Source organism: Streptomyces sp. NPDC028308 (assembly GCF_055565855.1).
Genome location: NZ_JBVHTO010000018.1, coordinates 115,344 through 172,698, shown reverse-complemented (window position 1 = coordinate 172,698; position 57,355 = coordinate 115,344). Strand labels below are relative to the sequence as shown.

Sequence of the window (57,355 nt, the reverse complement as noted above, 5' to 3'; positions counted from 1 at the left end):
GACCTCGTAGTCGTTCGAGTACGCGGAGCCCGCCACGGCCGCGGCGGCGGTCGTGCCGCCCAGCGCGAGGAGCCACAGCAGAACGGCGACGAGGCGGTGCCGTACACACCAGCGCGCAAGGGCTGCCAACGGACGTGCTCCCTGGATGATTCGTGGTCTTTGATCGGGAACAGCCGACAATGTAACGGAACAGCCCGCAAAGAACGTATGAGCAATGCCCAGACACTCTTACAGTCGGAAAAGATCCTTTGTCCCTTTCGTGGGCTTACTCACAGGAGCACGAGGCAGCTCACACGCCACTTCGGGGAATTTCGTCAACCCTTACGGCGCAGCGGGACGCACCTCGGGGGGACGTGCCGGCGGACGGCGCGTCCCCCCGAGGTGGACACAGGCGGAACCGGGAACTCAGCCCTCGCTGACGCCCAGCTTCTCCAGGATGAGCTCCTTGACGCGGGCCGCGTCGGCCTGGCCCCGGGTGGCCTTCATGACCGCGCCGACGAGCGCGCCCGCGGCCTGGACCTTGCCGCCGCGGATCTTGTCGGCGATGCCCGGGTTGCCGGCGATGGCCTCCTCGACGGCGGTCGTCAGCGCGCCCTCGTCCGAGACGACCTTCAGACCGCGCTTCTCGACGACCTCGTCCGGGGTGCCCTCGCCGGCGAGGACGCCCTCGATGACCTGACGGGCGAGCTTGTCGTTGAGGTCACCGGCGGCGACCAGCTGCGCCACCCGGGCGACCTGCGCCGGGGTGATCGGGAGGTCCTCCAGGGACTTCCCCGACTCGTTGGCGCTGCGGGCCAGCTCGCCCATCCACCACTTGCGGGCGGAGGCGGCGTCGGCACCGGCCTCGATCGTCGCGACGATCGGGTCGATGGCCCCGGCGTTGAGGATCGACTGCATGTCGTGGGCGCTGACGCCCCACTCCTCGCGCAGCCGGTTGCGGCGGGCCAGCGGCTGCTCGGGCAGGACCGCGCGCAGCTCCTCGACCCACTCGCGGGACGGCGCCACGGGGACGAGGTCGGGCTCCGGGAAGTACCGGTAGTCCTCGGCCTCCTCCTTCACGCGGCCCGAGGTGGTGGACCCCGTGTCCTCGTGGAAGTGGCGGGTCTCCTGGATGATCGTGCCGCCGGAGGAGAGGACGGCGGCGTGGCGCTGGATCTCGTAGCGGGCCGCCCGCTCCACGGAGCGCAGCGAGTTGACGTTTTTCGTCTCGCTCCGCGTGCCGAACTTCTCCCGGCCGTGCGGGCGCAGCGACAGGTTCACGTCGCAGCGCATCTGGCCCATCTCCATGCGGGCCTCGGAGACGCCGAGCGCCCTGATGAGCTCGCGCAGCTCGGCGACGTACGCCTTGGCGACCTCGGGGGCGCGCTCGCCCGCACCCTCGATCGGCTTGGTGACGATCTCGATGAGCGGGATGCCGGCGCGGTTGTAGTCGAGCAGCGAGTGGGAGGCGCCGTGGATGCGGCCGGTGGCACCGCCCACGTGCAAGGACTTGCCGGTGTCCTCCTCCATGTGGGCGCGCTCGATCTCCACGCGGAAGACCTCGCCGTCCTCCAGCTGGACGTCCAGGTAGCCGTTGAAGGCGATCGGCTCGTCGTACTGGGAGGTCTGGAAGTTCTTCGGCATGTCCGGATAGAAGTAGTTCTTCCGGGCGAAGCGGCACCACTCGGCGATCTCGCAGTGCAGCGCGAGACCGATCTTGATCGCGGACTCGACGCCGGTCGCGTTGACGACGGGCAGCGCGCCGGGCATGCCGAGGCAGGTCGGACAGGTCTGCGAGTTGGGCTCGGCGCCCAGCGTGGTGGAACACCCGCAGAACATCTTCGTCTTGGTGCCGAGTTCGACATGGACTTCGAGGCCCATGACGGGGTCGTACGACGCCAGCGCGTCCTCGTACGACACCAGGTCGGTCGTGGTGGTCACGGTGAAAACTTCCCTCTCAGCCCAGCAGGACGTCGTCGTCGCCCAGGCGCTTGAGCTCCCGGTAGAGGATGGCGAGGCCGGTGACGATGGCGGCGGCGGACACGGCGGAGTCGATCAGGCGCAGCGTGTCGTTGTCGGTGCGGGCCAGCTTGGCCTGCTTGGCGACGCTGAGCGCGCCGAAAGCGGTGGTGGCCATGGACAGGTACAGGCCGGACTTGGACTTCTTGAAGCCTTTGGCCTTCGACAGGGTCTTGCTCACAGCGACGGAGCCTCCTCGATCAGCGGGTGACCCCACCTTTCCACGAAGGCGGCCTCGACGGCGGCGCCGACCTTGTAGAGCCTGTCGTCCTTCATCGCCGGGGCGATGATCTGCAGACCGACCGGGAGGTTGTCCTCCGGGGCCAGACCGCAGGGCAGGGACATGGCCGCGTTGCCCGCGAGGTTGGTCGGGATGGTGCACAGGTCGGCGAGGTACATCGCCATCGGGTCGTCGGCGCGCTCGCCGATCGGGAAGGCGGTGGTGGGCGTGGTCGGCGAGACGATCACGTCGACCTGCTCGAATGCCTTCTCGAAGTCGCGCGTGATGAGCGTGCGGACCTTCTGGGCGCTGCCGTAGTAGGCGTCGTAGTAGCCGCTGGACAGGGCGTACGTGCCGAGCATGATCCGGCGCTTGACCTCGTCGCCGAAGCCCGCCTCACGGGTGACGGCGGTGACGTCCTCGGCCGAACGGGTGCCGTCGTCGCCGACGCGCAGGCCGTAGCGCAGGCCGTCGAAGCGCGCGAGGTTCGAGGAGCACTCGGAGGGCGCGATCAGGTAGTACGCCGACAGGGCCAGGTCGAAGGACGGGCAGTCCAGCTCGACGATCTCGGCGCCGAGCTCCTTCAGGAGGGCGACCGACTCGTTGAAGCGCTGGACGACACCGGCCTGGTAGCCCTCGCCCGCGAACTGCTTGACGACGCCGACGCGCATGCCCGCCACGCTGCCGTTGCGGGCGGCCTCGACGACCGGCGGGACCGGAGCGTCGATGGAGGTGGAGTCGAGCGGGTCGTGACCGGCGATGACCTCGTGCAGGAGGGCCGCGTCCAGGACCGTACGGGCGCAGGGGCCGCCCTGGTCGAGGGAGCTGGAGAAGGCGACCATGCCGTGGCGCGAGACGCCGCCGTAGGTCGGCTTGACGCCGACGGTGCCGGTGACGGCGGCGGGCTGGCGGATCGAGCCGCCGGTGTCCGTGCCGATGGCGAGCGGCGCCTGGAAGGAGGCGAGCGCGGCGGAGGAGCCGCCGCCGGAGCCGCCGGGGATCCTGGTGAGGTCCCAGGGGTTGCCGGTCGGGCCGTAGGCGCTGTTCTCCGTCGAGGACCCCATGGCGAACTCGTCCATGTTGGTCTTGCCGAGGATGACGACGTCGGCGTCCTTCAGCCGCTTGGTCACCGTGGCGTCGTACGGCGGGATCCAGCCCTCGAGCATCTTGGAGCCGACGGTGGTCGGCACGCCCTCGGTGGTGAAGATGTCCTTGAGCGCCAGGGGGACGCCGGCCAGGGGGCCGAGCTTCTCGCCCCGCGCGCGCTTGGCGTCGACGGCGCGGGCCTGGGCCAGCGCGCCCTCGCGGTCCACGTGCAGGAAGGCGTGCACCTTCTCGTCGACCGCGCCGATGCGGGCGAGGTGGGCCTCGGTGACCTCGACGGCGGTGAGCTCGCCGGCGGCGATCCGGTCCGCGATCTCCGCGGCCGTCAGCTTGATGATGTTGACGTTGGTGTCCGTCATGGTGATTAGTCCTCCCCCAGGATCTGCGGCACCTTGAAACGCTGCTGCTCCTGGGCCGGGGCGCCGGAGAGCGCCTGCGCGGGGGTGAGCGACGGACGGACCTCGTCCGCGCGCATGACGTTCGTCAGCGGCAGCGGGTGAGAGGTCGGCGGTACGTCTTGGTCGGCGACCTCGCTGACGCGGGCGACCGCGCCGATGATGTCGTCGAGCTGGCCGGCGAAGTGGTCGAGCTCTTCGCCCTTCAGCTCCAGACGCGCCAGCCGTGCGAGGTGGGCGACCTCCTCGCGCGTGATGCCAGGCATGCAGCGATCCTCTGGGGTGAGTGAGTGTGGTTTGGCCCCAATCCTATGGGGCGACCACAGGTGCCCGCGCACGGGTTTCCCCGGGCAGCCGCAACCCCCACGAACGGCCGGACGCAGACGGCCGGGCCGGGGCACGGCAGAGGCCGGCCGCCGGAAGGCGGCCACGGCCGGTCCGTGGGACCGCAACCACCACGAACGGCCGGACGCCGACGGCGGGGCGGAGACACGGCAGAGGCCGGCCGCCGGAAGGCGGTCACGGCCGGTCCGTGGAACCGGAAGCCCCGCGCACGGCCGGACGCCGACGGCGAGGCGGAGACACGGCAGAGGCCGGCCACCGGAAGGCGGCCACGGCCGGTCCGTGGAACCGGAAGCCCCGCGCACGGGCGGACGCCGACGGCGAGGCGGAGACACGGCAGAGGCCGGCCACCGGAAGGCGGCCACGGCCGGTCCGTGGAACCGGAACCCTCGCGCACGGCCGGACGCCGACGGCGAGGCGGAGACACGGCAGAGGCCGGCCACCGGAAGGCGGTCACGGCCGGTCCGTGGGACCGGAAGCCCCGCGCACGGGCGGACGCCGACGGCGAGGCGGAGACACGGGAGAGGCCGGCCTTCCAGGAAGGAGCAACGGGTGGTGCGTGGGTGGGCGACATCCGGCCGGAGGCCGGTCCAGGCACCCGGGAAGGAGAGACCTACTCCGCCGCGGGCAACGCGGCGCGAGGCCGCTGCCACCCCCGAGCCCCCCGCGCGAGCAACCATGCCGTGGCCTCCTCCGGAGGCATCGCCGCCGCCACCAGCCACCCCTGCACGGCGTCACACCCGAGATCCCGCAACCGCTCCCACGTCTCGTCGTCCTCGACCCCCTCGGCGACGACGAGCAGACCGAGCGAATGCGCGAGATCGACCGTGCACCGCACGATCTCCGCGTCCTCGTTGTCCACCGCCAGCCGCGCCACGAAGGACCGGTCGATCTTCAGCTCGCTGACGGGCAGCCGCCGCAGATGGACGAGGGAGGAGTAACCGGTGCCGAAGTCGTCGAGCGACATCTTCACGCCGTGCCCGGTGAGCGCGGCCAGGGTGTCCGCGGCACGCTGCGGATCCTCCAGCAGCACATGCTCCGTGATCTCCAGCTGGAGCGCCCCGGCGGGCACCCCGTGCCGGGCGAGACGGGCGGCGACCGAACCGGCGAACCCGGGAGTGTGCACGTCCCGCGGGGACACGTTCACCGCGACCGGCACGTACAGCCCCTGTGCCCGCCAGCGCGCGACCTGCGCGAGCGCAGTCTCCAGCACGTACTCCGTGAGGTGCGGCATCAGCCCGGATGACTCGGCGATGGCGATGAACTCGTCCGGCGGCACCTTCCCGCGCTCCGGGTGCACCCAGCGCACCAGAGCCTCAAGCCCGGCCACCTGCCCGTCGAAGCGGACCTTGGGCTGGTAGTGCAGTTCCACGTCACCGGCGTCGAGCGCCCGGCGCAGGTCGCCGAGCAGGCCCAGCCGGTCAGGGGTGTTCGAGTCCCGCTTGGACTCGTACACCTCCACCCCCGTACGGTCCCGCTTCGCCTGGTACATCGCCACGTCCGCGCGGCGCAGCAGCCCCTCCGCGTCGAGCGCGTGGTCGGGGAAGACGGCGAGCCCGGCGCTGGCCTCCAGGACGAGCGTGAGCCCGTCGAGGTCGAGCGGTGACCCGAGGGCGGCGACGAGACCGCGGGCCAGCCGGGTGGCGGAGGTCGTGGAGTCCGCCACCGGCAGTAAGACGGCGAACTCGTCACCGCCCAGCCGCGCGGCCTCCGCTCCGCGCGGCAGGGCCAGTCGCAGCCGGTCGGCTATCTGCAACAGCAGCCTGTCCCCCGCGAGATGCCCGAGTGTGTCGTTGACCGAGCGGAAGCGGTCGAGGTCGATCAGCATCAGGGCGGCGCGGGCCCCGATCCGCTCGGCGTCGTCCAGTGCCGTCCAGGTCCGCTCCAGGAGCCACTGCCGGTTGGGGAGCCCGGTCAGCGGATCGCGCAGTTGCTCCTCCGCCCGGGCCCGGGCTATCCACAGCGTGGAGTCCAGCGCGATCAGCGGGATGGAGAACAGCGGCAGCAGCAGCGGGCGCGCCTGCGCCACCACGCAGATGAGGGGCGCGATGCCGAGCAGCGCCACGGCGACGAGGCCCTGGCGGGCCAGGGCGGTGCGCGCGACGGTGGGCAGTCCGCCGGTGCGCGGGGCGTGCAGGTACCAGAGCAGGGCGCGGCTCACCGCGAGGTAGCCGGCGGCGACGAGGACCACCTGGGGTGCCGCGTAGAGGGTCCAGGTCTGCGGGTCCCAGGGCGTCTCGACGGAGGGGACCCGGCCGAAGGCGGCCAGGACCAGCGCGCCGGTCCCGATGCCGAGGATGTCGACCGCGCCGTGCAGGACGCCCTGGCGCCAGCGGTTGCGGCGGGCGACGCCGACCAGCACGACGACGGTGAGGCTGACCATGCCGGCGGGCACCCAGCCGTACAGCAGCAGGACCGCGAGGGTGAGGGCGGCGCCCGAACCCGTGCCGCCCCACCAGCGGGAGCGGCCGAGGGCGACCAGGTGGCCGACGATGACGCCGGTGAGCACGGCGAGCGACCAGCCGGCGGTGCCGGACGGGAAGAGCGCGTGGTGTCCGCTGAATGCGCGGTAGAAACCGGCACCGAGGACGAAGGCGGCCGATCCCACGACGGCGGCGGGCAGCGCCGGCCAGGACAGGTGCCGTTCGCTCTCGTGGCCGGGCGGGTCCGCGGCGCGTGCGGCGGTGTGCCCGTAGGAATGCGGGGAGTCCCCGACGGTGAGCTGTGCGGCGCCGCGGGCGCCCGCGCTCGCGCCCGCCGACGGCCGCCCCGTCCGGAGTCCGGCCAGCCAGGCGCCGGACATCCGGCGCAGGCGCAGCCGGGAGCCCGGAGCGGCGCTCTCGGTCGGTTCCATTCCCGTCCCTCTCACAGCCGGCGGTGCCCACGCCACGCGGTCCGGTGCCCGGCGAACCATCCGCGGCTCCGCGTCTGAAAACCCTTCCCAGCGCCCGTGGAGAGCAAGGGGATGCGCCGGCCGCGGCCGGGCACGGCAGACGCACTTCTCAACAGTAGGCCGCGGAAGGCTTCCACGGGCAGCGGTCGTCGACGGTTGCCCGAATGCGACCCGGCCACCCGTATGCATCTGATATGCGCCGAACGGGTGGCCTTCAACCGCTACTCCTCGGTCGGAAGTGCGAGTTCGGCGGCGGCTTCCGGCCCTTGCTCCAGCAGGACCGCGAACCCCTCCTCGTTCAGAACCGGAACCTTCAGCTGCATCGCCTTGTCGAACTTCGACCCGGGGTTGTCACCCACCACGACGAACGACGTCTTCTTGGAGACGGATCCGGTCACTTTCGCTCCGCGGCTCTGCAGGGCGTCCTTCGCGCCGTCCCGCGTGTGGTGTTCGAGGGTGCCGGTGACGACGACCACGAGGCCCTGGAGGGGGCGCGGGCCCTGGTCCTCGCCGGAGTCCTCCTCCATGCGCACGCCCGCGGCCCGCCACTTGCGGAGGATCTCCTGGTGCCAGTCGACGGCGAACCACTGCTTCAGCGAGGCCGCGATGATCCCGCCCACGCCGTCGGTGTTCGCCAACTCCTCCTCGGTGGCCTGCTCGATGCGGTCGATCGAGCGGAACTCGCGGGCCAGGGCCTCGGCCGCGACCGGTCCGACATGGCGGATCGACAGTCCGGTCAGCACGCGGGCGAGCGGGCGCTGCTTGGCCGCCGCGATGTTCTCCAGCATGGCGAGGGCGTTCTTCTTCGGCTCGCCCTGCTGGTTGGCGAAGACCGTGACGATCTTCTCCTCGCCGGTCTTCGGGTCGCGCTTGGGCAGACCGCTGTCCTGGTCGAGGACGTACGCCTTGATGGGCAGCAGCTGCTCGATGGTGAGGTCGAAGAGGTCGCCCTCGTCCACGAGGGGCGGCTCGGCGGGCTCCAGCGGCTTGGTGAGGGCCGCGGCGGCGACGTAGCCGAAGTTCTCGATGTCGAGGCTCTTGCGTCCGCCGAGGTAGAACAGGCGCTCGCGCAACTGGGCCGGGCAGGTGCGGCCGTTCGGGCAGCGGAGGTCGATGTCGCCCTCCTTCGCGGGCGCCAGCGGTGTGCCGCACTCGGGGCACTCGGCCGGCATCACGAACTCCCGCTCGCTGCCGTCCCGCAGGTCGACGACCGGGCCGAGGATCTCCGGGATCACGTCACCGGCCTTGCGCAGCACCACCGTGTCCCCGATGAGGACGCCCTTGGCCTTCACCACGTCCTGGTTGTGCAGGGTCGCGAACTCGACCTCGGAGCCGGCCACGGTCACCGGCTCGACCTGCGCGTAGGGCGTGACGCGTCCCGTACGGCCCACACCGACGCGGATGTTGACCAGCTTGGTGTTGACCTCCTCCGGCGCGTACTTCCAGGCGATGGCCCAGCGGGGCGCGCGGGAGGTGGAGCCGAGGCGTCCCTGGAGCGGGATCTCGTCGAGCTTGACGACCACACCGTCGATCTCGTGCTCCACGGAGTGGCGGTTCTCGCCGAAGTGGGCGATGAACTCCCGTACGCCGTCGAGGTCGTCGACCACCTTGTTGTGCTGGGCGGTGGGCAGGCCCCATTCGCGCAGCAGCTCGTACGCCTGCGAGAGGCGCTCGATGTCGAAGCCCTGCCGGGCGCCGATGCCGTGGACGACCATGTGCAGCGGGCGGGTTGCGGTGACCCGGGGGTCCTTCTGGCGCAGTGAACCCGCGGCCGCGTTGCGCGGGTTGGCGAAGGGCTTGTCGCCGCCCTCGACCAGACGGGCGTTCAGCTCCTGGAACTTCTCCATCGGGAAGTAGACCTCGCCGCGGATCTCCACGAGGTCCGGGACGCGGTCGCCCTTCAGCCGGTCGGGGATCTCCGCGATGGTGCGGACGTTCGGCGTGATGTCCTCGCCGGTGCGTCCGTCGCCGCGGGTCGCGGCGCGCGTGAGGCGGCCGTGCTCGTACGTGAGGTTGACCGCGAGGCCGTCGACCTTGAGCTCGCACAGGAAGTGGTAGCCGGGGGTGCCGACGTCCTTGGCGACGCGGTCGGCCCAGGCGGTGAGCTCCGCGTCGTCGAAGGCGTTGTCCAGGGAGAGCATGCGCTCGCGGTGCTGCACGGCCGTGAACTCGGTCTCGTAGGCGCCCGCGACCTTCTGGGTCGGCGAGTCCGGCGTCCGCAGCTGCGGGTACTCCTCCTCCAGTGCCTCCAGCGCGCGGAGCAGCTTGTCGAACTCCGCGTCGCTGACGACGGGAGCGTCCTTCACGTAGTACCGGAAGCGGTGCTCCTCGATCTGCTCGGCGAGCTGCGCGTGCTTCTCCCGTGCCTCGGTGGGCAGGGGCTGCGCGGTCGAGGCGGTCTGTGCGTCCTGGTCGCCGGCCACCGTGTCGTCCTCCCGTTACTCAGGGTTGTCCGCGAGGGATCTCGCCGCCCGGGCGCAGTGGGCGAGCGCCGTGCGCGCGTAGTCGGGGGAGGCCCCCGCGAGCCCGCACGACGGAGTGAGCGTGACCGTCTCCGTGAGAAGCCCCGGATTCAGTCCCAGCCTGCGCCACAGCGTCCTGACACCCATGACGCTACCGGCAGGGTCTGACAATGGGGCGTCCGTGCCCGGCACGACACCGGCGAACAGCCGGGTGCCCCCCTCCACCGCTTCCCCGATCGCGTCGTCGTCACGCTCGGTGAGGAGCGAGAAGTCGAAGGAGATCGCGGCGGCGCCCGCCCGGCGCAGCAGCGCGAACGGCACGTCGGGCGCGCAGGAGTGCACGACGACCGGTCCCCCGTCCTGGACGCCGAAGACGTCCCGCAGCGTGGACTCGATCACCTGCCGGTCGACGGCGCGGTGGGTGCGGTAGCCGCTGGCGCTCCTGACCTGGCCGCGCAGCACGGACATGAGGGAGGGCTCGTCGAGCTGGAGGACGACGTCGGCGCCCGGCACCCGGCGGCGCACCTCGGCGAGGTGCGTCCGCAGCCCCTCCGCGAGCGATCCGGCGAGGTCCCGGCAGGCGCCCGGGTCGGAGAGCGCCACCTCGCCGTTGCGCAGCTCCAGTGCGGCGGCCAGCGTCCAGGGGCCGACCGCCTGCACCTTGAGCGGGCCCTCGTAGCCCTGGGTGAACTCCTCGAAGGCGTCCAGGTCCTCGCCGAGCCAGGACCGGGCCCGCCGGGTGTCCCGTCCGGGCCGGTCGCCGATCCGCCAGCCGCTGGGCTCCACGCGCGCGTACAGCTCGACGAGCATCCCGGCGGTCCGGCCGATCATGTCGGCGCCAGGGCCGCGCGCGGGGAGTTCGGGCAGGAACGGGAAGTCCTCGAACGACCCGACGACGGTCTTGGCGGCCTCCCGGGCGTCGCCGCCCGGCATGGATCCGACGCCGGTCGCCGGCCCGAACCTGAACACGCTGTTTTCGCTCACCCCGGCAGCCTACGGAATCCTTCCGCCGAGGTCAGCGGCCCGGTCGTACCGTCAGGTCGTTGATCTCGGCGTCCCTCGGCAGGTCCAGGGCCACCAGCACGGTCGTGGCGACCGACTCGGGGTCGATCCAGCGGGACGCCTCGTAGGGCTTGCCCTCCTGCTGGTGCACCTTGGCCTGCATGGGGCTGGCGGTGCGGCCGGGGTACACGGAGGTGACGCGGACGCCGTTGCCGTGCTCCTCGTGGCGCAGGGAGTCCGCCAGCGCCTTCAGGCCGTGCTTGGAGGCGGCGTACGCGGACCAGTCGGCGTGGGCGCTGAGTCCGGCGCCGGAGTTGACGAACACCACGTGCCCCTGGGCCAGGCGCAGCTGGGGCAGGAAGTGGCGGGTGAGTTCGGCGGGGGCGATCAGGTTGACGTTGAGCTGGTGCCGCCAGGTCTTGGGGGTCAGCTCGCCGACGGGGCCGAGGTCGACCACGCCCGCGATGTGCAGGAGCGAGTCGATCCGGTCGGGCAGGGACTGGTGGGAGAACGCCCAGGAGAGCTTGTCGGGGTCCGCGAGGTCGCCGACCAGGGTGCGCGAACCGGGGTACTGCCCGGCGAGTTCCTTCGCGCGGCCCGCGTCGCGCGCGTGCAGGACGAGTTCGTCCCCGCGCGCGTGCAGGCGGCGCGCGACGGCCGCGCCGATGCCGGAACCCGCCCCGGTGATCACATGTGTAGCCATGCCCGCCATGCTCGCATCACCGCGTGCCGTGGCTCTCCTCGAGGTAGGCCAGCGCGCCCACCGGCTCCTCGGCGAAGAAGACCAGCTCGGTGAGGGGCCGCGGCAGGAAGCCCTCGTCCTCCATGCGCCGGAACTGCTCCTTGAGTCCGTCGTAGAAGCCCGCGGTGTTGAGCAGGACCACCGGCATCTCGGTCATGCCGTGCTTCTTCATCTCCAGGATCTCGGTGGCCTCGTCGAGGGTGCCGGTGCCGCCGACCATGATCACCACGGCGTCGGCCTTCCCCAGGAGGAGCGCCTTGCGCTCGGCGAGGTCCCGGGCGACGACCATCTCGTCGGCGCCCTCGCGGGCCTTGGCCGCGAGGAAGTCGACGGAGACGCCCAGCAGCCGTCCGCCGGCCTGCTGCACGCCGTCGGCGACCACCTTCATCAGTCCGACGTCGGAACCGCCCCACACCAGGGTGTGGCCGCCCTTGCCGAGCAGTTCCGCGAACTCGCGGGCGGGCCGGGTGTAGCGGTCGTCGAGGTCGGCGGCGGAGAGGAAGACGCAGATGTTCATGCGTCCACCGTACGAGGGGAAGAAGCGCGGGCCCGACGGTGCTGTCCAGATATGGCTGAAGGACACACGATCACGATCGAGCAAGGCACCGAACGCGTACGCGTGGTGCACGACGGCAGGGTCCTGGCGGAGACCGAGCGGCCTCTGCTGCTGCGCGAGACCGGCTGTCCCGTGCGCTACTACCTGCCGCCGGAGGACGTCCGTCTCGACCTGCTGACGCCCTCGCAGACCCACACGTACTGCCCGTTCAAGGGCACGGCCTCCTACTGGTCGCTGCCGGACGCGCCCGACCTGGTGTGGGCGTATCCCGACCCCAAGCCGGACGTCGCGCGGATCAAGGACCACCTCTGCTTCTACGAGGTGGAGACCGGCTGAGCGCCGGTACGGAGCCGGCCGCCCGCGGGTCGGTCCGCGAGCGGCCGGCGATCAGGGGGGGCCGGAGGTGGCCCTAGACGGCGGCCTTCGCGCGCGTGGTCGTCGCGATCGTCGCCGAGCCGACCACGCGTGTGCCGTCGTACAGGACGATCGCCTGGCCGGGCGCGACGCCGCGCACGGGCTCGGTGAACGTGACCTCCAGGGAGCCGTCGACGAGTTCGGCGGCCACCTCGGTCTCGCCGCCGTGGGCGCGCAGCTGGGCGGTGTACGTGCCGGGGCCGGACGGCGCGGCGCCGCACCAGCGGGGCCTGACCGCGGTCAGCGCGGTGACGTCCAGGGCGTCGGCCGGGCCGACCGTGACCGTGTTGTCCACCGGCGAGATGTCCAGCACGTAGCGCGGCTTGCCGTCGGGGGCCGGGGTGCCGATGCGCAGGCCCTTGCGCTGGCCGATGGTGAACCCGTACGCGCCCTCGTGCGTGCCGAGCTTGGCGCCGGACTCGTCGACGATGTCGCCCTCGGCCCGGCCGAGGCGGCCGGCGAGGAAGCCCTGGGTGTCGCCGTCGGCGATGAAGCAGATGTCGTGCGAGTCGGGCTTCTTGGCGACGGCGAGGCCGCGGCGCTCCGCCTCGGCGCGGATCTCGTCCTTCGTCGTGACGGTGTCGCCGAGCGGGAACAGCGCGTGCGCCAGCTGGCGGTCGTCGAGCACCCCGAGGACGTAGGACTGGTCCTTGGCCATGTCGGAGGCACGGTGCAGCTCGCGGGTGCCGTCCTCGCGGACGATCACCTGGGCGTAGTGGCCGGTGCAGACGGCGTCGAAGCCGAGGGCGAGCGCCTTGTCGAGGAGCGCCGCGAACTTGATCTTCTCGTTGCAGCGCAGGCAGGGGTTCGGGGTGCGCCCGGCCTCGTACTCGGCAACGAAGTCCTCCACCACGTCCTCGCGGAAGCGCTCGGCGAGGTCCCACACGTAGAACGGGATGCCGATGACGTCCGCGGCCCGGCGGGCGTCGCGGGAGTCCTCGATGGTGCAACAGCCACGCGCGCCCGTCCGGAAGGACTGGGGGTTCGCCGAGAGGGCGAGGTGCACTCCGGTGACGTCGTGCCCGGCCTCGGCGGCGCGGGCGGCGGCGACGGCGGAGTCGACACCGCCGGACATGGCGGCGAGGACGCGAAGGGGGCGGGTGCGCTGCGGGGTCTCAGTCATAGCCCCTCCAGGGTACGGGGCGCCGGGAACCGGAGCCCCCGCATATCCGTTGGGCATCGCATGGGGGAGACGAAGGGCGCGCCCGGCGGGGGCGGCGCGGACGGAGACCGGCGCCTCGGGCGCCGGGCACTGCTCATCGGCGGCACGGCGGCCGCGGTGGGCAGCGCCGCGCTGGCCCGGGACGAGCTGGCGCACCTGTGGTGGCGGCTGCCCGGGGTCCAGAAGCCGCGTGAGGCGGGCGCGGTCGACTTCGCGGGCGCCCGGTGGGTGGCGGCCTCGCCGGCGAACTGGCGGCGCGCGGACCGGCCCGACGACTACGGCATAGACCGGGTCGTCGTCCATGTCACCCAGGGCAGTTTCCGGGACGCGGTGAAGGTCTTCCAGGATCCGGGGCACGGTGCGGCGGCGCACTACATCGTGCGCCGGGACGGGCACGTCACGCAGATGATCCGCGAGCTGGACGTGGCCTTCCACGCGGGCAACCGCGAGTACAACGAACGCAGTGTCGGCATCGAGCACGAGGGCTTCGTCGACCGCGCCTCGTCCTTCACCGACGCGATGTACGCCGCCTCGGCGCGGCTGGCGGCCGGGATCTGCGCGCGGTACGGGATACCCGTGGACCGGGAGCACCTCATCGGGCACGTCGAGGTCCCCGGCACGGACCACACGGACCCGGGCCCGCACTGGGACTGGGACCGGTACATACGGCTGGTACGGCGCGCGCGTACGACGACGGCCTGACGCGCCGCCGCGCGGAGGCGGGCGCGTGCCCGGGCACCCCTGCCCGCGGGTACGGCGTCCCGGCGTCGCGGCCTTCGCCCGTGGCCGGACGCGGTCAGGTGAGTCCCGCCGTGCGGGCGCGTTCCACCGCCGGGCCGATCGCGCGGGCCAGTGCCTCGACGTCCGCCTCGGTGGAGGTGTGACCGAGGGAGAAGCGCAGGGTGCCGCGGGCCAGTTCGGGGTCGGCGCCGGTGGCCAGGAGGACGTGGCTGGGCTGGGCGACACCCGCCGTGCACGCCGATCCGGTCGAGCACTCGATGCCCTGGGCGTCGAGCAGCAGCAGCAGGGAGTCGCCCTCGCAGCCGGGGAAGGTGAAGTGCGCGTTGGCCGGCAGCCGTCCGGAGGAGGCGGGGTCGCCGCCGAGGAGCGCGTCGGGCACGGCCTTGCGCACGGCGTCCACGAGGTCGTCGCGCAGGGCGCCGATCTCCCGGGCGAACCACTCGCGCTGTTCGGCCGCCAGCCGTCCGGCGACGGCGAACGAGGCGATCGCGGGCACGTCGAGGGTCCCGGAGCGCACGTGCCGCTCCTGGCCGCCGCCGTGCAGGACGGGCACCGGGGTGTACTCGCGGCCCAGGAGCAGCGCGCCGATGCCGTACGGGCCGCCGATCTTGTGGCCCGAGACCGTCATCGCGGCGAGCCCGGAGGCGCCGAAGTCGACGGGCACCTGTCCGAAGGCCTGGACGGCGTCGGCGTGCAGCGGGACGCCGAACTCGGCGGCGACGTCGGCCAGTTCGCGGACCGGCATGAGGGTCCCGATCTCGTTGTTGGCCCACATGACCGTGGCGAGGGCGACGTCGTCGGGGTCGCGGGCGATGGCCTCGCGCAGTGCCTCGGGGTGGACGCGTCCGTACGCGTCGACCGGCAGGTACTCGACGGTGGCGCCCTCGTGCTCCCCGAGCCAGTCGACGGCGTCGAGGACGGCGTGGTGCTCGACGGGGCTCGCGAGGACCCGGGTGCGGGCGGGGTCGGCGTCGCGGCGGGCCCAGTACAGGCCCTTGACGGCGAGGTTGTCGGCCTCGGTGCCGCCGGAGGTGAGGACCACCTCGCTGGGGCGCGCGCCGAGGGCGTCCGCCAGAGTCTCGCGGGATTCCTCGACCGTCCGCCGGGCGCGGCGGCCGGCGGCGTGCAGGGAGGAGGCGTTGCCCGTGATGCCGAGCTGGGCGGTCAGGGCCTCCGCCGCCTCGGGAAGCATCGGGGTGGTCGCGGCGTGGTCGAGGTAAGCCATGGTGGGCCCGATTCTACGGGCCCGCCGTCCGTCGCCTCGGCCCGCGTGGTCCCTCGCTCGTCCCGTCGGTGCTCAGAAGCTCCAGGACACCGTGTTGTCGGCCTGCATGAAGGCCAGCAGGACGACGAGGTCGGCGACGCCGAGGCCCAGTCCGAGGAGGGCACGACCCTTGCGCTCGGTGCCGCGCCAGAGGGCGACGGAGGCCAGGACGATGGCGATCGGGCCCAGGAAGAGGTTCAGGACGAGCAGGCCGAGGAGTCCGAGGACGAAGGAGGCGACGGCCATGCCGTCGGTGTCCCGGATCCCGGTCCGGCGGGTCGGCGATGCGGTGAGTTCCATGATCGGTTCAGCTCCCGGCGGTAGGTGGGCGGAGACGGGGACGCGCGCCGTCAGGGGTGGCGCGGGCGTCAGTGGGCGGTGGTGCGGCGCTTGCCGGAGTGCCGCTCGCGTACCGCGAAGACGACCAGCCACAGGCCGATGACGGCCGCGGCGACGAGGGTGAGGGGCAGCGGCGCGTGGGCCACGGAGCCCATGAAGACGCCCATCAGCAGGAGGGCTGCGACCAGGATCAGCATGACGTTCCTCTCGTGAGGTCCTGGAGCGTCCGGTCCCCTCGCCCGGAAGGTCCGGGTTGCGTCGATGGCCCGCATTCCGTCCCCCTTTCAACACCCCGGATGTTTCGGGGACTTGACGCTCCAGTGAACAGTTGTAGTAACAGTTGTTCACTGACTCATGAGTCTAGCGCGTCCGGCGGCTTTTCAATTCCGGAGAACAGTTGTTAACTGCATGGCATGAGTCACACCCTCGGCATCCGCCAGGCGCAGAAGCAGAAGACCCGCCAGGCCCTCCTGGACGCGGCGCTCGGCCTGCTGGAGGAGCAGAGCCTCAGCAGCCTGGGACTGCGCGAGGTCACCCGGGCGGTCGGCGTCGCCCCGACCGCGTTCTACCGGCACTTCCGCTCCACGGCCGACCTCGGTGTGGCGCTGGTCGAGGAGGCGCTGGGCAGCCTGCACCCGATGATCGGGCACACGGTGTCCGCGGCCGGCGACAGCGACGAACGCATAGCGCGTGCCGTGGATCTGATTGCCCGTCATGTGGAGACGTTCCCGGCGCACGTCCGCTTCATCGCGCGCGAGCGGCACGGCGGTGTGCAGCCGGTGCGCGAGGCCATCAGCGGCCAACTGGCCCGGTTCTCCGAGGAGGTGCGGGCCGAGCTGGCCAAGCACCCGGAGTCCGCGGGCTGGAGCGACGACGACCTCCTCATGCTGGCGGCGCTGTACGTGGACCAGATGCTGATGACGGCCTCGCTCTTCCTGGAGGCGCTCGACGCCTCCGAGGAGGAACGGGACCGGGTCGCACGCGTCGCGAGCCGCCAGATGCGGCTGATCAGCATCGGCCGCCGCCACTGGCTGGGCTGACCGAAGCCCCTTCCCGCGTCCCCGATCCAAATCAGCTGCGGGTCGCCTGCCCGCGCCCGCCCCTCCCCCGCCCTCGGGCCGGGATCAGCCCCGAGCCGCCGGTCCGCCTCCCGCCCGCCCGTCGGGGGTCCCGTACAGCTCCGTGACGGCGGCCGCCGCCGCGGCCAGTTCCGCGCGGACCTCGGGCGGTGACAGCACCTCGATCCGGTCGGCGAAGGCGAGCAGGGAGCGGGCCTCCTGGACGACTCCGTACGACAGCCCGGCCGTCACCCACTCGCTCTCCCCGTCGTCCTCGGGCAGTTCCCTGAGGGCGGCGGCGTTCAGGCGCAGGAACATGTCGAGGCGCGAGCGCAGCACCCGGACCGTGACGTCGATGCCGCCGGGCCGCTCCTCGACCTGGCGGCGCAACACCTCCCAGGCGTCGGCGAGTTCCACGCCCGGCCGGCGCCTGACCGGCTCCGCGAGGAGCGTGGCCGAGCGCACCCGGTCCGCGCGGAAGAGCTGCGGCCTGCCGCGCCGGTCGGCGACGAGGTACCAGACGCCGGCCTTGGACACGAGGCCGTAGGGGTCGACGGTGTACCGGCTCGGCTCGCTCCGCCCGCTGTGCCGGTAGCGCAGCCGCAGCCGGCGGTCGGCGAACACCGCGTCCTGCAGCACCTCCAGGTCGACGGCGGGCTGCGGGCCGCCCTTCCAGCGGGTGGCGTCGACGAGGACGCGGCGGCTGGTGGCCTCGGCCGCCGGTCTGTGCGGGGCGGGCAGCGCGGCCATCACCTTGCGCAGTGCCGAGCCGAGCGCGGCGTCCAGGCCGAGCGCGGCGTGCGCCCCCTGCGCGGCCAGGATGAACAGGGCGCGGGACTCGTCGGCGGTCAGCCCGGTGACGTCCGTACGGAATCCGGCGAGCAGCTCGATGCCGCCGTGCCGTCCGCGCTCCGCGTACACGGGGACACCCGAGGCCGACAGTGCCTCGACGTCCCGGTAGACGGTGCGCACCGACACCTCCAGGCGGCGGGCGAGTTCGTGCGCGGGCACCCGGCCGCGGGTCTGCAGCAGCAGGAGGATCGAGAGCAGGCGGCCGGACTTCACGGACCCAGCATTCCGCGTCCGCCGGACGCTCGGCAAATGCTGACGGAAACTGTCAGGTTATGCCGGGAGCCTGTGGGCACACCGACTCGCGGTGCACGAAAGAAGAGGTCCGAGATGAACGCCATGCCCGATCCCCGCCCCCTGTACCGGAGCGCCGCCGGACAGCTCGCGACCCTGATCGGGACCGTCCGTCCCGAGCGGCTGGACGGGCCGACCCCGTGCGCCGAGTACGACGTGCGCAGGCTGCTGTCGCACATCGTGGGCGGAACCCGCCGGATCGCGCTGATCGGCGCGGGCGGCGACGGACTCGCCGTGGCCCCGTACGCCGAGGGCGTTCCCGACGACGGCTGGGCGGCCGCGTACGACGAGGCGCGGGAGCGGGTGCGGCGGGACTGGGCGGACGACGCCCGGCTCGACGCCCTGGTCCGGGTGCCGTGGGGCGAGGTGCCGGGCCGCGCCGCCCTGGCCGGATACGTCATGGAGGCGGTCACCCACACCTGGGACCTCGCGGAGGCCCTCGGGTCGCCGCTCGAACTCGACCCGGAACCGGCCCGGTTCGCGCTCGCCGTGGCCCGGCGGGTGCTGCCCGAGGCGCGGCGCGAGGAGGGCGGTCACTTCGCCTCCGCGGTGCCGGCCCCCGAAGGAGCCGACGTGTACGGGCAGTTGGCGTCCTGGCTGGGGCGCCGCCCGCTGGTCACCGCGTGAGCGCGGACGAAGACACGGAGCGGGGTGCCCGCCGGCGAACGGCGGGCCCCCGCGCCGGGGTTCAGCCGAGCCGGACGCGCGCGAGCTGACGGGACTGCGCGACCAGCCGGTCCGCGCTGTCCCACACCTCGGCGTCCTCCTCCAGGAAGCCTCCGGCGAGGTTCCGGGTGGTGATGGAGACCCTCAGCGGTCCCGGGGCCGGGCGGCTGCGCACGTGCACGGTCAGCTCGACCGTCGGCACCCAGCCGGACAGGCCCAGCTCGAAGGCGGTCGGCGGCAGCGCGTCGACCGCGAGGAGCAGCGAGAGCGGGTCGTGGTCGCGGCCGTCGGCGAGACCGAACCAGGACCGCATCTCGCCCTTGCCGGACGGCGAGCCGAGGGCCCAGCCGAGCGTGGCCGGGTCGAGCTTGAGCATCAGCCGGTCGGTGATGGCGGAGCTGCCGGGCACGGGCGCCGGTCCGTCCTGCGGCCCGAAGCACTGCTCCATGGGCGGGATGGCGGGCGGCCTGGCCGTCGTGCGGACGTCGTCGGGCAGGGCGCCGAGATCCCCGTACGACGCGAGCACGCGGATCCGCTCGACCTCGCGCCCCTCCTCGTCGTACTGGAAGAGCGAGGCCTGGCCGGTCGACAGGGTGCGGCCGGTGCGGACGACCTCCGTGCGGACGACCGCGGGGCCCGGCTGGGACGCGGTCAGGTAGTGCGCGGAGATCGTGAACGGGTCGGAGTGCGGCAGGGCGTCGCCGAGCGCGCGGCCCAGGACGGCCAGCAGATACCCGCCGTTGACGGCGCTGATGATCGTCCACCCGGCGGACAGGTCGATGTCGTAGACGCCGGGTTCGCGCAGGGTGACCGCGGTGTCCCGGTCGAACTCGCTGTCGCCGACCGTGGCCCGCGTGGCCTGTACGGAAGCTGCTTCAGACATGCCTGAACGGTACAACAGGAGATTACTAAGCAGTAGCTTTTCTCCGTTGCGATCCCGTGAATCCCGCGCTCACTCGTCCGTCTCCTGCACGGTCGAGCGCCGGTTCCAGGCCCGCGGCGCGCGCCAGTGGAACCGCATCGCGAGCAGCCGCAGCACGAAGGCGGTCACGACGGCCAGTCCGCTGGTGAACGGCGAGAGCACGTCGTAGCGGATGCACAGGGCCACCATCGTGGCGCCGACGATGGCGGGCACCGCGTAGAGGTCGCGGTCCCAGCGCAGCAGCGAGGGCACCTCGTTGGCCAGCACGTCGCGCAGCACGCCGCCGCCCACCGCCGTGGCCAGGCCCAGCGCCGCGGACGGGGTGAGCCCGAGGCCGTAGGTGTACGCCTTCGTCGTACCGGCGACGCAGAAGAGGCCGAGGCCGGCCGCGTCGAAGACGTTCACCGCGACCTGGATGCGCTCCACCTGCGGGTGGAGGAAGAAGACGAGCAGCGCGGCCAGCAGCGGGGTGATGAAGTACCCCAGGTCCGTGAAGGCGGCCGGCGGCACGGCGCCGATGATCAGGTCCCGGAACAGCCCGCCGCCCAGCGCGGTGACCTCGGCGAGGACGGCGATGCCGAAGACGTCGAAGTTCTTGCGGACGGCCAGCAGCGCACCCGAGATGGCGAAGACGAAGATGCCGACCAGGTCGAGCGTGTGCTGGACGGAGGGGCTGAACAGTTGCTGAAGCACCCGACATTCTTACCCGCCACGACAGGGAGGGGAGAGCGCGCCCGCGCTCTCCCCTCCCTGTTCACGTGCGGGCCTACTCCTTGACGGGAGTGTCCCCGGCGTCGTCCGCCTTCGCGGTCGCGGGCTTCCCCGCGTCCGGCTCCACGACCGCGGGCTTCGCGGCCTCGGGCTCGGCGGCCTCGGACTCCGTCACCGCGGGCTTCGCGGCGTCGGGCTCCGCAGCCACGGGCTCGGCGGTCGCGGGCCGCGCGGTCACCGGCTCGGCGATGTCGGAGTCCGCTGCCGCGGGCTTCGCGGCCTCGGGCTCGGCGGCCTCGGACTCCGTCACCGCGGGCTCCACGGCCTTGGACTCCGTCACCGCGGGCTCCGCGGCCTCGGACTCCGTCGCCACGGGCTCGGCGGCCACGGGCTCCGCGGTCTCCGGGGCAGCGGCGGCCTTCGGCTCGGCGGCGGGCTCCGCCGTCACGGCGGGCTCCTCGGCGGCGGGCGTCACGGCCGGCTCCTCGGTGGCCGCCGGCGCCGCGTCGGCCTCCTTGAGGGACTCCTGCACCGCCACGGCGGAGGTCTGCGCCAGCACCGCGTCCGGCACCAGCTCGACCGCCTCCCGCGCCGCCGACAGCAGCACGGTGTCCTGCGGCGCCTGGTCCGCGGCGTTCTCCGGGTGGTGGCAGGCGACCTGCTGGCCGGGCTTCAGCTCCAGGAGCGGCGGCTCGGTCGTCTTGCAGATCTCCGTCGCCTTCCAGCACCGCGTGTGGAAGCGGCAGCCGCTCGGCGGGGAGATCGGCGAGGGCACGTCGCCCTTGAGCAGGATGCGCTCGCTCTTGGCGTTGCGCCGGGCCGGGTCCGGGATCGGCACGGCCGACATGAGCGCCTTGGTGTACGGGTGCATCGGCGCCTTGTAGAGCGCGTCGCGGTCCGCCAGCTCGACGATCTTGCCGAGGTACATCACCGCGATGCGGTCCGAGACGTGCCGCACCACCGAGAGGTCGTGCGCGATGATCACGTACGTCAGGCCGAGCTCCTGCTGGAGGTCGTCCAGCAGGTTGACGACCTGCGCCTGGATCGACACGTCGAGCGCCGAGACCGGCTCGTCCGCGACGACCAGCTTCGGGTTGAGCGCGAGCGCGCGGGCGATGCCGATGCGCTGGCGCTGGCCGCCGGAGAACTCGTGCGGATAGCGGTTGTAGTGCTCGGGGTTGAGACCCACGACCGACAGCAGCCGCTGGACTTCCTTCTTGATGCCGCCCTCGGGCGTGACGCCCTGGAGCTTGAAGGGAGCGCCGACGATCGTGCCGATGGTGTGGCGCGGGTTCAGCGACGAGTACGGGTCCTGGAAGATCATCTGGACGTCACGGCGCATCGGCCGCATGCCGCCCACACCGAGGTGCGTAATGTCCTTGCCCTGGAACTCGACCTTGCCCTCGGTCGGTTCGAGCAGCCGCGTGATCAGCCGGCCCATCGTCGACTTGCCGCAGCCCGACTCGCCCACGACGCCCAGGGTCTCGCCCGAGCGCACCTCGAAGTCGATGCCGTCGACGGCCCGCACCGCGCCGACCTGACGCTGCAGGAGGCCCTTCCGGATGGGGAAGTGCTTCTTGAGGCCGGTCACCTTGAGCAGGGTCTCACCGGGGGCGGCACCCGGGGCGAGGGTCGCGCCGCCGCTCTGTGCAGGGATGCTCACTGCTTTGTCCTCTGCGTTCTCACTCACAGCTTGGGCGCAATCTCTTCGGTCCAGATCCGCTCCCGCTGCTCCTGCGTCATGTGGCAGGCGGCCCAGTGCTTGCTGCCCACTTCGGACAGCTCGGGGCGGACCGTGCGGGTGACGTTGTCCTTGGGGACGTCCGCGTACGGGCAGCGCGGGTTGAAGGCGCAGCCGGACGGGATGTTGATGAGCGAGGGCGGGGAGCCCTTGACCGGGATGAGGCGCTCCGTCTGTTCGCGGTCCAGCCGCGGCATCGAGCCGAGCAGACCCCAGGTGTAGGGGTGCCGGGGCTCGTAGAACACCTTCTCCGCGGGACCGCGCTCGACGCAGCGGCCGCCGTACATCACCAGGAGGTCGTCGGACAGCTCGGCGACGACGCCCAGGTCGTGGGTGATCACGATGACCGCGGAGCCGAACTCCTTCTGCAGGTCCCGGATGAGGTCGAGGATCTGCGCCTGGACGGTGACGTCGAGGGCGGTCGTCGGCTCGTCCGCGATGAGCAGCTCGGGGTTGTTGACCAGCGACATCGCGATCATCGCGCGCTGGCGCATACCGCCGGAGAACTCGTGCGGGTAGCTGTCGACGCGCTTGTCCGGCTGCGGGATGCCGACGCGGTCGAGCATCTCGACGGCGCGGCGCTTCGCGGTCTTCTTGTCGACGTCGTGGTGGATCCGGTACGCCTCCACGATCTGCTGCCCGATCGTGTAGTACGGGTGCAGCGCCGACAGCGGGTCCTGGAAGATCATCGCCATCTCGCGGCCACGCAGCTTGCGCACGTAGTCGGGGTCGGCGGACAGCAGTTCCGTGCCGTTCAGCCAGATCTCACCGGAGATCTGGGCCTTGCGCTTGCCGTACTGGCCGGCGGTGTGCAGGCCCATGATGCCGAGCGAGGTCACCGACTTGCCGGAGCCCGACTCGCCCACGATGCCGAGGGTCTTGCCCTTCTCCAGCGTGAAGCTGAGCCCGTCGACGGACTTGACGAGACCGTCGTCGGTCGGGAAGTGGACCTTCAGGTCGCGCACTTCGAGGAAGGCGGACGGTGCGGGAGAGCCCGTGACAGGCTCGCCGACCGCGGCTCCGCTCTTGCTGAGGTCGGTCATGCGAGCCTCACTCGGGGGTCGATCACGGCGTACAGGATGTCCACGACGAGGTTGGCGACGATCACCGCGAGGGAGGTGATCAGCGTGACCCCGAGGATGACGGGCAGGTCCTTGTCGCTGATCGCCTTCAGCACCGCCTGGCCGAGGCCGGGGAGGCTGAACGTGGTCTCGGTCAGGATCGCGCCGCCGATGAGGGCGCCGAGGTCCATGCCGAGCATGGTCAGGATGGGCGTCATCGTGGAGCGCATGGCGTGCTTGCCGATGACGACCGGCTCGCGCAGGCCCTTGGCACGGGCGGTGCGGATGTAGTCCTCACCCATGACCTCCAGCATGGTGGCCCGGGTGATCCGCGCGTACATCGCCGCGTAGAGGAAGGCGAGCGTGATCCACGGGAGGATCATGCCGCCGATCCAGCCGCCGAAGCCGTCCTCCAGCGGGACGTACTGGGCGTCGAGCCAGCCGAGCCCGTAGCTGAAGATCGCGAGCGACAGCAGACCGGTGAAGTAGATGGGGAGCGAGACGCCGGCGAGGGCGACGACCATCGCACCGCGGTCCCAGAGGGAACCGCGCTTGAGCGCGGAGAGCACACCCGCCGCGACACCGAAGATCAGCCACAGGACAGCGGCACCGAGCGCGAGGGCCAGGGTCACTGGGAAGCGGTCGGTGATCTGCGGCCAGATGGCCTGCTCGCTGCGGAAGGAGTAACCGAAGCACGGCGCGGCGCAGTTCGTGACGTCGCCGCCGGACGCGTACGTGCGCCCCGCGAAGATGCCCTTGAAGAACTCCCACACCTGGACGAAGATCGGGTCGCCCAGACCGAGCTTCTCCCGCACGCCCTCGATGGCTGCGGGGTCTGCCTGCTTGCCCACGAACATCGTGGCCGGGTCGACCCCCGCCCACTTGGGGACGAGGAAGAAGATGCCGAAGACCACCAGAATGATGACCACCAGCATCACTGCGGCGGCGAAGAGCCGCCTGATGAGGTAAGCGAGCACTGCTCTCGGCCCGACGGCGGGGCCGTGGGCCACCGGAGGTCTTCCGGTGGCCCACGGCTCACACCGCTCCGGCCTTCACCTGCCTTTCGTGCCTTATGGCGGGTGCGCCGGTCGGGATTACTTCACGCCGAGGTTGACGAAGTCGAACTGACCGCTGTAGTTGTCCGTCGTGTAGACGTTGGTCAGCCGGTTCGAGCGCCAGTTGATGAACTTCTCGAAGACGAAGGGCAGGTAGTAACCGCCCTCCATCACCTTGTGGTTGATCTCCTTGGCCAGCTCGACCTTCTTGGCCTCGTCCAGCTCGTTCACGTAGTCGTCGAACAGACCGTTGATGGTCTTGTCGTCGATCATCGCGAAGTTGTTGTTACCGCTCTCCAGGATGTACTTGCCGGACCACAGCGGCAGACCGAAGCCCTGGACGGTCGGGAAGTCCGGACCCCAGCCCATGATGATGATGCCGTAGCCCTTCTTCTTCACGTTCGAAGGGCTGCCGATGATGCCGGTGGTCTGGGCGCCGTCGAACTGCTCGATGTCGACGGTGATGCCGATCTTCTTCAGCGACGCCTGGAGGGACTCGGCGGTCGCGACCTCGACGGGCTTGTTGTTGCGGACCGCGATCGTGGTCTTGAAGCCGTTCGGCTTGCCGCAGGCCTTGAGCTCTTCCTTGGCCTTGGTGATGTCCGCGGCGCCGTCGTTCTTCGCGGCGTTGTACGGGTCGTACTTCTGGCCCTCGGAGCCCGGGACGGACGGCGGGAGCATGTTGGTGCCGATGTCACCGCCGGCGACCGGGCCACCGCGCGCGGTCTGGAGCGACTTGTGGTCGGCGCCGTAGATCACGGCCTTGCGGCAGTGCTCGTTGTCGAACGGCTTGACCGTCTGCGGGAAGACCGCGTAACGGATGTAGCCGGAGACCGGGTTGTCCAGGTTGCCCTTGTGCTGCTTCAGGGCGGTGGTGCGGCCCTGCGGCGACAGACCGGTCTGCGCGAGGTCCAGGTCGTAGTCGCCGGCGATCAGGCGCTGGTCCAGGTCGTTGGCGTTGGTGAAGAACTTGATCGAGATCTTGTTCGGCAGCGCCTTGCGGATCGGGTCCGAGGACTGCTTCCACTCGGTGTTGCGAACCAGCGTCAGGCTCTTGTTCGGGGTGTAGCTCTCGAACTTGTACGGGCCCGAGGAGAACGGGTGCAGGCCGTACTTGGACTTGGTGTCCTTGTCCTGGCGGACCGGCGCGGACGAGGCGAGGGCGAGGATGTCCTCGAAGTCCGAGTTCGCCTTCGGGAGCTTGAAGACGATCGTCTTGTCGTCCGGCGTCTCGATGGCCTTCAGGCCGAGCTTGTCCTTGGACTTGTCCTTGTAGGGGCCCTTGTACTCGCCCTTCGGGTCCAGGAGGTCCTTCAGGTAGACCGGACCGCCGGACAGCACGTCCTGCGCCCACTGGCGCTCGATGCCGTACTTGACGTCCTTGGAGGTGATGGGCTTGCCATCCTCCCAGGTGACGCCGTCACGCAGGGTGTACGTGTAGGTCTTGCCGTCGTCCGAGACCTTGCCGAGACCCTCGGCGAGGTCGGGGGTGAGCTCGGCCCCGGCCTTGCCCGGCGCGGCCTTGCCCGTGACGAGCGTACGGCTGTAGTAGCGCATGAAGTTCCACGCGAAGCCGTAGTAACCGCGGGTGGTGTCCCACGAGTCGGCGTCCTGGGCGCCGGCGAACTTGAGCTCGCCGCCCTTCTTCGACGAGGCGTTGGCGACCTTGTTGTTACCGGCGTTGAAGCCGGCAGCGCCGCCGTTCTTGCCGCCGCCGTTGTTGTCGTCGCCGCCGCCGCACGCAGCCGTGCTCAGCAGTGCTGCGACCACGGCAGCTGCGGCCACGGCCTGCTTGCGCCGCCCTGTGGTGCGTTGGGTAGTCACGATCTCGGATCCTCCGAAATGATGTAGGCGGCCTGCGAATGATTCACAGGCCCCGGGGGTACGGCAGTTCAGCGGGAAGCCTTCGGGTCGAGCGCGTCACGCACGCCGTCGCCGAAGAGATTGAAGGCGAGCACGGTGATGAAGATCGCCACACCGGGGATCACCATGTACATGGGATCCGAGTCGTAGTAGTCGATCGCCGAGGAGAGCATCTGTCCCCAGGAGGCCGTCGGCGGCTTGACGCCGACACCCAGGAAGCTGAGCGCCGCCTCGGTGAGGATGTTGGTGGGGATCATCATCGTCGTGTACACGATGATGGGCGCGATGAGGTTGGGCAGCAGTTCCTTGAACAGGATGTAGAACCGCCCGGCGCCCAGGCTCCGTGCCGCCTCCACGTACTCGCGCTCGCGCAGCGAGAGCGTCTGGCCGCGCACCACGCGGCCGACGTAGGGCCAGCCGAAGAAGCCGATCACCAGGATCATGACGAACAGGCGCACGCCGGTGCCCGTGAGGCCCAGCATCTCGTTCGGCATGACGGAGACCAGGGCGATGATGAACAGCAGCTGCGGGAAGGCCAGCAGACCGTCCATCACACGGCTGATGGCCGCGTCCACCCAGCCGCCGAAGAAGCCCGCGAGGATGCCGAGGACGGTCCCGAGGACCACGGCGACCAGCGCGGACAGGAAGCCCACGAGGAGCGAGATGCGGGCTCCGTAGATGATGCGGGCGAAGATGTCGCGGCCGCTCACCGGCTCGACGCCGAGCAGGTGGTCGCCGCTGATGCCGCCGAGGGAACCCGTCGGCGTGGAGAACAGCGGGTCGATCAGGTTCTCGTGGTGCGACTCGGGATCCTGGCCGACCAGGTTGGCGATCACCGGGGCGAGGATCGCGATCACGATCAGCACGAGCACGACGACACCGCCCGTGAGGGCCAGCTTGTCCCGCTTGAGGCGCTCCCAGGCGATCCGGCCGAGAGAGCGTCCTTGAACCGCCTTCGGATCGGCGCTGACAACCGCCGCTTCCTCGGCCGCGCTCGGGGCCGCTTCAGCGGTCGGCTCGTGCAATGGTGCCGTCATCGTGGCAGGGACCCCTCTCAACCGGCGGTAGCCGGCCCACACGTGCCGCTGGTAGCGGCATGATCAGTCCGTCGTACAAAGGGGCGAACACCCCTGGACCGGGAGTCTTCAACGCCTCGGCGATCTGTTGCCAGACTTGGCGGTGAATGGATGCCTAAACGTGATGCGGGCTGGGGGGTTCCGTTATCCGGACGGCGGGTAACGGGGGTCGGACAGGGGGCAATTGGGCCGCAAGGTCCCACGGGGGACGCTTTCCTTTCACCTCGTCCGCAACACGGACATCCCGTACTTCCGCCTTCGAGCGCGCTGGTCAGCGCCGGGTTCCGCGTCCGCAGGACGCGGCGCAGCCCGGTTTTCCGACGGATGGGAGATCAGTACGGCCGTGGCTGTGGGTAGCCGTAGCCGCCGGCCGCGGGGGCCTGCGCGGGTGCCGCGTGCGCCTCACGGTCGTAGAAGGGCCGCGCGTTGGCGCGCAGCCACATGGCCACCGGGTCGTAGGCGTCGGACATCGCGACGGTGGACACGGGCAGCCCGTCCGGGACCGCGCCGACGGACTGCTGCATCATCGCCCGCACCGAGTCGACGGCGGCCGGTGACGTGTCGTAGACGTCGAGACCGATGGCCAGGTACGGCGCCCCGAGCGCGGGCTGCACCCAGGCGCGGCGCAGCGAGCGCACGGCGGACGTGCGGTGCGCGTTCTGCGTGAGGAGGGCGTAGAACTGCGGGATCTCGATGGCCGGTTCGGACAGCCGCAGGGGTCCCGCGGGCTGGCGTTCGAGGCCGGTGGCGATCCGGCGCAGATCCAGCCAGGGGATGCCGACGCCCCCGCCGGGGGCGTGCGGGTTGAGCCAGAGCCCGAAGTGGTCGGGGTAGAGGGTGCGGGCGACGTCGAGACCGTCCACGACCTCGTACGACCTGTTCCAGCCGCTGGCGGACAGCTCCTGGGCCGAGGTCACGCAGGGGGCGTAGCCGTAGCCGCCCACCTCCATGTTCCCGTACTGGGCGTCCGGCGAGCCGGCCTGGCCGTGCCAGAGCAGCATCCAGATCTGGCCGTTCGAAGGGGTCGCGAGCGCACGCAGGAGCGCCTCGTAGGCGTCGTAACGCCCGGGCGTCACCTGGCGCAGCATGTGCTCGACCTGCCCGGCCGCGGCCGTGCCCGACGCGCTCACCTTCAACCGCCCCTTCGCGAACAGATCATCATGAACTCACCCATTGCCCCCGGGGCGCTCGCGCGGCCTCCCCGTCCGGGAGCACGTCAACACCTCGACCGAGCCATGAAACCAGCTTAAGCGGCGTTCCTGACAGGAACTTGACGCTCGGCTTCGCCGGTTCGCGTGGCGTCGGGCGCCCGTCCGGGGGCCGGGCCCGCCCGGTCAGTACTCCCGCTGGTAGAAGGGCCGCACCTGGGCGCGCATCCAGTCGCCCACCGGATCCTGGGTGACGTCGAGGAGGACCAGGTTCACCGGCCGGTCCACCGGGACCCGGCCGAGCGCCCGGCCGAGGGCGTCCAGCGGGTAGGTGCGCGCGGGGCCCTCCCAGTCGGACAGCTCGACGCCCACGAACATCACCGGGTCGCCGCCCTCGATGCTGGCCAGGCAGCGGCGGGCGGTCAGCACGACGCCGGTCGCCGCGAACTCGGCGGAGGCGGCGGACAGGAAGTCGACCGGGTCGTCCTGCCAGTCGGGCTCGAACAGCCGGACCCGGCCGCCGCTCGCGGGACCGTCCAGCGGGGTCCGTCCGGTGCGGCACAGTTCGGCGACGGCGGGCGGCGGCAGCGGCACGCCGACCACACCGTCGGGGTTGACGGCGAGGCCGACCTGCGGGGGCAGGCCGCGCGCGAACTCCACGGCGGGCGCGATCGTGTACGGCATGTGCCCGCCGGCGACCTGGCGGAACTGCTCCTCCGAGCTGAAGACCGGGACGTACGCCTGTCCCGCGATCTCCATCGTGGGGAGGTCGAGCGGGCCGCTGTGCGGGCCGCCGCCGTTCGGCAGCGGGATCCACAGGAAGCTGCGGCCGAGCACCTCGACGATCCGGGCGCCCGCCGAGGGGACTCCGAGGGATGCGGAGAGCACCTCCTCCAGTTCGTTGCCTGGCCATCCGCCGTGCGGATGGGGGTGCGGGTGCGCCTGTGCCGGGAAGTCCATCTGTCTACCGCCTGCTGTGAACCGCTGTTCCGGCTGGAAACCCTAGCCGGTGGGCGCGTACGGGGGTCAGTCGCCGAAGTCGATGCGGCGCAGCACGTCCGCCGCGGCCCGGTCGATCAGGACCGCCGAGCCGCAGCCCTCGGGCAGGTCGCCCTTCTCGGCGGCGCGCAGCAGCCGGCCGGCGGCGCGGCGGTGGCGCAGGAAGGCGTAGCGCGAGACCCCCCGGCCCCGCTCGCGCTGGCCGTCCAGGGCGGTGTCCGGCGGGACGTCGAGGAGCAGCAGGTGCAGGGTGCCGCCGCGGCGCCGGGCCTCGCGGGCGAGCCAGCGGCGCACCCAGGCCTGGGTGCCGCAGTCGTGCACGACGACGCCGGCTCCCGAGCGCAGCGCGCGGCGCAGTCCGGCGTAGTGCGCGACGCGGACGACGGGGCGGTAGAGCGCGTACGGCAGGAAGCGGGAGAGGCGGGTGTCCCAGCGGTCGCGGGTGTCCTGGGAGTCGACGCGGGCGCCGCTCACGGCCCGGCGCATCAGCGTCGACTTGCCGCTGCCGGGCAGTCCGGTCACCACGACCAGGTCGGCCGGGCCGAAGGACAGCCCGTGCGGGCTGCGTCCCGCGCGCTCGCGCAGGTCGCGGACGACGGTCCCGGACCGCCCGCGCGCCTTCCGGGCCTGGGCCGCGGGCTGTTCCGGCAGTGCGAGGCCCGAACTCGTCGCGTACGCCGTGGTCCTGTTCACCCTGGTCGTCCTCCCCCTCGGATCCCGAGTCCCATCCCCGTCGAGTGTAAAGAGAAGGTAATGCGGGGCGCCTCCCGTTTCCGTCCCCGTCCTGCCACAGACCCGTCACAGGTCCTCGGCCGGCCGCCGGACGGGCCGCCCCTGCCGGGTTTCACGGATGCGTGCAATGATGTGCCCGCCAACTGCATACCGGCCGCTTGAATCCGCGCGGGAGAGTCCCGGGGCACATCCGCCCGGGCGCCGAAGGAGCAAGTCCCTCCCTTGAATCTCTCAGGCCCCGATACCGCGCGGGCGAGGCACATCTGAAAAGCGGGCCGCTGACCAGTGGCTCCACCCAAGGTGCAAGTCAGGACCACCGGTTCGCCGGGTCGTGATGAACCTCTCAGGTTCCGATGACAGATGGGGAGGAACGACCTCGCCGTCATGCCTTGGGAGCCCCACCGATGAGCAGTAACGCCCCCCGTCACACCGCGCTCGATGCCCTGCATCGCTCTCTCGGCGCGACGATGACCGACTTCGCCGGCTGGGACATGCCCCTGCGCTACGGCTCCGAGCGCGACGAGCACCTCGCGGTCCGCACGAAGGCCGGTCTCTTCGACCTCTCCCACATGGGCGAGATCACGGTCACCGGCCCCGAGGCCGCCGCCTTCCTGAACTTCGCCCTCGTCGGCAACATCGCCTCGGTCGGTGTCGGCCGCGCCCGCTACACCATGATCGTCCGGGCGGACGGCGGCATCCTCGACGACCTGATCGTGTACCGGCTCCAGGAGCAGGAGTACATGGTCGTCGCGAACGCCTCCAACGCCCAGGTGGTGCTGGACGCGCTGACCGAGCGGGTGGCCGGTTTCGACGCCGCGGTGCGCGACGACCGTGACGCGTACGCGCTGATCGCGGTGCAGGGCCCGGAGTCGCCCGGGATCCTCAAGTCGCTCACCGACGCCGACCTCGACGGCCTGAAGTACTACGCGGGTCTGCCGGGCACCGTCGCGGGCGTCCCGGCGCTGATCGCGCGGACCGGCTACACCGGCGAGGACGGCTTCGAGCTGTTCGTGGCGCCGGCCGACGCCGAGAAGCTGTGGCAGGCGCTGACCGAGGCGGGAGCCCCGGCCGGGCTCGTCCCCTGCGGCCTGTCCTGCCGCGACACGCTGCGCCTGGAGGCGGGCATGCCGCTGTACGGGCACGAGCTGACGACGTCGCTCACCCCCTTCGACGCCGGCCTCGGGCGGGTCGTGAAGTTCGAGAAGGAGGGCGACTTCGTGGGCCGCGAGGCCCTCTCCGAGGCGGCCTCCCGTGCCGCGGACAACCCGCCGCGCGTGCTCGTCGGGCTCGTCGCCGAGGGCCGCCGCGTGCCCCGCGCCGGGTACCCCGTCGTCGCCGGCGGCGAGGTGATCGGCGAGGTCACCTCCGGTGCCCCCTCCCCCACGCTCGGCAAGCCGATCGCGATGGCGTACGTCGACGCCGCGCACGCCGCCCCCGGCACCGCCGGTGTGGGGGTCGACATCCGGGGCAGCCACGAACCGTACGAGGTCGTGGCGCTGCCGTTCTACAAGCGCCAGAAGTGACACTGGTCCCCAGGCGATCCCGGTGACCCCGGCCCCGGCGCCCCTCGCGGCGCCGGGCACCCCCGGGCACGTCCGCCCAGCTCATCCACGTCCCCGCTGCATCAGCAGTCCCCCGCGTACAGGAGAATCCAGGCCATGAGCAACCCCCAGCAGCTGCGCTACAGCAAGGAGCACGAGTGGCTGTCGGGCGCCGAGAACGGCGTCTCGACGGTCGGCATCACGGAGCACGCGGCCAACGCGCTCGGCGATGTCGTGTTCGTCCAGCTCCCGGAGGTCGGTGACACCGTGACCGCGGGTGAGACCTGCGGCGAGCTGGAGTCGACCAAGTCGGTCAGCGACCTCTACGCCCCGGTCACCGGCGAGATCACCGAGACCAACCAGGACGTCGTGGACGACCCGTCCCTGGTGAACTCCGCCCCCTTCGAGGGTGGCTGGCTGTTCAAGGTGCGCGTCACGGACGAGCCGGACGACCTGCTCTCCGCGGACGAGTACACCGAATTCACCGCAGGCTAAGGACTCCCGACTGATGTCGCTTCTGAACACGCCCCTTCATGAACTCGACCCGGACGTCGCCGCCGCGGTCGACGCCGAGCTGCACCGCCAGCAGGCCACCCTGGAGATGATCGCCTCGGAGAACTTCGCTCCGGTCGCGGTCATGGAGGCCCAGGGCTCGGTCCTCACCAACAAGTACGCCGAGGGCTACCCGGGCCGCCGCTACTACGGCGGCTGCGAGCACGTCGACGTGGTCGAGCAGATCGCCATCGACCGCGTGAAGGCGCTCTTCGGTGCCGAGCACGCCAACGTCCAGCCGCACTCCGGTGCCCAGGCCAACGCCGCCGCGATGTTCGCGCTGCTCAAGCCCGGCGACACGATCATGGGTCTGAACCTCGCGCACGGCGGGCACCTGACCCACGGCATGAAGATCAACTTCTCCGGCAAGCTCTACAACGTGGTCGCGTACCACGTCGACGACGCCACCGGTCAGGTCGACATGGCCGAGGTCGAGCGGCTGGCCAAGGAGTCGAAGCCGAAGCTGATCGTGGCCGGCTGGTCCGCGTACCCGCGTCAGCTGGACTTCGCCGCGTTCCGCCGGATCGCGGACGAGGTCGGCGCCTACCTGATGGTCGACATGGCGCACTTCGCCGGCCTGGTGGCGGCGGGCCTGCACCCGAACCCGGTGCCGCACGCCCACGTCGTCACGACCACCACGCACAAGACGCTGGGCGGCCCGCGCGGCGGCGTGATCCTCTCCACGGCCGAGCTGGCGAAGAAGATCAACTCCGCCGTCTTCCCCGGTCAGCAGGGCGGACCGCTGGAGCACGTGATCGCCGCCAAGGCCGTGTCCTTCAAGGTCGCCGCCACGGAGGACTTCAAGGAGCGCCAGCAGCGCACGCTGGACGGCGCCCGGATCCTGGCCGAGCGCCTGGTCCAGGACGACGTCAAGGCCGTCGGCGTCGACGTCCTGTCCGGTGGCACGGACGTGCACCTCGTCCTGGTCGACCTGCGCGAGAGCGAGCTGGACGGGCAGCAGGCCGAGGACCGCCTCCACGAGGTCGGCATCACGGTCAACCGCAACGCCGTCCCGAACGACCCGCGCCCGCCCATGGTCACCTCGGGCCTGCGGATCGGCACGCCCGCCCTCGCCACCCGCGGCTTCCAGGCCGAGGACTTCACCGAGGTCGCGGACATCATCGCCGAGGCGCTCAAGCCCTCGTACGACGCGGACTCGCTCAAGGCCCGGGTGTCCGCTCTGGCCGACAAGCACCCGCTGTACCCCGGCCTGAAGTAAATTCGTACGCTTTTTTGCCGTACGCGTCTTTTCATGACAGCGTCTTCTCTCGTACGAACGTCCGGGGCACCGCGCACACTGGAAACCGAGCGCGGTGCCCCGCCGCATGCACCGCCCCGCACGACCGGCTGACAACGGCGTCCGCCGAAACCCTGAGGAGTTACCCGTGGCCATCTCGGTCTTCGACCTGTTCTCGATCGGCATCGGCCCGTCCAGCTCCCACACGGTGGGCCCGATGCGCGCGGCCCGCATGTTCGCCCGGCGGCTGCGCAACGAGGACCTACTGACCCCGACCGCCTCGATACGCGCCGAGCTGTACGGCTCCCTGGGCGCGACCGGCCACGGCCACGGCACCCCCAAGGCGGTCCTGCTCGGTCTGGAGGGCGCGTCCCCGCGGACGGTGGACGTCGAGGGCGCCGACGCCCGGGTGGAGGCCATCCGCACCGGCGGCCGGCTCGCCCTGCTCGGCGAGCACGAGATCGACTTCTCCTTCGACGACCACTTGGTCCTGCACCGCCGCAAGGCCCTGCCGTACCACGCGAACGGCATGACGCTGTGGGCGTTCGGCGCCGACGGCGAGGAACTGCTGTCGAAGACCTACTACTCGGTCGGCGGCGGCTTCGTCGTCGACGAGGACGCGGTGGGTGAGGACCGCATCAAGCTGGACGACACGGTCCTCAAGTACCCCTTCCGCACGGGCGACGAGCTGCTGCGCCTGACGAAGGAGACCGGCCTGTCGATCTCCGCCCTGATGCTGGAGAACGAGCGGGCCTGGCGCACCGAGGAGGAGATCCGCGAGGGCCTCCTGGAGATCTGGCGGGTGATGCAGGCGTGCGTCGCGCGCGGCATGTCCCGTGAGGGCATCCTGCCGGGCGGCCTCAAGGTGCGCCGCCGGGCCGCCGTCACGGCCCGCCAGCTGCGCGCGGACGGCGACCCGCTGGCCCACGCCATGGAGTGGATCACGCTCTACGCGATGGCCGTGAACGAGGAGAACGCGGCGGGCGGCCGTGTGGTCACGGCGCCCACCAACGGCGCCGCCGGCATCATCCCCGCCGTCCTGCACTACTACGTGAACTTCGTGCCGGGCGCCGACGAGGAGGGCGTCGTGCGCTTCCTGCTCGCGGCGGGCGCCATCGGCATGCTCTTCAAGGAGAACGCCTCCATCTCCGGCGCCGAGGTCGGCTGCCAGGGCGAGGTCGGCTCCGCCTGCTCGATGGCCGCGGGCGCGCTCGCCGAGGTCCTCGGCGGAAGCCCCGAACAGGTCGAGAACGCCGCCGAGATCGGCATGGAGCACAACCTGGGCCTGACCTGCGACCCGGTCGGCGGCCTGGTCCAGATCCCGTGCATCGAGCGCAACGGCATGGCGGCGGTCAAGGCCGTCACGGCGGCGAAGATGGCCATGCGCGGCGACGGCTCCCACAAGGTGTCCCTCGACAAGGTCATCAAGACCATGAAGGAGACCGGCGCGGACATGTCCGTCAAGTACAAGGAGACCGCGCGCGGCGGACTCGCGGTGAACATCATCGAGTGCTGAGGCCCCTTCCGTGCGTACAGGGGTGGGCACCGCGAAGTGAGGGAAAAGGCAAGGAAGTTGGCGTTTCTCGCCGCTCCCCCCACTTCCCCGCCCCCCACGGCACAAGGAGTCGCCATGCTGCGCGGCATCGACGTCAGCGCCTACCAGTCGTCGTCCTTCTCCACCGACGGTCTCTCCTTCGTCTTCGTCAAGGCGACGGAAGGCCGCTCCTACGTCAACCCGAAGCTCAACTCGCAGGTGAAGCGGGCCCGTGACGCCGGCTGCGTCGTCGGGCTCTACCACTTCCTGTGGCCGGGCAACATCACCGCCCAGGCCGAGTACTTCCTCGCCAAGGCCCCGGACAAGGCCGGTGACATCCTCGCCGTCGACTGGGAGACCACCGGCGAGGGCACGCACGCGAGCAACGCCGAGAAGGACCGCTTCCTGCGCAAGCTCAAGGAACTGCGCCCGGACAACCGGGTCGTCCTGTACTGCAACCGCAACTTCTGGCTGAACGTCGACAGCACGTCCTACGCGGGCGACGGTCTGTGGATCGCCGACTACGTGAGCGCGGGCAGGCCGAGGATCCAGGCCGACTGGACGTTCCACCAGTACACCGACGACCCCCTGGACAGGGACGTGGCGGCCTTCACCGACGCCGCCGATCTGCGGGAATGGGCGAACCCGTAGGCTTCGCCGCATGGGGAAAGTGACCGCGGTCAGCCGCAACGGGACGTATGCGTTCACCAAGCCGAACCGGGACGCCATCACGCTGCTCGACGGGCTCGGCGTCGAGGGGGACGTGCACGCGGGCGTGACCGTCAAGCACCGCTTCCACATGCGCAAGGACCCCACGCGGCCGAACCTGCGGCAGGTGCACCTCATCCACGAGGAGCTGTTCGAGGAGGTCCGCGAGGCGGGCTTCTCCGTCACCGCGGGTCAGCTCGGGGAGAACGTCACCACTCGCGGGATCGACCTGCTGGGCCTGCCCACCGGGGCGCTGCTGCGGCTCGGCGGCGAGGCCGTGGTCGAGGTCACCGGGCTGCGCAACCCCTGCGCGCAGATCGACGGCCTCCAGAAGGGCCTGCTCAAGCGGATGGTCGAGCGGGACGGGGACGGCGCGCCCCGACCGCTGACCGGCGTCATGAGCGTCGTGCGTGCCGGGGGCGTGGTGCGGCCCGGGGACCCGATCGTGATCGAGCTGCCGGACGGGCCGCACCACCCGCTGCGGATCGTCTGACGGCTCAGCCGCGGAAGTCCGCCGGGCGTTCCGCGGGAGCCTCCGCGAGAGCCTTCGTCACCCCGTCGACGCCGGCCCGCAGTCCGTACACCGGGGTGCCCGGCTGCTGGCGCCAGGAGTCGTCGAGGCCGCCCGCGTCGACGGTGTCGAAGCCGAGTTCGTCGATGAGGCCGCGCACGACCCGCTTCGCGGCCTCGTCGTCGCCGGCCACCGGCAGGGCCATCCGCTCGGGGTCGCCGGCCGGGCGGCCGCGGTCCAGGATGTCCTGCGCGAAGGTGCCGTTGAACGCCTTGACCACGGTGTGGCCGATCCGCTCGGCCGTCCAGCGGCTCTCGGTCAGGCCCTCGTCCTCGATCGCGGCGATCCGGCCGTCGCGCTGCTGCGGGTAGTAGTTGCCGGTGTCGATCACGGCGACGCCCTCGGCCGCCCCGTCGAGGACGCCGGACGGCAGGTCCGGCACCGCCTTCAGCGGGATCGTGACGACGACGACCTCGGCGCCGCGCGCCGCCTCCTCGACCGGTACGGGCGTCGCCCCGGTCTCCTCGGCGAGCTGGGTGAGGGTGTGCGGGCCGCGCGAGTTCGCGACGGAGACCTCGTGGCCGAGGGCGGTGAGCCGCCTCGTGAGGTTGCCGCCGATGTTGCCCGCTCCGATGATGCCGATCTTCATGACATGCCCTTCCGGGGGCCGGGTGCCTGCTGACGCGGACCACCAACCTCCGGAGGCGGCGGGCTATTCCGGGGGTACGGGCAGACGGGTGACGCCGGCCGGATGACGCCGGTGGTCTTCGGGGGCCCGACCCGGTGCGGCACCGGCGCCCGGCCGCCGCGTGCGTACGCCGCTCCCGCGGGCATGACGAAGGGGCGCCCCCGCGCTGCGGTGGCGCCCCTCGTCCGGCCGGCTCACTTGTTCAGGTGGGCCCAGAACTCGTCGAACGAGAGGAGCTTGTCTCCGTCGATGTCACGGGAGGCGATCACGGCCTCCGCGACCGACTCGGTGACGTTCCAGTCCCCGCCCTGGGCGAGAGCGGTCTTGAACTCCGCGGCCGTGACGTACCCGTCGCCGTCCGCGTCGATCCGCTCGAACGCCTTGCGTGCTTCCTCGATGTCCGCCACCGGATCCGCCCCTTCTTGGTGCTTCATGCAGGCCCTGCGGCCCTACTGACGGAGGTCAGATTAACGGTCCGCCCGCGCGGGCGGGGCAGCGCCCACCGGGGCCGGTTCCGGGGCCCGCGGCGCGGGGGCCGATCATGGGGTGGCGCCGGGCGTTCCGGCGCCCGGGACACCCGGGGCGGGAAGAGGGGCGGCGCCATGGCCGGCACGCTGCGGGACATCCTGGACGCGGCGGCCCGCGGGGTCTTCCCGCCGGCCGACGGCTCCACCACCGTCGTACCGCAGCCCTGCCCGCGTGACGCGGGCGTCCTCGCCTTCACCGCGCACTCCGTGGTGTTCACCGACGAGGACCCGGCGTGGGTGCGCGCGACGCTGGGCTCCCTGGACTGCGATCCGCTGGCCGCGACGATGAACCCGCGCTTCCTCGCCGCGTTCATGGACCGCACCGGGCGGTCCACGGACACCGTCGACCTGCTGACGGTGGCCGCGCCGCTGGCCGGGGAGCCGCCGGTGGCGCTGACGGAGATCGACGACCCCGGTCATCCCCGGGTGGCCCGGGCGCGCGAGCGGCGGGACGACGTGCGGGTGTGGGCGGCGGACGGCGGCGTGCTCGTGCTGGGGCGCGGGGTCGCCGGGCGGCTGGAGGCGGCGGTCGAGGTGACGGAGTCCGCACGGCACCGGGGGCTCGGCCGGGCGCTCGCGGTGGCGGCCCGGCACCTGGCCGGCGGCGAACCGGTGTGGGCCCAGCAGGCTGCGGGGAACGCCCGCAGTGTGCGGGCGTTCCAGGCGGCGGGCTACCGGCCGGTCGGGGCGGAGGCCCTCCTCGCCCGCCGGTGAGGGCCCGCCGGGGGTCGGCTCAGTGCCAGGGCTCGTAGTACGGGTTGCTCTCGCAGTCGCTCATGATCTCGGTCCGGGTCTTCTTGTCGACCGGGCAGACGCCCACGATGTACTGCCGCGCGATGCCGCCCGGGAAGGCGACCTCGACCTGGTTGGCCCACCGGTGGGTGGTCCCGATGGTCTTGTTGACGTCGATGCCGCCGGGGGCGTCGACGTAGTAGTTGTAGGCGCTCTTCCACGTCTTGTAGAGGTCGTGGTCGTAGCTCGTCGAGACGTACGGCGAGGGCTGGTTGACCAGGACGTACTGCTCGATGTCGTACTGCCCGCCGACGGTGTCCTTGGGGTGGAAGCCCTGCTCGAAGACGGTCGAGGGGCCGCGGCCGTCGCTGCGGTAGAGGGTGCCGCAGGTCGTGCGCCAGACCGGCTCGGGGGTGATGCGGCCGACGTCCACGCGCCGGTCGGCGGCCGCCGTGAGCGGATCGTAGAACTGCGGGCAGGCGGGGGCGGCGGCCCGGGTGAGCGAGGCGGGCGGGGACGCGGGGGTCGTCGCCGCGGAGGTGGCGAGGACGGCCGCGAGGGACAGGGCGAGGGCGGCGGCCCGTCGCCGCAGGCGAGTGGTGATCATGCGGTGCACGATCTCGGCTGTGCGGCGGCGGACCGGGGATCCTCACCCCTGGGGCGGCGTGTCACCGTCACCAGGTCGACGGGAACGGTGCCGGGCCGGGGTCAGCGGAAGATTCCGGTGTGCCCCAGCGAGTAGCGGCCGGGCTGCGGGTACACCGCGAGTCCGTGCGGGCCGCTGCCGACCTTGATGCGGGCGAGCTGGGCGCCGGTACGGGTGTCGATGGCGTACACCTCGGAGTCGTAACGCCCGGACAGCCAGAGCACCTTGCCGTCGGCGGAGACACCGCCCATGTCGGGGCTGCCGCCGTCGGGCAGGTGCCACTTCTTGGTCAGCCGGTTCTGGGCGAAGTCGAAGACGGAGACGGTGCCCTCGCCCCGGTTGGAGATGTACATCTCGCGCGAGTCGCGGCTGACGTAGAGGCCGTGGCAGCCCTTGCCGGTGGGCAGCAGGGTCGGCTCGGTGAACTTGTCGCCGTCCAGCACCCACATGCCGTGGGCCATCATGTCGGCGATGTAGAACTTCTTGCCGTCTGGGGAGATCTTCACGTCCTGCGGCATGGCGCCGTCGAACGGGAGCTTCTGCTGGGCGACGACCTTCATCTTCTCGGTGTCGACCTTGAGCAGTTCGCCGCTGAACTCGCAGGAGACGATGAAGTAGCGGCCGTCCGGGGAGAAATCGGCGTGGTTGACGCCGTAGCAGCTGACCGGCTCACTCTTCACCCGCTTCATGGTGTGCGCGTCCCGGAAGACCAGCTCGCGGTCGAGCGAGGCCATCACGATCGCGTACTTGCCGTGCGGCGTGAAGTACAGGTTGTACGGGTCGTGCACGTCGACGGTCTTGCCCGCCCGGCCGGTCTTCGGGTCGATCGGGGTGAGGGTGTTGCCCTTGTCGTTGTTGACCCACAGCGTCTTCATGTCCCAGGAGGGGACGACGTGCTGCGGCTGGGAGCCGACCGGGATCGTCTCGATGACCTCGTAGGTGGCCGGGTCGATGACCGAGACGGTGTTCGAGTTGGTGTTGGGGACGTAGACGCGGGAGGGGAAGTCCTTGACCACCGGCGAGAGCTTGCCGGGACGGTCCGCCGCGTAGACGTCCTTCGGGTCCAGGACGGGCGGCATCCCGGGCAGCCCCCGCGCCGGCTCCGGCCGGGCCCGCTCGACGGGCGCCTTGGTGCCGAGTGCCTCGTCGGCGTGGTCGTCGGCCGCGCTCGAACACCCGGCGAGGGCGGTGAGAACGGCGCCCGCGATCAGGGCGCGCTTGGTGAGTTTCCGGTTGCGGTGCATCAGCTCAGCAGCTCCGTGGTGGTCACCGCGCGCAGTCCGCGGCGGTCGAGTTCTTCCAGGACGGCGGGAAGCGCGGCGACCGTGTCCGCGTACCCGAAGTGCAGGCTCACCACCGATCCGGCGCGGACCTCGCCCATGACCTTGCGGGTCACGGCCGTGGCGCCCGGCGAGGTGAAGTCGAGCGAGTCGACGTCGTACGAGAGGACGTGGGGGTATCCGGCGCGACGGGCCACCCGCTCCACCAGGGGCGAGGCGTGCGGGGTGCGCGAGGGGCGGAACCAGGTGCCGGGGGAACCGGTCAGCCGGCGCAGCCGGTCCGCGCAGCCCCGGATCTCGGCGTACGCGTCCGCCTCGGACATCGTGTTGATGCCGAGGTGGCGCAGGGTGTGGTTGCCGAGGTCGTGGCCGCCGTCGAGGATCCGCCGGGCCAGCTCCGGATGCTCGTCGAGCCAGGTTCCGACGGCGAGCACGGTGACCCGGGCGCCCCGGCGCTCGGCCTCGCCCAGGAGGGCGCGGGCGATCGCCGGATCACCCTGCCCGTGGAAGGTGAGGGCGACCTGGGGCCGGGTGCGGGGGCCGTGCTCGATCTGCACGGGCTGCCCGGGGTAGTGCCGGGGTGAGGGCGCCGGGCGCCTGTCCGGGGGGTGCGGGGCGCCGGACGCGGCGGGTGAGTCCGGGATGCCCGGCGCGCGGGCCTCGTGCGCGGCGGCCCCTCCCGGGGAACACGCGGCGGAGAGGGCCCCGGCTACGGCGAGCCCGGCACCCGCGCGCAGCGCCGAACGGCGGTCGGTCGTGGTCACCTGCACCATTTAAGGGCGATCCGACCACAAATAGGCATATTGACGTGTTGAACGACTGACGCGGGTCGCGGCGCCGTCACCGACGAACGCGAATCGCTTGGCAGCGGCGCCACGGAAAATCCAGCCCCTCCGGCGCTTGAGAAGCGGGGTCCGGGGCGGACCCCGTGACGTCGGCACCAGTGAGCGTTGAGGGCCCGTGCCCGCGATCACGTCACGTCACGTCACGTCACGTCACGTCACGTCACGTCACGTCGCCAAGACGACCCCGTACGCGGAGCCGGGGCAAGAGGGCCGCCCCCGCGTCAGCGGTCGGCGACCCGCATCTCGAACCAGGTCGTCTTGCCGCGGGGCAGCAGATCGACGCCCCAGCGGTCGGAGAGCTTGTCGACGAGGAAGAGCCCGCGCCCGCTCAGGTCCATCTCCTGGACCGGCATCAGACAGGGCAGCCCGCGGGAGGGGTCACGCACCTCGACGCGGATCCAGCCCCGGCGCCGGCGCATCCGCAGACCGAACACCCGGGCGCCGGTGTGCCGCACGGCGTTGCCGACGAGTTCGGAGACGAGTAGGACCGCGTCCTCGGTCATCTTCGGCGAGAGCCCCCACTGGCGGAGCACCACCACCTGGGCGAGCCGTCGCGCACTGGCGGCCGATTCGGGGCGGGACGGCAGGACCACCTCACCCTCCGTCGGATTCCCGAACAACTCCAGGGCTTTCAGAGCCCGTTCGTCCTCCACCGCCGGCGACCAGCGCGCCGCGGTCGCACTCGCGTGCCGCCGCGGCTGTTCCACACCCTCCAGCCCCGCCATGGCACCATCATGGCCGCCCCAGGGCCCCTACGGGGCGGTTCCGAGGGAATACGCCCCCCGGAACCGCTCGTTCCGCAGGAGTCGAACGGCATATGCCACAGGTAATTCAAGACCGGCGGCACCCTGTCCGACCTGCGGTGGAACCCCCGTTCACGGCATGGACCCGGGAACCCCGTTCAGTTGCCCTTAAGGTTCTCTTAAGGCGGGCATAAACCAGCCCATCGGGGGACGCCGGGTGAGACGTCGCGTCAACTGCAAGCGGTTCGGGGCGACAACTGCTGCCGGATCAGAGGAACTTCGCCTTGCCGGGGCCCTCGTCCACGAAGCTGCGCATGCCCCGCTCCCGGTCCTCCGTGGCGAACAGCCCCGCGAACCAGTTGCGTTCGACGGTCAGTCCGGTCTCCAGGTCGGTCTCCAGCCCGGCGTCGATCGACTCCTTGGCGGCCCGCAGCGCGATGGCGGGTCCCTGCGCCAGCTTCGCGGCCCACGCGTGCGCCTGGGCGTACACCTCGTCCCTGGGGACGACCCGGTCGACGAGCCCGAGCGTGAGCGCCTCGTCGGCCTTGACCATGCGGCCCGTGAAAATGAGGTCCTTGGCCCGGGAGGGACCGATCAGCCGAGAGAGGCGCTGGGTGCCGCCGGCGCCGGGGATCAGGCCGAGCAGGATCTCCGGCTGGCCGAGCTTCGCGTTCTCCGCGGCGATGCGGTAGTCGGCGCAGAGCGCCAACTCGCAGCCCCCGCCGAGCGCGTAGCCGGTGACCGCGGCGACGACGGGCTTGGGGATGCGGGCGACGGCGGTGAAGGAGTCCTGCAGGCCCCGGGACCGCGCGACCATCGCCGCGTGGTCCATGGCCTGCATCTCCTTGATGTCCGCGCCGGCCGCGAACACCTTCTCGCCGCCGTACAGCACCACCGCGCGCACGTCGGTGCGGCGCGTGGCCTCCTCGGCGAGTTCCTTGAGGCGGTCCTGGGTGGCGACGTCCAGCGCGTTCATCGGCGGACGGTCGAGACGGATGGTGCCGACGCCTTCGGCGACTTCGAGATGCACAGTCATGGGAGCAGGTTAGTGGCCGTTAACGCCGACGGGCCCGGTGTGCTCGGTCACAGCGGCACACCGGGCCCGGAGGCGAAGGGGGATCTTAAGCCGTCCACTTCTCCCAGGACATGTTCCAGCCGTTGTACCCGTTGTCCGGGGCCACCGTCTTGTCGTGGGAGTTCTTCACGACGACCACGTCGCCGACCATCGAGTGGTCGAAGAACCACGCGGCGGGCACGCTCCGGTCGCCGCCGCCGCGCACGTCCCGCAGGCCGACGCAGCCGTGGCTGGCGTTGTAGTTGCCGAAGGCGTCGCCGCCCCAGTAGTTGCCGTGGATGAAGGTGCCCGAGTTGGTCAGGCGCATCGCGTCCGGCACGTCCTTGATGTCGTACTCGCCGCCGTAGCCGACGGTCTCGCCGTTCATCCGGGTCACCCGCAGGCGCTCGCTGATGACCATCTGGCCGTTCCAGGTGTCGTAGCCGGGCTTGCCGGTGGTGACCGGGATGGTCTTGATGGTCTTCCCGTCGCGCTTGACGGTCATCTTCTTGGTCTTGACGTCGACGGTGGAGACCTGGCTGCGGCCGATCGTGAACTTCACGGTCTTGGCCTGCTCGCCGTACACCCCGGGCCGGCCCTCGACGCCGTCGAGGTTGAACTCGACGGTGACCTTCGTGCCCGCCGCCCAGTACTCCTCGGGGCGGAAGTCCAGCCGGTCGTTGCCGAACCAGTGCCCCTGGACGTCGACCGCGGGCTCGGTCTTGATCCTGATCGCCTTCTCGACGTCCTCCGGGTGCGTGATGCCCCGGGTGAAGTGCACCGAGAACGGCATGCCCACGCCGACCTTGGAGCCGTCCTCGGGCGTGTAGATCCCGACGAAGGTGTTCTTCGGGGTCAGCGTGGTGAACGCGGACTCCTCGGCGGCCTCACGGCCGTCGGCGTCCTTGGCCACCGCGTGGACCTTGTACTTGGTGGCCGAGGCCAGGTGCGTCGAGGGCGTCCAGGTGGCGCCCCCGCCGGTTATCTTCCCCTCGACCGCCTTGCCCTTGGTGTCCTCGACCTTCACCTCGGTCAGCTTGCCCTTGGCCGCGGTCACCTTGAGGGCGCCGCTGGTCCGCACGTCGTCGGCGCCGTCCTTCGGGGCGATCGTCACGACCGCCGCCGACGCCTTGGTGTCCGCCGTACCCGACTCGCCCTTGCTCTTCCCAGACCCGGAGCCCGTGTCCCCGCCCCCGCCGCACGCGGTCACCGCACACAACAGGACACCCAGCAGCAGTGCCAGGCCCCCCTTGTTCCGCCGTGACCGCGCGCCAACCGACGCCCCCGATATCGGTCGCCCGTTCAAAGTCGTTCTCCCCTCGCACGGCCTGATCAGGCCCGCACCCCGGCGCGTCCCACGCGCATATCGCGCTAATTAATCACACCGCCGGAGGTGTTGGATCCCCGCGATTGTCACCGTTCAGTTCCAAGTTCAACCGCGCGAAGGGGAGTCGGAAGCCGCTCCGTACGTACCCGTATGTCGGGCTACTCGACCGCGGAGCCCGCCTTCCACTGTTTCCAGCCCATGTTCCAGCCGCCGAGGCCGTTGTCGGGGGCGACCTTCTTGTCCTTGCTGTGGACGACCTCCACGACGTCGCCGACGAGGCTGCGGTCGAAGAACCAGCCCGCGGGCGTCCGCGAGCTGCCGCCCCTGACGTCCCTCAGCCCCACGCAGCCGTGACTGACGTTGGTGTTGCCAAAGGCGTCCGGCGCCCAGTAGTTGCCGTGCAGGAAGGTGCCGGAGCTGGTGAGACGCATGGCGTGCGGGACGTCCGGGATGTCGTACTCGCCGCCGAAGCCGACCGTGCGGCTGTTCATCCGGGTCACCTCGAGCATCTCGGTGACGACCATCTTCCCGTTGTACGTCGTCGTCTTCGGGGCGCCCGCCGTGATCGGCACGGTGGCCAGCAGGTCGCCGTCGCGGCGCACCTCCATGGTGTGCTCGGCCGCGTCCACGAGGCTCACCTGGCTGCGTCCGACGGTGAAGGTGAGCGTCTTGTCCTGCAACCCGTAGACACCGGGCGCCCCTTCGACGTCCCGCAGCCGCAGCGCCACCGTCACCCGGGTCCCGGGCTTCCAGTACCTCTCGGGCCGGAAGTCGAGCCGGTCCCGGCCGAACCAGTGCGGGCGGATGTCCACCGGGGGCACCGCGGTCACCCGGATCGCGCGCTCGACGGCGGCCCGGCGCCGGATCTCCCGGTTGAACTCCAGGGAGACGATCATCCCGGTGCCGACCACGGCGCGGTTCTCGGGGGCCACGTACCCGATGAACCGCTCGTCCGGCACCGCCGTCGTGAACGCCGTGTGCCGGGCGGAGCGGCGCCCGTGCCCGTCCAGCGCCACCACGTCCACGGTGTACCGGGCGGCGAGCGCGAGCCTCCTGTCGTCGGGCCGCCAGCTCAGGCCGTCGTCCGTGATGCGGCCGCGCACTTCGGACTCCTGCGCGTCCTGGGACTTGACGACCTTCACCGACTCCAGGCGCCCGCCGGGCACCCGTACCGTCAGCTTCTCGCCGGGCCGCACCCCCTTGCTGCCGTCGTCCGGCGAGACACGGATGACGTCCTCGGGCGCGCGGGGCTTGCCGAGCACCTCGTCCATCCCGTCCGACGAGCAGCCGGAGGCGGCGGCCAGCAGGACCGCCCAGGTCAGTACGGCCGCCAGTACGGCCCCGGCGCGTCGCGCGCGCGTCTGTACGTGGATCACGACCGCCCAACGACCATGCCCCTCCTGGGGAAACGTGAGTGCGAGCCACCCGGTGGGCAGAACAGTGGGGAGGACGACGCGACGGGGAACCGCGGCCGGGACGCCACGGGCCCCTTTTCTTGTCGCTCCCCATCGAGCCGCGGGAGGCTGACCGGTGTCGAGCGCACCCGAGCAGGAGGCAGTCCAGGAAGGACATGCCACGGGAAGCGGACTGCCCACGCAGTCCGCCCCTGTGAGGAACGGCACGCAGCGGGCGGCGCCCGTCGTGCCCGTGTGGCCGGGTACCCCGACTCCCCTCGGGGCACGCTTCCGGGTCGGCCCCGACGGCGTCGCGGGCACCAACTTCGCGCTGTGGGCGGGCGGGGCGGAGGCGGTGGACCTGTGCCTCTTCGACGAGCGGGGCGGCGGGGCGAGCGAGATCCGCGTCAAACTCACCGAGCTGACGCACGAGATCTGGCACGGTTTCGTCCCCGGCATCCTCCCCGGGCGCCGCTACGGCTACCGGGTGCACGGCCGCTGGGACCCGTGGACCGGCGCCCGCTGGAACCCGGCGAAGCTGCTCCTGGACCCGTACGCGCGTGCCGTGGACGGCGACTTCACCCTGCCGCCGGAGGTGTACGGGCACGTCCGCGACTGGCCCCAGCAGCATGTCGCCGACACCGTGCGCGACGACCGCGACTCGGCCCCGTACGTCCCCAAGGGCGTCGTCGTCCATGACGACGACGACTGGGCGGACGACCACCGGCCCAAGACGCCGTGGGCCGACTCGGTGATCTACGAGCTGCACGTACGGGGCTTCACCCGGCTGCACCCGGGCATCCCGGAGGAACTGCGCGGCACCTACGCCGGTCTGGCGCACCCGGCGGCGATCGAGCATCTGACGGCGCTCGGGGTGACGGCGGTGGAACTGCTGCCGGTGCACCAGTTCGCGCACGAGGACCATCTGCTGCGCAGGGGCCTGCGCAACTACTGGGGCTACAACTCCATCGGGTACTTCGCCCCGCACGCCGCCTACTCCGCGACCGGCACCCGGGGCGAGCAGGTCGGCGAGTTCAAGCGGATGGTGCGCGCGCTGCACGCGGCCGGCATCGAGGTCATCCTCGACGTGGTCTACAACCACACGGCGGAGGCGAGCGAGCTGGGCCCGATGCTCTCGCTGCGCGGCATCGACAACCGCGGCTACTACCGGCTCCAGTCGGACGCCCGGCGGTACGCGGACTACACGGGCTGCGGCAACACCCTGCACGTGGTGCAGCCGCACGTGCTGCGGCTGATCACCGACTCGCTGCGCTACTGGGTGACGGAGATGGGGGTGGACGGCTTCCGTTTCGACCTGGCTGCGGCGCTCGCCCGCTCCATGCACGACGTCGACATGCTCTCGCCGTTCCTCGCCGTCATCGCGCAGGACCCGGTGCTGCGGCGGGTCAAGCTCATCGCGGAGCCCTGGGACGTCGGTTCGGGCGGATACCAGGTGGGGTCCTTCCCGCCGCTGTGGACGGAGTGGAACGACCGGTACCGCAACGCGGTGCGCGACTTCTGGCGCGGGGCGCTGCCCGACGTACGGGACCTGGGCTACCGGCTGTCCGGGTCGAGCGACCTCTACGCGTGGGGCGGGCGACGCCCGTACGCGTCGGTCAACTTCATCACGGCCCACGACGGGTTCACCCTCCGGGACATGGTCTCCTACGAGCGCAAGCACAACGAGGCCAACGGCGAGGGCAACCGGGACGGCTCCGACGACAACCGCGCCTGGAACTGCGGGGTGGAGGGCGAGACGGACGAGGAGCGCGTACAGGCCCTGCGCCGCCGCCAGTTGCGCAACCTGCTGACCACGCTGCTGCTGTCCACCGGGGTGCCGATGCTGGTCGCGGGCGACGAGTTCGGGCGGACGCAGCGGGGCAACAACAACGCGTACTGCCAGGACAACGAGATCAGCTGGGTCGACTGGTCGCAGCTGGAGGACCCGGCCTGGCGGGCGCTGTTCGACCTCACGTCCCGGCTGATCGCCCTGCGGCACGGGCACCCGGTGCTGCGGACGCGGGCCTTCTTCTCCGGGCGGGCGCACTCGGCGGACGGACTGCGGGACCTCGCCTGGTTCACCTCGCGCGGCACCGAGATGACGGAGCGGGACTGGTACGCGCCGGCCGCGACGCTCGGGATGTACCTGTCCGGGCGGGACATACCCGGACGCGACGCCCGGGGGGCGCCGGTCGTGGACGACAGCTTCCTCGCCGTGCTGCACGCCGGGGACCGGCCGACGGCGTTCGTGCTGCCGGGGCCGCCGTGGGCCGCGGAGTACGAGGTCGTCGTGGACACCTCCCGCGAGGAACAGGGCGAGGCGCCGGGAGTGACGCACCGGGCCGGCACGACCGTCACGGTGCCCGCGCGCGCGGTGCTGCTGCTGCGGGTCGCGGGCTGAGGGGCGTGATTTAAGGGGGGCGCGGACCGAGGGCCGTCGGGCCGGCGTCGCGGCTTGGTGCGCGTAGGCCGGTGCGCGTCGGCCCGGTGCGAGCCGGCCCGTGGAAGGACCGCGTCCGGTACGGCGTCGAGCACGGCGTCCGGGCCGCCGGGCCGTCGTGGGTCCGGCCAAAACTCGGTGGGCGGTGTCAGTGGCAATCCGTAGGCTCGCCCCTGATGGCCACGACAGATGCAACGACCAAGGATCACGACGGCCCCACCGGCGGGCCCGGTCACGCGGATGCCGCCGAGGCCGCCGCCGGACCGGGCGGCCAGGCCGACGGGGGCTCCACCGTACGCAGCCTGCTGCGCCTGTGGCCGTACGTACGGCCCGTGCGCGCGCGGCTGTTCGGCGCGGCCTGCGTCGCCGTCGTCGCCTCCTGCGTCGGGCTGGTGATCCCGCTCGTCCTGAAGTGGCTGGTGGACGGTCCCGTCGCCGGCCACGACCCGCAGGGGGTGTGGCTCGGGGCGCTGTACCTGCTGCTGCTCGGGTTCGCGGAGGCGCTGCTGTTCGGGCTGCGCCGGTGGCTGGTGGCGCGACCGCTCGCGGGTGTCGAGGCGGACATGCGGGCGGATCTGTACCGGCATCTCCAGCGGCTCCCGGTCGCCTTCCACGACCGCTGGGCCTCGGGTCAGCTGCTGTCCCGGGCCACCACGGACCTGATGCTGCTGCGCATGTTCCTGGCCTTCCCGCTGACGTTCCTGTTCGTCAACGCCGTGACGATCCTCGTCGGCATGGCCATCATGCTGCTCCAGCAGTGGACCCTCGGGCTGGTGCTGCTGGCCCCGGTCCTGCCGGTGGTGCTGGTCTGCTGGCTCTTCGAGCGGCGGTACTCGCAGGTGGCGCGGCTGGCGCAGGACCAGGTGGGCGATCTGACGACGGTCGTCGAGGAGAGCGTGCTCGGCATACGCATCATCAAGGGCTTCGGGCGCCACCGCAGCCAGGCCCGCGCGTTCCGGGAGCTGTCGCGGACCCTGCGCGGCACGGAACTGGCCAAGGCCCGGCTGCTCGCCTCCATCTGGGCCGTCATCGTCACCCTGCCGGAACTGGCCATCGGCGCGGCCCTGGTCCTCGGTACGGTCCAGGTCGCGGACGGCGATCTCTCCGCCGGGACGCTGGTCGCCTTCCTGTCGACGGCCCTGGCCCTGCGCTGGCCCATCGACTCGATCGGCTTCCTGCTGGCGATGAGCCAGGAGGCGGCGACGGCCACCCAGCGGTACTTCGAGGTGATGGACTCCGCGCCGGAATCGGCCGACCCGGCCGACGGAGCCGCCGGTGAAGGCGCCGGTCCCCGCAAGGGTGTGGGTACGGGCGGCGGTACGGGGACTCGGGACGGCGTCGGTAAGGGGACTCCGGACGACGCCGACGCCGACGCCGGTGATGGTGATCGTCACGGTCCCGCCTCGGGTTCCGGGGCGAGCCGTCACGACGGTGACGGTGACGTCGAGGGCCCGGAAGGCATCGGTGCCGGAGCGGCCGGCACCGTGCGGGCGGGCGCGGGCGGACTGCGGTTCCACGGGGTGCGGTTCCGCTACCCGGACGCCCCCGCGGACGCGGCCCCCGTGCTCGACGGCATCGACCTGCACATCCGCCCCGGCGAGACGATGGCCCTGGTCGGGGCGACCGGCTCCGGCAAGACCACCCTCACGGCCCTCATCCCGCGCCTGCACGAGGTGACGAGCGGCCGCATCACGCTGGACGGCGAGGACATCACCCGGATGCCCAGGGCGACGCTGCGCGAGCTCGTCGCCGTGGCCTTCGAGGAGCCCACGCTGTTCTCCGCGAGCGTCGGCGAGAACGTCCTGATGGGCGCCGCCGACACCGCGGGCGAGACGGAGCTGGACCGCGCCCTGGCCGTGGCGCAGGCCGACTTCGTCCACGCGCTGCCCGAGGGGGCCGCCACCCAGGTCGGCGAGCAGGGCCTGAGTCTGTCCGGCGGTCAGCGCCAGCGCCTCGCCCTGGCACGCGCCGTCGTCGGCAGCCCCCGCTTCCTCGTCCTGGACGACCCGCTCTCGGCGCTGGACGTGCACACGGAGGCCGCGGTGGAGGCGGCCCTGCGCCGCGTACTGGCCCGCACGACGGCACTGGTCGTCGCGCACCGCCCGTCCACGGTGCTGCTCGCCGACCGGGTGGCCCTGCTGTCCGGGGGCCGCGTCGCCGCCGTCGGCACTCATCACGAACTGCTGCGCTCGAACGCCGAGTACGCCTGGCTGATGTCGGGCACCGAGGACACCGGCGCCGCTCCCGGTGCGGGGCACGGCACCGACACCGCACGCCGGACCGCCCACGCCGGCGCCCGCACCGAGGAGGACCACCGATGACGGCGCCGACGACGACCGCGCCGGACCGGGACCCCGACCGGGACCGGGCCGGGGAACCGGACCACACGCCGCGGGAGGACACCGGGCGCGCCGACCCCTTCGACCGCGACGTCCTGCCCACTCCCCCGGGTGCGACGGCCGCGCTGCTGCGCTCGCTCCTCGCCCCGCTGAGGGCCCGGGTCGTGGTGGCGACGGTCCTGCTGCTGGTCCAGCAGGCGGCCGTCCAGGCGGGTCCGCTGCTCGTCGCGTACGCCATCGACCGCGCGGTACCGGCCTTCCGGCACGACGACCGCGGTCCGCTGATCGCGGTGGCGGTCGCCTACCTCGTGTGCTCGGTCGCCTCCGGCGCACTGCAATACGCGTTCATCGCGGCCTCCGCCCGCGTCAACCAGGACGTCCTGCTCGACCTGCGCGGACGCATCTTCCGGCACGCGCAGGCGCTCAGCATCGACTTCCACGAGCGGTACACCTCGGGCCGGCTGATCTCCCGCTCCACCACGGACGTCGAGTCCCTGCGGGAGCTGCTCAGCGAGGGCCTGCAGGAACTCGTCATGGTCATCCTGTCCTTCGTCTACATCTCGGCGATGCTGCTCTGGCTCGACCTGGGCCTGGGCGCGATGGCCGTTGCCTCCTTCGTGCCGCTGTACCTGCTGGTGCGGCTCTACCAGCGCCGCGCGGGCCGCGTGTACCGCGTGCGGTCGACCGCGATCGCCGCCGTCATCGTGAAGTTCGCGGAGACGATGAACGGGATCAGGCCGGTGCGCGCCTTCCGGCGCGAGGCGGCCAACGACGCGCAGTTCCGGGTCCTGAACCGGCGGCACGAGCGGACGAACGGCGACGCGCTGCTGGAGATGGCGCGCTACGTCACCGGCTCGCGCCTGGTCGCGAACGTGGCGGTCGCGGGCATCGTGCTGTGGGGCGCGCACCGGGTGGCGTCCGGCTCGCTGGAGCTCGGCGTGCTGGCCGCCGCGGTGCTCTATCTGCGCCGGCTGTACGACCCCATCGACCGGCTCGGCATGTTCCTCAACTCGTACCAGTCGGCGGCGGCCTCGCTGGAGAAGATCGCGGGTCTGCTCGCCCAGACGCCCGCGGTGCCGGAGCCCGTGACGCCCCGGCACCTGCCGGAGTCCGCCTCGGAGCACCCGGGCCGCGAGGTCGTCTTCGAGGGCGTCCGCTTCGCGTACCGCACCGGCGGCGAGGTCCTGCCCCGCTTCGACCTCACCCTGCCCGCCGGGCAGACGGTCGCCGTGGTCGGCTCGACCGGCGCCGGCAAGTCCACCCTGGCCAAGCTCCTGGCCCGCTTCTACGACCCGACCGAGGGACGGGTCCTGCTGGACGGGGTCGACCTGCGTGATCTCGCCAACGCCGAACTGCGGCGCGGAGTGGTCATGGTGACGCAGGAGGCGTTCCTGTTCTCCGGCACGGTCGCCGAGAACATCGCCATCGGCCGCCCGGACGCGGGCCGGGAGGAGATCGAGCGGGCCGCGAAGGCGATCGGCGCGCACGAGTTCATCAGCGCCCTGCCCGACGGCTACGACACGGACGTACGCAAGCGGGGCGGCCGCATCTCGGCGGGGCAGCGCCAACTGGTCGCGTTCGCGCGGGCGTTGCTCGCCGACCCCGCCGTGCTGATCCTCGACGAGGCGACCAGCTCGCTGGACGTGCCCGGCGAGCGGGCGGTGCAGCGCGCGATGTCGACGGTCCTGCACGGCCGGACCGCCGTCGTGATCGCGCACCGGCTGTCCACGGTGGAGATCGCCGACCGGGTGCTGGTGATGGAGCACGGCCGGATCGTGGAGGACGGCACGCCGGACCAACTCGTGCTCGACACCGGCAGGTTCGCCGATCTGCACCGGGCGTGGCAGGACAGTCTGGCCTGACCGGGTGACCAGTTCGTATACCGAACACGACCAACCGGACAACGAACGGTTTCCGGCCAAGTTCTTGATGCGCCCCTGACAGAACGCGCAATCTGCTGCCACTCTTCCCACGGCCGCTTCACAGCAACCTCACAGCACCTTCGCTGTGCCGTGGCGCAACCTCCTGTGCACCTGGCTTTGCGTACCGCCCTGTTCTGCCCGGACGGCTCACCCATCGTCCGGTCTCCCCTGGCCGTGCGACCCGCGGCCACGCAGAAGGAGTCAGTGTTGAGAAGCAGCACCTCCCACAGACGCACCTCCCACACCGCGCGCCGCCGCGCCACCGCCGCCGCACTCGTCGGCGTCACCGCGCTGCTCACCGCGGCCGTCCAGTCGGGCGCCGCCAGCGCCGCCCCCGAGAAGGCACCGGCCGGGAAGATCAACCCCGGTTCCGTCGCCGTGCAGCTCACGCCCTCCCAGCGCGCCGAGCTGATACGCGACGCCGACGCCGCGAAGGCGGACACCGCCAAGGACCTGGGACTCGGGGCGAAGGAGAAACTCGTCGCCCGCGACGTCATCAAGGACAAGGACGGCTCCGTCCACACCCGCTACGAGCGCACCTACGCCGGACTCCCGGTGCTCGGCGGCGACCTGGTGGTCGACACCGCCGCCTCCGGGAAGACCGAGGGCGTCGTCAAGGCGACGAAGGCCACGATCAAGGTCGCCTCGCTGACGCCGGCCGTCACCGCCTCGAAGGCGGAGAAGCAGGCGCTGTCGGCCGCCAGGGACGCCGGCTCGGAGAAGACCGAGGCCGACCGCGCGCCCCGCAAGGTGATCTGGGCGGCGAACGGCAAGCCCGCGCTCGCGTACGAGACCGTCGTCGGCGGCCTCCAGGAGGACGGCACCCCGAACGAGCTGCACGTCGTCACGGACGCGGCCACCGGCAAGAAGCTCTACGAGTACCAGGGCATCGAGACCGGCACCGGCAACACCCAGTACAGCGGCACGGTGCCGCTGACGACCACGCTCTCGGGCTCCACGTACACGCTGAACGACGGCGCGCGCGGCGGCCACAAGACGTACAACCTGAACCGCGGCACGTCGGGCACCGGCACGCTGTTCTCCCAGACCAGCGACACCTGGGGCAACGGCACCACGTCGAACGCCGCCACCGCGGGCGCCGACGCGCACTACGGGGCCGCCGTCACGTGGGACTTCTACAAGAACTCCTTCAACCGCAGCGGCATCAAGAACAACGGCGTCGGCGCGTACTCCCGCGTCCACTACGGCAACGCGTACGTCAACGCGTTCTGGGACGACGGCTGCTTCTGCATGACGTACGGCGACGGGTCGGGCAACGCCAAGCCCCTCACGTCGATCGACGTGGCCGGCCACGAGATGAGCCACGGCGTCACCTCCAACACCGCGGGGCTCAACTACTCGGGCGAGTCCGGCGGTCTGAACGAGGCGACCTCCGACATCTTCGGCACCGGCGTGGAGTTCTACGCCAACAACTCCTCCGACGTCGGTGACTACCTCATCGGCGAGAAGATCGACATCAACGGCAACGGCACCCCGCTGCGCTACCAGGACAAGCCGAGCAAGGACGGCGCGTCCAAGGACAGCTGGTACTCGGGGATCGGGTCGATCGACGTCCACTACTCCTCGGGTCCCGCGAACCACTTCTTCTACCTGCTGTCCGAGGGCAGCGGCGCGAAGGTGATCAACGGCGTCAGCTACAACTCGCCGACCGCCGACGGCCTTCCGGTCACCGGCATCGGACGCGAGAAGGCGCTCCAGATCTGGTACCGGGCGCTCACCACCAAGTTCACCTCGACCACCAACTACGCGGCGGCCCGCACCGGCACGCTCGCGGCGACGGGTGAGCTGTACGGCACCACCGGCGCGGAGTACAAGGCGGTGCAGGACGCGTGGGCGGCCGTGGCCGTGGGCGCGCGTTCCGGTGGCGGCGGCGGTGGCGGCACGTCGTTCGAGAACACGGCCGACGTATCGATTCCGGACAACGGCGCTGCCGTGACGTCCTCGGTGACGGTCTCCGGCCGGACGGGCAACGCCCCTACGAACCTGGCCGTCGCGGTGGACATCGTGCACACCTGGCGCGGTGACCTCGTCATCGACCTGGTGGCCCCGGACGGCACCGCGTACCGGCTGAAGAACTTCAGCTCGTCCGACTCGGCGGACAACGTGAACACCACCTACACGGTCGACGCGTCCTCCGAAGTCGCCAACGGCACCTGGAAGTTGAGGGTCCAGGACCAGGCGGCGCAGGACACCGGCTACATCAACAGCTGGAAGCTGACGTTCCCGTAGACCGTCCCGCGGTCCCGCACAGGCAGGGCGCCGTCCCGGTGGTTCGACTCCCCGGGGCGGCGCCCTCTTTTACCGTGCCCTGACCCGGCCTTGGTTGCCTCTTTGAACAAGATCGATTCCGCATTGCGTACAGCGGTTTTCACTCAACGGACGCTTTCCGGCCAAGCTTTGATCGCACTCCTGACATGTACGCGTCCCAGGTGGCACTCTTCCACCGCACGGCACTCCCGCACCGCACCTTCGTACTTCCGGACGGCGACCCCACGCCGCCCGGTCGCCCCCCATAAGGAGCTTGCGTGACCCCCCTCTACGCGCGTCACAAGCGCACCACTCTGGCCATCGCGACCGCCGTTGCGGCCGGAGCGCTCCTCACCACCGGTATCACCGGTGCGTCCGCCCAGACCCCCACCTCCCCCTCGGGCACGCCCGCCCTCTCCGCCGCGCCGGTGCAGCTGTCCGCGGCGGCCCGCACGACCCTGATCAAGGACGCCCAGGCGGGCGTCACGCGCACGGCCGACGAGATAGGTCTCGGCGCCAAGGAGAAGCTCGTCGTCAGAGACGTCGTCAAGGACGCCGACGGCACCCTCCACACCCGCTACGAGCGCACCTACGACGGACTCCCGGTCCTCGGCGGCGACCTGGTCGTCCACGAGACGAAGGCCGGGAAGACCAAGGGCGTCACCAAGGCGACGAAGGCGGCCATCAAGGTGGCCTCCCTCAAGCCCGCCGTGACCGCCCAGAAGGCCGAGAAGCAGGCCGTGAAGGCCGCCCAGTCGGCCGGCTCCGAGAAGACGACCGCCGACCAGGCCCCCCGCAAGGTGATCTGGGCGGCGGACGCCAAGCCGACCCTCGCCTACGAGACCGTCGTCGGCGGCCTCCAGGACGACGGCACCCCGAACGAGCTGCACGTCGTCACCGACGCGGCCACCGGCAAGAAGCTCTACGAGTACCAGGGCATCGAGACCGGCACCGGCAAGACGCTGTACTCCGGCTCGGTCTCGCTCACCACCACCCTGTCGGGTTCGACGTACAGCCTGACGGACGGCACCCGCGGCGGCCACAAGACCTACAACCTCAAGCACGGCACGTCGGGCACCGGGACGCTGTTCACGGACGCCGACGACGTCTGGGGCACCGGCGCCGCCTCCAGCTCCACCACCGACCAGACCGCCGCCGCGGACGCCGCGTACGGCGCCCAGACGACCTGGGACTTCTACAAGAACACCTTCAACCGCAGCGGCATCAAGAACAACGGCGTCGGCGCGTACTCCCGCGTCCACTACGGCAACGCCTACGTCAACGCGTTCTGGGACGACGGCTGCTTCTGCATGACGTACGGCGACGGCTCGGGCAACACCCACCCGCTCACCTCGCTGGACGTGGCCGGCCACGAGATGAGCCACGGCGTCACCTCCAACACCGCGGGCCTCAACTACTCGGGCGAGTCCGGCGGTCTGAACGAGGCGACCTCCGACATCTTCGGCACCGGCGTGGAGTTCTACGCCAACAACTCCTCCGACGTCGGCGACTACCTCATCGGCGAGAAGATCAACATCAACGGCAACGGCACGCCGCTGCGCTACATGGACAAGCCCAGCAAGGACGGCGGCTCCGCCGACTACTGGTCCTCCACGGTCGGCAGCAAGGACGTGCACTACTCGTCCGGTGTCGCCAACCACTTCTTCTACCTGCTGTCCGAGGGCAGCGGCAGCAAGACGATCAACGGGGTCACCTACAACTCCCCGACGTACAACGGCTCCGCGGTCACCGGCATCGGCCGCGCCAAGGCCCTGCAGATCTGGTACAAGGCGCTGACGACCTACATGACGTCGTCGACCAAGTACGCGGGCGCCCGCACCGCGACCCTGTCCGCGGCCTCGGCGCTGTACGGCTCCACCAGCACGGAGTACGCGGCCGTGAAGGCCGCCTGGACCGCGGTCAACGTCAACTGACCCGTCCTCGCTCCCGTCGGGCGGCCCCCGGAGAGAAGGTTTCTCCGGGGGCCGCCCTAGGCTGTCCCCCATGCCCTTCACCTACGAGGACGTGGGCGCGACCCGCGAGGACCGTTGCCCACCGGGCTTCCACCGACTGCATGTCCGAAACCGCATCGGCGAGGGCGAGGACGTCTTCCGCAGGGCGTGCCAGGCGGTGCTGACCTGGGAGATGCACCGCGCGGTCGGCGTCGCCGTCTCGGCGGACGCGCCGACGGCGACGCCCGGCGTCGACGTCACCGTCGGCATCGGCCCGATCAAGGCCCCCTGCCGGGTCGTCTGGACGCTCGACGAACCCCGCCGCGCCGGCCTCGCCTACGGCACCCTGCCCGGCCACCCGGAGAGCGGCGAGGAGGCCTTCGTCGTGGACCGCACCGGCGACGGCACCGTCTGGCTGACGGTGACCGCCTTCAGCCGCCCGGCCAAGTGGTACACCCGTGCGGGCGGCGCGGCCACCCGCGGACTCCAGCACGCCTACGCGCAGCGCTGCGGAGTCGTGCTGCGCCGGCTGTGCGCCGAGGTGCAGGAGTAGCGGCGGCCCGGCCCCGCCGCTCGGGCGGGGCCGGACGCCCTCACCGCATCAGCACGCCCGCCCCCTCGCCGGCCTCCTCCGACGGGACGGTCACCAGGCCCAGTTCCGCGCTCGACGCCAGCAGCCGGTGCGCGGGCAGGATGCGGACCGTGTAGCCGAAGGGACCGGTGCGGTCCAGGGACAGCGGGCCCTCGTAGACCCAGCGGCCCTCCATGTCCGGGCCGCCGGCCGGCTTGAGGGGCACCGTCACCGCGTCCGCGATGCGGTCCTGCGCGTCCACCCGCCCGGCGACCGCCTGCACCTCGACGTCGTCGGGGCCGAGGTCGGCGAGGTCCACGCGGACCCTCAGGTCGAGCGTCGTGCCGAGTTCGGCGGTGGTCGTCGCCGCCGACGCCTCCACGTGGTCGACGGTGACCCGCGGCCAGGCCGCCCGCACCCGGGACTTCCACCCGGCCAGCTCGCGGGCGGACTCCGGGGTCACGGCGCGGTGGGCGCGGGCCGCGGGCGTGTAGAGGCGCTCCACGTACTCCCGGACCATCCGGCCCGCCAGCACCTTGGGACCCAGGTGCGTCAGGGTCTGGCGGACCATCTCGATCCAGCGGTCGGGCAGACCGCCCTCCCCCCGTTCGTAGAAGCGCGGGGCGACGCGGCGTTCGAGGAGGTCGTAGAGGGCCGAGGCCTCCAGTTCGTCGCGGCGGTCGTCGTCCGTCGCCGTGCCGTCCGCCGTCGGGATCGCCCAGCCGAAGTCCGGCT

Annotated in this window: 50 protein-coding genes, 2 pseudogenes and 2 riboswitches (2 of these 54 only partly in view); of the genes and pseudogenes, 17 read left to right on the top strand and 35 right to left on the bottom strand. The window is 71.5% G+C overall.

Annotation, left to right across the window (positions count from 1 at the left end):
- The 10 genes and pseudogenes from ACZ4VA_RS36150 to ACZ4VA_RS36105 form a co-directional block, all read right to left on the bottom strand.
- Positions 1–129, bottom strand: a pseudogene (locus ACZ4VA_RS36150) (MMPL family transporter); it reaches 2,125 nt to the left of the window's first position.
- A 276-nt stretch (positions 130–405) separates the two neighbouring features.
- Positions 406–1,920, bottom strand: coding sequence for an Asp-tRNA(Asn)/Glu-tRNA(Gln) amidotransferase subunit GatB (gene gatB / locus ACZ4VA_RS36145; RefSeq protein ID WP_355786654.1), 1,515 nt, complete (start codon positions 1,918–1,920; stop codon positions 406–408).
- Positions 1,921–1,936: 16 nt separating this feature from the next.
- Complete coding sequence (locus ACZ4VA_RS36140) at positions 1,937–2,179, bottom strand: hypothetical protein (protein WP_355786657.1); 243 nt, start codon at positions 2,177–2,179, stop codon at positions 1,937–1,939.
- The gene (gene gatA / locus ACZ4VA_RS36135; protein WP_355786660.1) at positions 2,176–3,681 is read right to left on the bottom strand and encodes an Asp-tRNA(Asn)/Glu-tRNA(Gln) amidotransferase subunit GatA; all 1,506 of its coding nucleotides are present in this window, start codon (positions 3,679–3,681) and stop codon (positions 2,176–2,178) included. Before gatA ends, ACZ4VA_RS36140 begins: the two co-directional genes overlap by 4 nt.
- Positions 3,682–3,686: 5 nt before the next feature.
- Positions 3,687–3,983 carry an Asp-tRNA(Asn)/Glu-tRNA(Gln) amidotransferase subunit GatC gene (gene gatC / locus ACZ4VA_RS36130; protein WP_003966094.1) on the bottom strand — a complete coding sequence of 99 codons (297 nt, stop codon included), beginning with the start codon at positions 3,981–3,983 and terminating at the stop codon, positions 3,687–3,689.
- Positions 3,984–4,672: 689 nt separating this feature from the next.
- Positions 4,673–6,913 carry a putative bifunctional diguanylate cyclase/phosphodiesterase gene (locus ACZ4VA_RS36125; RefSeq protein WP_356171665.1) on the bottom strand — a complete coding sequence of 747 codons (2,241 nt, stop codon included), beginning with the start codon at positions 6,911–6,913 and terminating at the stop codon, positions 4,673–4,675.
- 260 nt (positions 6,914–7,173) lie between these two features.
- The gene (gene ligA, locus ACZ4VA_RS36120; RefSeq protein ID WP_468084099.1) at positions 7,174–9,375 is read right to left on the bottom strand and encodes an NAD-dependent DNA ligase LigA; all 2,202 of its coding nucleotides are present in this window, start codon (positions 9,373–9,375) and stop codon (positions 7,174–7,176) included.
- A 15-nt stretch (positions 9,376–9,390) separates the two neighbouring features.
- Positions 9,391–10,398, bottom strand: a complete 1,008-nt coding sequence (locus ACZ4VA_RS36115; protein WP_356171659.1) for a methionine synthase — start codon at positions 10,396–10,398, stop codon at positions 9,391–9,393.
- Positions 10,399–10,429: 31 nt separating this feature from the next.
- A complete protein-coding gene (locus tag ACZ4VA_RS36110; RefSeq protein ID WP_402379633.1) occupies positions 10,430–11,128 on the bottom strand; it encodes an SDR family oxidoreductase in 699 nt (232 codons plus the stop codon).
- 7 nt (positions 11,129–11,135) lie between these two features.
- The gene (locus ACZ4VA_RS36105) at positions 11,136–11,675 is read right to left on the bottom strand and encodes an LOG family protein (RefSeq protein WP_355789087.1); all 540 of its coding nucleotides are present in this window, start codon (positions 11,673–11,675) and stop codon (positions 11,136–11,138) included.
- Between the two features lie 51 nt (positions 11,676–11,726).
- Here ACZ4VA_RS36105 and ACZ4VA_RS36100 point away from each other — a divergent pair, with 51 nt between their 5' ends.
- Positions 11,727–12,050 carry a DUF427 domain-containing protein gene (locus tag ACZ4VA_RS36100; RefSeq protein ID WP_356171653.1) on the top strand — a complete coding sequence of 108 codons (324 nt, stop codon included), beginning with the start codon at positions 11,727–11,729 and terminating at the stop codon, positions 12,048–12,050.
- 73 nt (positions 12,051–12,123) lie between these two features.
- On the opposite strand, the gene mnmA is transcribed toward ACZ4VA_RS36100, so the two are convergent.
- Complete coding sequence (mnmA, locus tag ACZ4VA_RS36095; RefSeq protein WP_356171650.1) at positions 12,124–13,251, bottom strand: tRNA 2-thiouridine(34) synthase MnmA; 1,128 nt, start codon at positions 13,249–13,251, stop codon at positions 12,124–12,126.
- Between the two features lie 60 nt (positions 13,252–13,311).
- On the opposite strand from mnmA, the gene ACZ4VA_RS36090 reads away from it, so the two are divergent.
- Positions 13,312–13,992 carry an N-acetylmuramoyl-L-alanine amidase gene (locus ACZ4VA_RS36090; protein ID WP_389390406.1) on the top strand — a complete coding sequence of 227 codons (681 nt, stop codon included), beginning with the start codon at positions 13,312–13,314 and terminating at the stop codon, positions 13,990–13,992.
- Between the two features lie 94 nt (positions 13,993–14,086).
- On the opposite strand, the gene ACZ4VA_RS36085 is transcribed toward ACZ4VA_RS36090, so the two are convergent.
- The 3 genes from ACZ4VA_RS36085 to ACZ4VA_RS36075 form a co-directional block, all read right to left on the bottom strand.
- Complete coding sequence (locus ACZ4VA_RS36085) at positions 14,087–15,256, bottom strand: cysteine desulfurase family protein (RefSeq protein WP_355789737.1); 1,170 nt, start codon at positions 15,254–15,256, stop codon at positions 14,087–14,089.
- 72 nt (positions 15,257–15,328) lie between these two features.
- Entirely contained in the window at positions 15,329–15,595 is a 267-nt protein-coding gene (locus tag ACZ4VA_RS36080; protein ID WP_355789735.1) for a DUF4190 domain-containing protein, read from the bottom strand.
- A gap of 68 nt (positions 15,596–15,663) precedes the next feature.
- Positions 15,664–15,831 carry a hypothetical protein gene (locus tag ACZ4VA_RS36075; RefSeq protein WP_356171645.1) on the bottom strand — a complete coding sequence of 56 codons (168 nt, stop codon included), beginning with the start codon at positions 15,829–15,831 and terminating at the stop codon, positions 15,664–15,666.
- A 216-nt stretch (positions 15,832–16,047) separates the two neighbouring features.
- On the opposite strand from ACZ4VA_RS36075, the gene ACZ4VA_RS36070 reads away from it, so the two are divergent.
- Positions 16,048–16,674, top strand: a complete 627-nt coding sequence (locus tag ACZ4VA_RS36070) for a TetR family transcriptional regulator (protein WP_355794884.1) — start codon at positions 16,048–16,050, stop codon at positions 16,672–16,674.
- Between the two features lie 84 nt (positions 16,675–16,758).
- Here the strand turns inward: ACZ4VA_RS36070 and ACZ4VA_RS36065 are convergent, their stop codons facing one another.
- Positions 16,759–17,757, bottom strand: a complete 999-nt coding sequence (locus ACZ4VA_RS36065; RefSeq protein WP_356171642.1) for a helix-turn-helix transcriptional regulator — start codon at positions 17,755–17,757, stop codon at positions 16,759–16,761.
- A gap of 114 nt (positions 17,758–17,871) precedes the next feature.
- Here ACZ4VA_RS36065 and ACZ4VA_RS36060 point away from each other — a divergent pair, with 114 nt between their 5' ends.
- Entirely contained in the window at positions 17,872–18,462 is a 591-nt protein-coding gene (locus tag ACZ4VA_RS36060) for a TIGR03086 family metal-binding protein (RefSeq protein ID WP_356171639.1), read from the top strand.
- Positions 18,463–18,523: 61 nt separating this feature from the next.
- Here ACZ4VA_RS36060 and ACZ4VA_RS36055 read toward each other — a convergent pair whose 3' ends face one another.
- The 10 genes from ACZ4VA_RS36055 to ACZ4VA_RS36010 form a co-directional block, all read right to left on the bottom strand.
- Positions 18,524–19,384 (bottom strand): thioesterase family protein, encoded by an 861-nt coding sequence (locus ACZ4VA_RS36055; protein ID WP_355794863.1) that lies wholly within the window; start codon positions 19,382–19,384, stop codon positions 18,524–18,526.
- Between the two features lie 69 nt (positions 19,385–19,453).
- On the bottom strand, positions 19,454–20,116 hold the full coding sequence (locus ACZ4VA_RS36050) for a trimeric intracellular cation channel family protein (RefSeq protein ID WP_468084093.1): 663 nt from the start codon (positions 20,114–20,116) through the stop codon (positions 19,454–19,456).
- 73 nt (positions 20,117–20,189) lie between these two features.
- Positions 20,190–21,797, bottom strand: a complete 1,608-nt coding sequence (locus ACZ4VA_RS36045) for an ABC transporter ATP-binding protein (protein ID WP_468084091.1) — start codon at positions 21,795–21,797, stop codon at positions 20,190–20,192.
- A 23-nt stretch (positions 21,798–21,820) separates the two neighbouring features.
- Positions 21,821–22,918, bottom strand: a complete 1,098-nt coding sequence (locus tag ACZ4VA_RS36040) for an ABC transporter ATP-binding protein (RefSeq protein ID WP_355793024.1) — start codon at positions 22,916–22,918, stop codon at positions 21,821–21,823.
- Entirely contained in the window at positions 22,915–23,913 is a 999-nt protein-coding gene (locus tag ACZ4VA_RS36035) for an ABC transporter permease (RefSeq protein WP_468084089.1), read from the bottom strand. The genes ACZ4VA_RS36040 and ACZ4VA_RS36035 overlap by 4 nt, the downstream gene beginning before the upstream one ends.
- Positions 23,914–24,030: 117 nt before the next feature.
- Positions 24,031–25,815, bottom strand: a complete 1,785-nt coding sequence (locus ACZ4VA_RS36030) for an ABC transporter substrate-binding protein (protein ID WP_355793040.1) — start codon at positions 25,813–25,815, stop codon at positions 24,031–24,033.
- A 68-nt stretch (positions 25,816–25,883) separates the two neighbouring features.
- Positions 25,884–26,891: an ABC transporter permease gene (locus tag ACZ4VA_RS36025; RefSeq protein ID WP_356171629.1), complete on the bottom strand. Its 1,008-nt coding sequence runs from the start codon at positions 26,889–26,891 to the stop codon at positions 25,884–25,886.
- Between the two features lie 371 nt (positions 26,892–27,262).
- A complete protein-coding gene (locus ACZ4VA_RS36020; RefSeq protein ID WP_355794028.1) occupies positions 27,263–28,060 on the bottom strand; it encodes an enhanced serine sensitivity protein SseB C-terminal domain-containing protein in 798 nt (265 codons plus the stop codon).
- Positions 28,061–28,264: 204 nt separating this feature from the next.
- The gene (locus ACZ4VA_RS36015) at positions 28,265–29,038 is read right to left on the bottom strand and encodes an enhanced serine sensitivity protein SseB (protein ID WP_356243800.1); all 774 of its coding nucleotides are present in this window, start codon (positions 29,036–29,038) and stop codon (positions 28,265–28,267) included.
- A gap of 66 nt (positions 29,039–29,104) precedes the next feature.
- Entirely contained in the window at positions 29,105–29,770 is a 666-nt protein-coding gene (locus ACZ4VA_RS36010; protein ID WP_355794899.1) for an AAA family ATPase, read from the bottom strand.
- A gap of 198 nt (positions 29,771–29,968) precedes the next feature.
- Positions 29,969–30,066, top strand: a riboswitch (glycine riboswitch).
- Positions 30,067–30,179: riboswitch (glycine riboswitch) on the top strand.
- A gap of 34 nt (positions 30,180–30,213) precedes the next feature.
- Here ACZ4VA_RS36010 and gcvT point away from each other — a divergent pair.
- The 6 genes from gcvT to ACZ4VA_RS35980 all read left to right on the top strand — a co-directional run bounded on the left by gcvT (position 30,214) and on the right by ACZ4VA_RS35980 (position 35,874).
- On the top strand, positions 30,214–31,332 hold the full coding sequence (gene gcvT, locus ACZ4VA_RS36005; RefSeq protein WP_356171623.1) for a glycine cleavage system aminomethyltransferase GcvT: 1,119 nt from the start codon (positions 30,214–30,216) through the stop codon (positions 31,330–31,332).
- Positions 31,333–31,467: 135 nt separating this feature from the next.
- A complete protein-coding gene (gene gcvH / locus ACZ4VA_RS36000; RefSeq protein WP_355793244.1) occupies positions 31,468–31,845 on the top strand; it encodes a glycine cleavage system protein GcvH in 378 nt (125 codons plus the stop codon).
- 13 nt (positions 31,846–31,858) lie between these two features.
- On the top strand, positions 31,859–33,121 hold the full coding sequence (gene glyA / locus ACZ4VA_RS35995) for a serine hydroxymethyltransferase (protein ID WP_355793246.1): 1,263 nt from the start codon (positions 31,859–31,861) through the stop codon (positions 33,119–33,121).
- Between the two features lie 166 nt (positions 33,122–33,287).
- Positions 33,288–34,655 carry an L-serine ammonia-lyase gene (locus ACZ4VA_RS35990; RefSeq protein ID WP_356171618.1) on the top strand — a complete coding sequence of 456 codons (1,368 nt, stop codon included), beginning with the start codon at positions 33,288–33,290 and terminating at the stop codon, positions 34,653–34,655.
- 114 nt (positions 34,656–34,769) lie between these two features.
- Positions 34,770–35,324, top strand: a complete 555-nt coding sequence (locus ACZ4VA_RS35985; RefSeq protein ID WP_355794030.1) for a glycoside hydrolase family 25 protein — start codon at positions 34,770–34,772, stop codon at positions 35,322–35,324.
- A gap of 10 nt (positions 35,325–35,334) precedes the next feature.
- On the top strand, positions 35,335–35,874 hold the full coding sequence (locus ACZ4VA_RS35980) for an MOSC domain-containing protein (protein WP_356243807.1): 540 nt from the start codon (positions 35,335–35,337) through the stop codon (positions 35,872–35,874).
- Between the two features lie 4 nt (positions 35,875–35,878).
- On the opposite strand, the pseudogene ACZ4VA_RS35975 reads toward ACZ4VA_RS35980, so the two are convergent.
- Together ACZ4VA_RS35975 and ACZ4VA_RS35970 are read right to left on the bottom strand one after the other, a co-directional pair.
- Positions 35,879–36,580, bottom strand: a pseudogene (locus ACZ4VA_RS35975) (NADPH-dependent F420 reductase); the annotation flags it as partial.
- A gap of 194 nt (positions 36,581–36,774) precedes the next feature.
- Positions 36,775–36,987, bottom strand: a complete 213-nt coding sequence (locus ACZ4VA_RS35970; protein ID WP_356171728.1) for an EF-hand domain-containing protein — start codon at positions 36,985–36,987, stop codon at positions 36,775–36,777.
- Positions 36,988–37,182: 195 nt separating this feature from the next.
- On the opposite strand from ACZ4VA_RS35970, the gene ACZ4VA_RS35965 reads away from it, so the two are divergent.
- Complete coding sequence (locus ACZ4VA_RS35965; protein WP_356243810.1) at positions 37,183–37,821, top strand: GNAT family N-acetyltransferase; 639 nt, start codon at positions 37,183–37,185, stop codon at positions 37,819–37,821.
- A gap of 19 nt (positions 37,822–37,840) precedes the next feature.
- Here ACZ4VA_RS35965 and ACZ4VA_RS35960 read toward each other — a convergent pair whose 3' ends face one another.
- From ACZ4VA_RS35960 to ACZ4VA_RS35930, 7 genes are all read right to left on the bottom strand, one after another.
- Positions 37,841–38,446 carry an ADP-ribosyltransferase gene (locus ACZ4VA_RS35960; protein ID WP_468084084.1) on the bottom strand — a complete coding sequence of 202 codons (606 nt, stop codon included), beginning with the start codon at positions 38,444–38,446 and terminating at the stop codon, positions 37,841–37,843.
- A 101-nt stretch (positions 38,447–38,547) separates the two neighbouring features.
- Positions 38,548–39,729, bottom strand: a complete 1,182-nt coding sequence (locus tag ACZ4VA_RS35955) for a YncE family protein (RefSeq protein WP_355784488.1) — start codon at positions 39,727–39,729, stop codon at positions 38,548–38,550.
- Entirely contained in the window at positions 39,729–40,538 is an 810-nt protein-coding gene (locus ACZ4VA_RS35950; protein WP_355784491.1) for a polysaccharide deacetylase family protein, read from the bottom strand. The genes ACZ4VA_RS35955 and ACZ4VA_RS35950 overlap by 1 nt, the downstream gene beginning before the upstream one ends.
- A gap of 293 nt (positions 40,539–40,831) precedes the next feature.
- A complete protein-coding gene (locus tag ACZ4VA_RS35945) occupies positions 40,832–41,335 on the bottom strand; it encodes an ATP-binding protein (RefSeq protein ID WP_355784494.1) in 504 nt (167 codons plus the stop codon).
- Between the two features lie 286 nt (positions 41,336–41,621).
- Positions 41,622–42,389: an enoyl-CoA hydratase/isomerase family protein gene (locus tag ACZ4VA_RS35940; protein WP_355784497.1), complete on the bottom strand. Its 768-nt coding sequence runs from the start codon at positions 42,387–42,389 to the stop codon at positions 41,622–41,624.
- Positions 42,390–42,474: 85 nt separating this feature from the next.
- The gene (locus ACZ4VA_RS35935; protein WP_355784500.1) at positions 42,475–43,713 is read right to left on the bottom strand and encodes a L,D-transpeptidase; all 1,239 of its coding nucleotides are present in this window, start codon (positions 43,711–43,713) and stop codon (positions 42,475–42,477) included.
- A 179-nt stretch (positions 43,714–43,892) separates the two neighbouring features.
- Positions 43,893–45,110 (bottom strand): L,D-transpeptidase, encoded by a 1,218-nt coding sequence (locus tag ACZ4VA_RS35930; protein WP_355784503.1) that lies wholly within the window; start codon positions 45,108–45,110, stop codon positions 43,893–43,895.
- Between the two features lie 154 nt (positions 45,111–45,264).
- Between ACZ4VA_RS35930 and glgX the strand changes: the two genes are divergently transcribed.
- The 6 genes from glgX (at position 45,265) to ACZ4VA_RS35900 (ending at position 56,602) form a co-directional block, all read left to right on the top strand.
- Positions 45,265–47,529, top strand: coding sequence for a glycogen debranching protein GlgX (gene glgX / locus ACZ4VA_RS35925; protein WP_468084081.1), 2,265 nt, complete (start codon positions 45,265–45,267; stop codon positions 47,527–47,529).
- A 215-nt stretch (positions 47,530–47,744) separates the two neighbouring features.
- Complete coding sequence (locus tag ACZ4VA_RS35920; RefSeq protein WP_468084079.1) at positions 47,745–49,889, top strand: ABC transporter ATP-binding protein; 2,145 nt, start codon at positions 47,745–47,747, stop codon at positions 49,887–49,889.
- On the top strand, positions 49,886–51,769 hold the full coding sequence (locus ACZ4VA_RS35915) for an ABC transporter ATP-binding protein (protein ID WP_356243817.1): 1,884 nt from the start codon (positions 49,886–49,888) through the stop codon (positions 51,767–51,769). The genes ACZ4VA_RS35920 and ACZ4VA_RS35915 overlap by 4 nt, the downstream gene beginning before the upstream one ends.
- Before the next feature lie 267 nt (positions 51,770–52,036).
- Positions 52,037–54,079 (top strand): M4 family metallopeptidase, encoded by a 2,043-nt coding sequence (locus tag ACZ4VA_RS35910; protein ID WP_388904072.1) that lies wholly within the window; start codon positions 52,037–52,039, stop codon positions 54,077–54,079.
- Positions 54,080–54,375: 296 nt separating this feature from the next.
- The gene (locus tag ACZ4VA_RS35905) at positions 54,376–56,031 is read left to right on the top strand and encodes a M4 family metallopeptidase (protein ID WP_468084077.1); all 1,656 of its coding nucleotides are present in this window, start codon (positions 54,376–54,378) and stop codon (positions 56,029–56,031) included.
- A gap of 70 nt (positions 56,032–56,101) precedes the next feature.
- Complete coding sequence (locus ACZ4VA_RS35900; protein WP_356243823.1) at positions 56,102–56,602, top strand: DUF1990 family protein; 501 nt, start codon at positions 56,102–56,104, stop codon at positions 56,600–56,602.
- A gap of 40 nt (positions 56,603–56,642) precedes the next feature.
- Here the strand turns inward: ACZ4VA_RS35900 and ACZ4VA_RS35895 are convergent, their stop codons facing one another.
- Positions 56,643–57,355 carry the final stretch of a glycosyltransferase family 1 protein gene (locus tag ACZ4VA_RS35895; RefSeq protein WP_355780785.1) on the bottom strand. 1,906 nt of this gene lie beyond the right edge of the window, so the window shows 713 of its 2,619 coding nt (coding positions 1,907–2,619); its start codon lies off the right edge, out of view; its stop codon occupies positions 56,643–56,645.

Bases quoted from the DNA above. Each gene is read 5' to 3' on its own strand.
- gatA (WP_355786660.1), bottom strand. From the start codon at position 3,681: ATGACGGACACCAACGTCAACATCATCAAGCTGACGGCCGCGGAGATC.
- gatC (WP_003966094.1), bottom strand. From the start codon at position 3,983: ATGCCTGGCATCACGCGCGAGGAGGTCGCCCACCTCGCACGGCTGGCG.
- ACZ4VA_RS36125 (WP_356171665.1), bottom strand. From the start codon at position 6,913: ATGGAACCGACCGAGAGCGCCGCTCCGGGCTCCCGGCTGCGCCTGCGC.
- ACZ4VA_RS36110 (WP_402379633.1), bottom strand. From the start codon at position 11,128: ATGGCGGGCATGGCTACACATGTGATCACCGGGGCGGGTTCCGGCATC.
- ACZ4VA_RS36105 (WP_355789087.1), bottom strand. From the start codon at position 11,675: ATGAACATCTGCGTCTTCCTCTCCGCCGCCGACCTCGACGACCGCTAC.
- ACZ4VA_RS36100 (WP_356171653.1), top strand. From the start codon at position 11,727: ATGGCTGAAGGACACACGATCACGATCGAGCAAGGCACCGAACGCGTA.
- mnmA (WP_356171650.1), bottom strand. From the start codon at position 13,251: ATGACTGAGACCCCGCAGCGCACCCGCCCCCTTCGCGTCCTCGCCGCC.
- ACZ4VA_RS36090 (WP_389390406.1), top strand. From the start codon at position 13,312: ATGGGGGAGACGAAGGGCGCGCCCGGCGGGGGCGGCGCGGACGGAGAC.
- ACZ4VA_RS36085 (WP_355789737.1), bottom strand. From the start codon at position 15,256: ATGGCTTACCTCGACCACGCCGCGACCACCCCGATGCTTCCCGAGGCG.
- ACZ4VA_RS36080 (WP_355789735.1), bottom strand. From the start codon at position 15,595: ATGGAACTCACCGCATCGCCGACCCGCCGGACCGGGATCCGGGACACC.
- ACZ4VA_RS36075 (WP_356171645.1), bottom strand. From the start codon at position 15,831: ATGCTGATCCTGGTCGCAGCCCTCCTGCTGATGGGCGTCTTCATGGGC.
- ACZ4VA_RS36070 (WP_355794884.1), top strand. From the start codon at position 16,048: ATGAGTCACACCCTCGGCATCCGCCAGGCGCAGAAGCAGAAGACCCGC.
- ACZ4VA_RS36060 (WP_356171639.1), top strand. From the start codon at position 17,872: ATGAACGCCATGCCCGATCCCCGCCCCCTGTACCGGAGCGCCGCCGGA.
- ACZ4VA_RS36055 (WP_355794863.1), bottom strand. From the start codon at position 19,384: ATGTCTGAAGCAGCTTCCGTACAGGCCACGCGGGCCACGGTCGGCGAC.
- ACZ4VA_RS36040 (WP_355793024.1), bottom strand. From the start codon at position 22,918: ATGACCGACCTCAGCAAGAGCGGAGCCGCGGTCGGCGAGCCTGTCACG.
- ACZ4VA_RS36025 (WP_356171629.1), bottom strand. From the start codon at position 26,891: ATGACGGCACCATTGCACGAGCCGACCGCTGAAGCGGCCCCGAGCGCG.
- ACZ4VA_RS36015 (WP_356243800.1), bottom strand. From the start codon at position 29,038: ATGGACTTCCCGGCACAGGCGCACCCGCACCCCCATCCGCACGGCGGA.
- gcvT (WP_356171623.1), top strand. From the start codon at position 30,214: ATGAGCAGTAACGCCCCCCGTCACACCGCGCTCGATGCCCTGCATCGC.
- gcvH (WP_355793244.1), top strand. From the start codon at position 31,468: ATGAGCAACCCCCAGCAGCTGCGCTACAGCAAGGAGCACGAGTGGCTG.
- glyA (WP_355793246.1), top strand. From the start codon at position 31,859: ATGTCGCTTCTGAACACGCCCCTTCATGAACTCGACCCGGACGTCGCC.
- ACZ4VA_RS35985 (WP_355794030.1), top strand. From the start codon at position 34,770: ATGCTGCGCGGCATCGACGTCAGCGCCTACCAGTCGTCGTCCTTCTCC.
- ACZ4VA_RS35980 (WP_356243807.1), top strand. From the start codon at position 35,335: ATGGGGAAAGTGACCGCGGTCAGCCGCAACGGGACGTATGCGTTCACC.
- ACZ4VA_RS35965 (WP_356243810.1), top strand. From the start codon at position 37,183: ATGGCCGGCACGCTGCGGGACATCCTGGACGCGGCGGCCCGCGGGGTC.
- ACZ4VA_RS35960 (WP_468084084.1), bottom strand. From the start codon at position 38,446: ATGATCACCACTCGCCTGCGGCGACGGGCCGCCGCCCTCGCCCTGTCC.
- ACZ4VA_RS35955 (WP_355784488.1), bottom strand. From the start codon at position 39,729: ATGCACCGCAACCGGAAACTCACCAAGCGCGCCCTGATCGCGGGCGCC.
- ACZ4VA_RS35950 (WP_355784491.1), bottom strand. From the start codon at position 40,538: ATGGTGCAGGTGACCACGACCGACCGCCGTTCGGCGCTGCGCGCGGGT.
- ACZ4VA_RS35945 (WP_355784494.1), bottom strand. From the start codon at position 41,335: ATGGCGGGGCTGGAGGGTGTGGAACAGCCGCGGCGGCACGCGAGTGCG.
- ACZ4VA_RS35940 (WP_355784497.1), bottom strand. From the start codon at position 42,389: ATGACTGTGCATCTCGAAGTCGCCGAAGGCGTCGGCACCATCCGTCTC.
- ACZ4VA_RS35920 (WP_468084079.1), top strand. From the start codon at position 47,745: ATGGCCACGACAGATGCAACGACCAAGGATCACGACGGCCCCACCGGC.
- ACZ4VA_RS35915 (WP_356243817.1), top strand. From the start codon at position 49,886: ATGACGGCGCCGACGACGACCGCGCCGGACCGGGACCCCGACCGGGAC.
- ACZ4VA_RS35900 (WP_356243823.1), top strand. From the start codon at position 56,102: ATGCCCTTCACCTACGAGGACGTGGGCGCGACCCGCGAGGACCGTTGC.